We start from the raw sequence: 53,810 nt of genomic DNA on the forward strand, positions 1-53,810 counted from the left end.
GGCCTCTTCCAGCAGACCTGCCGCATGTGCGGTCCGCTGGTACAACACGTAGCGGCCGTCTCTGACCTTGGTGACGAGGCGTGCGCGGTGCAGGGCGCTGAGGTGGTAGGAGACGGTGCCCGGGGTGTATCCGGTCCGGGTGGCGAGTTCCGCGGTGGACCGGGCGGTTGCGAGGTCTGCCAGCAAGGCGGCTCGGGCGTTGCCGACCACTTGCGCGACTTTTCCGGACCTGTGATCCCGGCCGGCTCCGATCTGCTGGGCGGGGTAGTAGAGGACGAACTGCCCGGGGGTGTCGACCTGGATGATGACGTCGGGCCAGTTGAGCACGCTGGGGGCGAGGACCAGGTCCCGGCCGGTGACATCGATTTCGCCGTCCCACGGCTTGGCGAGGGTGACCGCGTTGCCTGCCCAGGCGATGTCGGGGTGGAGTGCTCCGAGCGCCCGGCCGACGCCTTGGGTGGCGATGGCGGTCGCGCGGTGTGCGATGTCCTGATCGATGATCGAGTGCAATTCGGGCCAGCCCTCGGCCAGGGCATCGCGCCAGAACCGGGCGAGACCGTTGGCGAGATGTCGCTGCATCCGTCCCGATTCCGCGATCCGGCGGGTGGCGGCCAGCAGCGGCCTGTTCCAGTGGGTCCGGGTGTGGGTGAAGACCTGGGTTTCGAGGTCTTCCTGCGCTGCGGCCTCGATCTGCGCGATCTGCTCGTCGAGCAGATCGCGGCGCTGTGTGTGCGCTGCTGGCTGAGGGGTGAGCAGGTCAGGTCTGTAGGTGTCGCCGTTCTGCGGCAACAGGTCTGCGAGCAGGGCGACGTCCGGATGAGCGAGTGACGCGCGGGCGAGTGGTCCGGGATCTCCGAACACTGGGTGCCGTCCCGACGCGGCGGTGAGTTTCAGCCATGCTATGGACTCCGACGCGGGCGAAGGGGCCAACCGTGTCCTGGACACTGTGTCGGCGTCTACACGCAGGGTGAGCACCGCCCCGACGCTAGCAGTTGTCGCGATGGATTTGAACTGGCTCGAATGCTTTCCAGCGTGAGGCCCACGCCTGCTTGGGTCGTGTTGTCGAACAACGGCAGCAACGTTCACTGCCCGATCTGGGGCGGTCGCCTCCGCACTTGCGCATCGGGCACTCAAGGAACCGGGGAGTGGTTGTCATGGTGAAGTTGAAGGACACAACGACGGTGAAGAGCCACACGAGGAAGGTCGGCATGGCCGTGACGGCAGCCGTGTCGGTTGCCGGAATGGTCTTCGCGGCGGCACCCGCTTCCGCCGCCGGTGCCGCCACCTTCTCGATCGAGTACGGGGCGAGCTACTACAAAGGCACGGCCAGCTGGTCCAACCGGTCGGTCAGCGTCGACGGATCGTTCAAGGCCAGCAACTGTCGACGGGTCTACGCGCGGGCGTTCGCCGGCAGCACCTCACTGGACTTCAAGAGCAGCAGCACCTGGTGCAACCGATCCGGTCCTGCGGACTTCGCCCTTGCCGCGAACGTCGTCGGTGGGTCCGACAACATCTGGCTCTACATGACCGACGAAAACCAGAACTACCTCAAGGGACAGACCTGCTACCGCGCCGGATACTGCGTCGACGGCCTGCGCTAAGCGGTTTGGGCGGTGATGGTCCGTCCGCTGAGGGTTCCGCTGAGGGGACCGAGTCGCCAGCGCCCGGTTCCGCTTCACCCGGTTTGATGCCGCACGCGACCGCGTGTCGGGCTCTGTAGTCCCCACCCTGGAGTTCGCATGAAGACTCATCTCGCCGCCGCCCTCGGTTCGGTCGTGCTGACCGTGGGTGCCTTGCTGGGCGCTCCCGCCGCCTCCGGCGCGCAGACCGCCCCCTACCCGAGCACCCCTATCGACATCAGGCTCGGCGCCAGCTCCATCCGCGGCACCCTGACGTGGTACGGGTCGCCGGTGGCCGCTGGAACATTCCGGTCCGTCGGCTGCAACAGGATGTGGACCAGCGCGTACGATGCCTCTGGCAACGAGCTCGCCTTCTCGAGTACCAACACTCAGTGCGACATGACGTCCTACTTCAATAGTGCGTTCCCCGGGGCGACGGAGTCCGTCGAGATCTGTCTTGTCGGTGCGAACCTGACACGCAAGTGTGAGTGGTACAACCGGCCATGACCCATCCGACCGGTCGGGCTGCGTAAGGCTGACGGCTGCCGGAGTGACGCCCCCAGAGTCCAGCCGGTTGGTGATCGGCGCGATGCGGCCCGCCCGTCATGATTCGGGTGGGCGGCAGCCCGCGCCTCTCCGTTGGGCCCGCGCGGACCGGCCCCTCGAAGCGCAGCAACGCTGTCCGGCGCTCCTCGGCTTCCAATCAAGTGGTCACCGATGCGACCCAGCCGCCAGCCGCCAGCCGCCAGCCGCCAGCCGCCTGCGGCCACGGCCGCAAGGCCCAGGTCGGCCCGACGTGGCCGCCGGACCCGAAGACCGCCGACACCGTCAGGTCTTGGTCGTTGGTCTGCCGGCTCCGTTAGCCGCCCCATCCCCGGTAGTCAGCGGCGAGCTCTTCCAGGAACGTGGTGAGATCGCTGCCCCAGATCCAGGCGACGACTCGGGTGTACCGGGCCGACCTCGGCCATTGTGCGGGGCGGGGCGCGGCACATCCGGCTGGCCTGGCTCTGCCCTTGGCCTGGGCATGGCCCTGGCCGTGGCCTTGCGCTGGAGTGCACTCCAGGTGCCAAGATCCCGATCACCGCCGATCGACGGCGGCTGCTCGTGGGCTTGAGGAGGGGGTATCCCGTGCGTCATCACGCCATGGGATTTCAACGGGTTTCTGCGCTGTGCCTGGGCACACTGCCGTTCGGCACGGTGGTCGACGAGGAGATGTCCTTCGCGCTGCTCGACCGGTTCGTCGAGAAGGGCGGCACGTTCATCGACACCGCGAACTGCTACTGCTTCTGGCGCGAGGGAAGCGACGGCGGCGACAGCGAGCGGCTGCTTGGCCGCTGGCTGGCCACTCGCGGGATCCGGGACGAAGTGACGGTGGCCACCAAGACCGGCGCACTGCCCGCCGGCGAGGGGACCTGGCCCGCCAACCGCGAAGGCCTGTCCGCGCAGGCCCTGCGGCACGCCGTCCACGGCAGCCTGCGGCGGCTCGGCACCGATCGGATCGATCTCCTGTACGGGCACATCGACGACCCGTCGACCCCCTTGGAGGAGACCGTCGGCGCGTACGCCGCGCTCGTCGCCGAAGGCCTGGTGGGCCAGGTCGGCATGAGCAACCAGAACGGGACACGGCTCTCCCGCGCCCGGGACCTGGCGAAGCGGCAGAACCTGCCCGCCTTCACCGCGCTCCAGCAGCGGCACACCTATCTGACACCGGCGCCCGACACGGACTTCGACTACCAAGTGGCCCTGGACGAACCGACGCTCGCGTATGCCGCCACGCAACCCGATCTCACCGTGCTCGCCTACAGCGCGCTGCTGAACGGCGCCTATGCGGGCAGCAAGCCCGTCCCGGCCGAGTACCGGCACGACGGCACCGAGCCTGCCCTGCGGGTCCTCGCAAAGATCGCGGCGGAGACAGGGGCCACGCCCGGCCAGGTCGTCTACGCCTGGATGCTGCAGAGTTCGCCCACCGTCATCCCGCTCGTCGGCGTCAGCCGCCTCGACCAGCTCGACGAGGCACTTGAGGCGCTCGACCTGGAACTGACCGAGGAGCAGCGCGCCCGCCTGGACGCCACACGAGCGGCCGCGCCGCCCCGCCCCGACTCCCTGCGACCCGACGAGACGTCGCGGATTTCGTAGAGAGTGCGCTCAGCACCTGGAAGAGGGTCCTAGAGAGGGTCCAGCTCGCCGAGTCCCATGACGCGCAGGGCGTGGTCGGCCATGCGGCGGTGGCCGACCGCGTTGGGATGGGCCGGATCGTCGAGCCAGGCGATCGGGTCGTCCGAGCCGTGGTGCTCCCGCCAGTACGCCTCGTGGTCGACGAGCAGTGCACCGGTGTCCGCGGCGATCTCCCGTACCGCCTGACAGTACGCGGGAAGCGCCGCGCGCCGGTCCGAGCCGGAGACGCTGACCAGTACCGGCGTGTGCAGGACGAGCTGGGACGCGGGGGGCGTCCGCTCGATGATGCTCCGCACCGCGTCATGGAATCGCGGCAGTCCGGCCTCGCCCTCCAGGCAGTCGTTGGTGCCGAACGAGACCGAAAGCACGTCGGGCTCGTGGCGGCCGACGAGCAGGTCGTACGCCGCGAGCAGGTCTGTGGCCGTCCACGCGGAGACGCCGGTGTTGATGACGACGTCCGTGAGGCGGTTCAGCTGCCACCGGACGCGCTCGTGGAGATGCTCCACCCAGCCGCGGGCGCCATGCGTGTGCAGCACACCCTGGGTGATGCTGTCTCCGGTCGCCACCCAGGTCATGGGTGAATCGGCCAGCCGGATCATGCGCTCTTCCTTCCGGGTCCGGTCTCCGCGCGTCCCTGATGAGCGCGGTGTCCCGGTGGTACGACAGGGTGCCTGCTCAAGATCGTTCGCACAATGTGCGCGCCGTGTCGCCACATCACGCCAACATGACATAACGCCTGACTGGAAAGTACGTGAACCAGCTGACTGGCCCATGCCCGACACCCAGGGCAGCTCACCGTGCGTGTGTTGGGGAACGCCTCAAGATCCTTCGGGTGAGAAGAGGAGGGGAACTGGTCGGGTGGGTGGATGTTTGTGAGCCCGATGAGGCTGGCCTCCCGATGTCGGACGGCCTCGGCGACCCGTTGGGCAGGCCGCACGATCTTCTCTTGGAGCAAAGGGATGGCGACTGCGCCCCGGCGTGAGCCCTGCAGATGTCCCGCCGTGCGCAGCCGGCGCCGCATCGGCCGCAGGCTGAGTTCTACTCCAAGATCCCCAACTCGGCGTCGGGCTTGCAGTGCGTGCAGGCCCGGATGCCGCGCGCCAACTGCCGCCGCGCCTCATCGCGCGTGATCGGACGCCGACGCTTCGCGGCGTAGCAGTCCCCGCGATGCACCTCGATCGGTGGCGCGCCCCGCTCGATCCTGAGCTCGACGAGCCAGTCGGGAACCGGCGGCCGCGCCAGTCCGCCGCGGGGCGGCTCAACTTGCAGCCGTTCCTCGTCCGCGATCCACCTGCGCGTGCGCGCGACGTCCCGTTCCTGCATACGTTCCACGAAGCGCAGCAGGTCGAGACGGGTAAGAGGAGCATGTGGTGGAACTTCGTGGGCCGCAGCCATGAGGAGATCGAGTAGGCGCGGGGTGACTGGATGTCGGGCTCCCGCTTCGGCGAGGTGAAGGGCTACGACGGTGCGCCGCTGCCCGCCCCGGAACTGCTGCCGGTGGCGCTGAAGCCGCGGGGGCGAGTGCGCTGAGCTGGGGTTATGTGTCTAGCGCTGATGGTCGCCGAGGTGTCGGGGGGGGCTCACGCGGTAGGAGCGTCGGAAGTACTCGGTCGAGCTGCGACGGGACAGTCGCAGTGGCGGGGGGAGCCTCAAGATGAATGCTGATTCGACCGGCACGGCCAGGCGGGCCAAAGTCGTATGGTGTGCGGAGTGTGAGTGCCCCCGTGGCACCCCATGGCCCATGTGACCGGCGACCTCACTCCGGAAGAGCCGCACCCAGCTCATTGACGGTCAAACCTGCGCACGGTTCGCGAGCCACGTGACCGCCGGTGTGCGCTCCCGCGACGGAGCGCCGGGTTAGCAAGGTGAAGCGCGTGCCCCGGCATCGGCGAAAGTCAGGGCAGGCGATCCGGCAGGATGGCCGCATGTCCCACACCCCGATACGCTCCGCACAGCCCTTCGACGAGAAGTGGATCGCTCAGGCCCTCAACGGTTTCATCGAAGGCTCCGGACACTGGGGGCCCGGCACGCTCGCCGTGTTCACCGAGGTCGGCGGCTACTTGACCGGGTGCAGTGAGGAGGTGCCCGCGCGGTACCGGGGCTGGAACTGGTACCGGTTCATCGGCCGGTGCGGCGCCGTGGCCCTGCGGGCGAGCTCTTTCCACGTGCAGGACCATCTGCGCGAGGTGCAGCTGGCGATGCTGGATGTCTGGGCGGAAACTCCCTTCGCCGACCCGGAGGTTCGCGCCCGGATGCGTACGGGCGTCCTCGAACTCGCCGACAACGACACGCATGCCGCTCGGACCCACGAGGGTGCGGTGGTCGCTCTGCACGGGCTCGGCGCCGACCGGGACGGGCAGCGCTTCGTCGAGTTGCGCACCGGCACCGCCCAGCCGCCGGCGCCAGGTCGCATCACGTCCACCGAGCCGGTGCCCGCGACCGGTTGGGACACACCTGACCGTCTGCGGCGCCTCGTGCACCTCGTACGACAGAAGGGCCCCGCGCCCTGGGACCGCGCGGCGGCCGCGATGCTCGCCGAGCGGACCGGTCTGAGCAGGGCCGGTGCCGCACTGCTGCTCGCCGGGATACCCGACGTGAAGTACGGGTACCGGGGCCTCGACGCCGAGGCGCGCAAAGTGATGGGACTCAAGCAGTCCGAAGCCGAGGCCGGTGAGCGGGAGTTGGCGTCCCTGCGGGTGGCCGAGCGCCTCGACCTGCTGGCCGACGTGCTGCCCGCGGACCCCGAGCAGCTGTGGCTGGAGGGCGGGCAGCTGGCGCTCGCCGAGCGGATCGCCGAGGCGTGGTGCAGGCAACAGGGCGTACGTCCCGTCGTGCCCGAGTCGACGCTCGCCGTCGCCGCCGAACACAGCGATGTACGGATGGCCCCGGCAGCCGTGTGCGCCGTCTTCGCCGATCCCGCGCGCGAGCCGCGGCTGACCCGCGACCCTGACACCCGGCTGCGGGTGAACAGCATCAGCGGCGGCGGCTGGGAGGGCGACGAGGGTTTCCGTTTCAGAGAGCTGCTCGCCGTGGTGTGCGACGCCGTCGACTGGGTGTACGCCGAGCTTCCCGAAGGGGATCCCGTACGCCGCGGTGTCCCCGAGACCGTACGGCTGCTGCGGGAACGCCTGGCCCACCCGGAGTTGCTGCTCTCCGCCCGTGGGCGCAGCCTGCGCGGCCGCACCGTGGCGAGCCTGCTGCCGGGCTTTCCCGGCGCCTTGCCCTACTTGGACGCCGCCGAGCCGCTTGCCCATCCCACGCTGGACGACGGCCTGGTCGTCGTGTCCGAGGCAGGGTTCGACCGGCGCGGTGAGCGCGAGGCGCCCAGCGTGTACTTCCGGCCCGGCCGCTACGGGGCCGACGAGCGCTCGCGGCGCCTGGAGGCCGTGGTCGGCGTGGAGGACTCTCATCTGGCCCTGGTCCGCCGACTGCGCGGTCCCGAGTTCGAGCGGATCGTGCAGCGCATAACCGAGGCGTCGCTCCCGCCGGGCGGCTACGAGACCGATCCACGGCTCTCCGCACCAGAGGTGGTCGAGGAGGCGGCCGCCACCACTGGTCTGGATAGGGACGCTGCTACTTTGTATCTGCAGCTGCTCGCCCTGCCCATGCCCACCGACCGCCGTATTCGCCGCTTCAACCGGTGGACTCCCGCGCACCACAAGGACGTTGCGGCCGCACTCGTCGAAGCCGGTCTGGCGGTCGTCGACCGCAGGGCCCGCGCCGGGCGGGGGGTGTTCCTGCCCGGCGACTGGGCCGGCGGGGACAAGTTCTACCCTCCGATGGAGACCTGGAAGGCCGGACTGCTCGGGGTCCGGGTCATCGGGAACAAGGTCCACTCCCGGCCCGTCGCCGGCCCCCTGCCCGAACTCTTCTCACGGGCCTGGCGGACGCGTCCCCACTGAGCGCGGTGGCACTTTCCGCAGATTGCGCCAGAACAGCGGAGGATGATCCTCATAGACCACGGACTACGGCGAGGTATTCGTTTCGGGTCCGTTCTACGCGGTGGAAGAGGTGATCGCGGGGGGTGACACAGTTGTAGAGGTTGCCTGGGGTGGGGCGGAGCCTCCAGGCAACCCACTTGCGGTCCTAGAAGAACCCAAGTTTCTTAGGGCTGTAGGAAGTGAGAATGTTCTTCGTCTGCTGATAGTGCTCCAGCATCATCTTATGCGTCTCGCGGCCAATGCCGGACTGCTTGTAGCCTCCAAATGCAGCATGGGCCGGATACGCGTGATAGCAGTTCGTCCAGACGCGGCCCGCCTGGATCGAACGGCCGGCCCGGTACGCCATGTTGAGGTCACGCGTCCACACTCCGGCCCCGAGGCCGTAAAGCGTGTCGTTGGCCGTCTTGATGGCGTCGTCGAAGTCGTTGAACGACGTGACCGAGACGACCGGGCCGAAGATCTCCTCCTGGAAGATCCGCATACGGTTGTCGCCCTCGAAGATCGTCGGCTGGACGTAGTACCCACCCGCCAACTCCCCCTCGTACTCGACCCGCCGACCGCCCGTCAGCACCTTGGCACCCTCCTGCTGACCGATGTCCAGATAGGAGAGGGTCTTCTCCAGCTGGTCGTTGGAGGCCTGCGCACCGATCATGGTGTCGGTGTCGAGCGGGTGCCCGGCCTTGATCTGCTCGGTGCGCGCCACGGCCGCTTCGAGGAACTCGCTGTAGTGCCCGCGCTGCACCAGGGCCCGCGACGGACAGGTGCACACCTCGCCCTGGTTGAGGGCAAACATGGTGAAGCCCTCCAGCGCCTTGTCCCGGAAGTCGTCGTCGGCGGCCCACACGTCGTCGAAGAAGATGTTCGGCGACTTGCCACCCAGCTCCAGCGTCACCGGTTTGATGTTCTCGGAGGCGTACTGCATGATCAACCGCCCCGTCGTCGTCTCCCCGGTGAAGGACACCTTGGCGACGCGCGGACTGGAGGCCAGCGGCTTGCCCGCCTCGGCCCCGAACCCGTTGACGATGTTGACGACCCCCGGCGGCAGCAGATCGGCGACCAGGCTCATCCAGTAGTGGATGGAGGCCGGAGTCTGTTCGGCCGGCTTGAGGACGACGGCGTTGCCCGCGGCCAGCGCCGGTGCCAGCTTCCACGTGGCCATGAGAATCGGGAAGTTCCACGGGATGATCTGCGCGACGACACCGAGTGGCTCATGGAAGTGGTACGCGACGGTGTCCTCGTCGATCTCGCTCAGCGACCCTTCTTGACCGCGGATGACACCCGCGAAGTACCGGAAATGGTCGATGGCGAGCGGAATGTCGGCGGCCAGCGTCTCGCGGACCGGCTTGCCGTTCTCCCAGCTCTCGGCGACCGCGAGCCGTTCGAGGTTGGCCTCCATCTTGTCGGCGATCTTCCGCAGGACGTCCGAACGCTCGGTGACCGACGTACGTCCCCACGCGGGCGCCGCGGCATGGGCCGCGTCAAGGGCCCGCTCGACGTCCTCCGCGGTACCCCGGGCGATCTCGGTGAAGGGCCGGCCATTGACCGGGCTCGGGTTCTCGAAGTACTGACCGCGGGCGGGCGCCACGTACTCGCCGCCGATGAAGTGGTCGTAACGCGACTGGTAGGAGACGATCGCGCCCTCGGTGCCGGGCGCTGTGTAACGGGTCATCTCGGCTGCCTCCCGATGAAGGCCGCCCGCCGTCGGGCAGCTCTCGCCCGGAGGCTAGGAGGCCGGACGTTGCATGCAGGTTGCGCTTGCGCCCCTTCCGCTCGACGCTTGCGCCGCGCCCTCGCTCCCTCCCGCAGTACGGATTGCCGCAGCCTGTACACGCCGCTCGCTCACCGCGCCTTGCCTGAAGCTGCCTGCCGCTTGCCCTATCCGGCCCACTGCCCTGTCTCCTGGCCCCGTGACATGCTTGCCGATGCTGCCGACCCTCCCTCCGTTGTACGTTGCCTACGTGCGCTCGCGGCCCGGCGGGGCCAGTTCGGCGTCGAGCTCCCTCAGACGGGTCAGCACCGGCGCTGTCGGGCGCAGCGCGGCCAGCGCCCGCCATACCAGTAGGTCGTCCTCACCCCACGGTGCGTGTGCCCAGTCCGCGAGCAGATCGGGGTCGTTGCGGGCGATGAGCGCCGATCGCAGCTGATTGGCAAGCCTGCGCCGGAGCCGGACCAGAGCAGGCGCCTGCGACTGCGGAAGCAGCGGTCCCGCGTACGCCGCGGCGGCCGCTGTCACCGCTCCCGCCCCCAGCCGACGCTCGACGGTGTCGACGTCGCACTCGACGGGTGCCGTCAGCCGGTACGGCCGCGAACGGAGCAACTCGGCACCGAGCACCCGCCGCAGCCGCGCCATCTCGGCCCGCAACGTCACCGGCGGCACCGACTCGTCCTCGTACAGCGCACACAGCAACTCGTCCCCGGTCAGCCCTTCAGGATGGCGAGCCATGAGCACGACGATCTCGCTGTGCCTACGGCTGAGCCGCACCTTGCGCCCACACATGATCAGCAGCACCTCGTCCCGGCCCAGGGCGGCCACCTCGACGGTGTCCCCGGAGCCCGCCGGTGGGGCCAGCAGCGCCAGTTGGGACTCCGCAGCCCGCGCGACCGCCTGCACGAACGCGAGACTGTGCGGGTGCGCGAGACCGTTACCACCGGTGATGTCGACCGCGCCGATGAGCCGCCCTGTCCGCGGATCGTGCACCGGAGCCGCCGCGCACGTCCACGGCTGCACACGCCGCATGAAGTGTTCGGTGGCGAAGACCTGCACCGGACGGTCCACGGCGACCGCCGTCCCCGGAGCGTTCGTCCCCATGGCGGACTCCGCCCACCGCGCCCCCGGGACGAAGTTCACGCGCCCAGCACGTTGCCGCGTCTGGGTGTGGCCCTCGACCCACAACAGCCTGCCCTGCGCGTCGCACACGGCGAGAAGGTGCTCCCCGTCGGCCGCGAAGGTCCCCATCAACTCCCGGAACAGCGGCATCACCCGTGCCAGCGGATGTTCAGCGCGATACGCGCCGAGGTCACCGTCGGCCAGCTCCACCGCCGCGCCGGTGCCTTCGGGACTCACCCGCGCCCTCGCCGACCTCCGCCATGAGTCCGCCACCACCGCACGCACCGGCTGGGAAACCGTCCCCACGTCCGCGAACCTCTCATGTGCCCGGCGTATCGTCCGCACCCGCTCGGCGGGATCGGCGCCCGGCTCCAGGGCCACCCATGGATCGGTCAACTCGGCCTCCTGGGACGTCCTGGGACAGCGATGCGGTGCCGCCATCGTCGCCCCACAGACGGAGACCGACAAGGACGCGCGGTACGGAGGGGGAGAGTTGGGGCAGAGAGATGCCGAGCCGCGGGCGGAAGCGGTACGACCCGGGGCGGGCGAGCCGGGTGGTCTCCGAGTATCGAAACGGTCAGGCGAAGTTGACGAGGCGTAGGTAGCGCGACCAGTCCCAGTACGGGCCGGGGTCCGTGTGGTTCGAGCCGGGAACCTCATGGTGGCCGATGATGTACTCACGGTCCTTGGGGATGCCGTACTTCGTGCAGACGGCGGCGGTCAGTGCGGCGGACTGCTCGTACATCGCGTTGGTGAAGTACTCGGGTTTGTCGACCCACCCTTCGTGCTCGATGCCGATGCTGCGTGTGTTGTAGCTCCAGTTCCCCGCGTGCCAGGCGACGTTGCGCTCGCGGACGCACTGGGCGATGTGTCCGTCCCTGGAGCGCACCACGTAGTGGGCCGATACCTGCTTCGCCGGGTTCTGGAAGATGGCGAGTGTGTCCGCATAGGTCTCCTGTGTGACGTGGATGACCACGTAGTCGACGGGGTAGGTGCTGGGGCGGTTGGCGGCGGTGTAGTTGGAGCTGCTGGCCGGCACCGACTCGGCCAGTGGGTAGTCGACCGCCCAGGACTGGGCGGTGGCACGGGCGGCGGGCAGGAGCGCCGCGGGGACGGCGGCGGCGACCGCGCCCTGCAGCAGTCGGCGCCTGCTGGGTGAGCGTCTTCCTCGATCCATGACTGGCCTGCCTCTCGGTGGGGGGGAACGGCTGGACTGGCGCTGTACTTGAGAGGTCCACTGCTTTGGTACAGGTTCACTGCACTAGTACAGGTTCAACTGCGCTGGTAATACCCGTTGAGAGCCATGCCCTCGCCCTGTCGCGCGTGCCTGTCGCCGAGGGTCGGCAGCGCACGGTCGATACTGACGCCCAGGGAACGGGTAGCCCCGGCTCACAGACTCGGCCGCGCACGATGCGGTCTCTGCCATCAGGGGAAGTGGCGCTTGGCGTGAATTACGTTACGGCGCCCGCTGGTTGGGACGGAAGGGCGTAGCTCGGATCTGTGTACAGCAGCGTGATTGTGGATATCTCGGCCACCCGTTGGGGGGTGTCACGTCAGCGGACGCCCACTGGGGCTTGCGTCTGAGCCCAAGCCCGACCTCACGCAGAGCCGGAGCTCACCGCAGAGCCTGCGCCCAAGCCCGCAGGGTCGTCCAGCACCGCCCGCGCCACCGAGTGCGCCGCGCCCAGCAGGGGCCCGTCCGAGCCGAGGTCGGAGACCGTCACTCCGCAGGCCCGGCCGGCCGTTCGCTCCGTCAGCTCCTGCTCGATAGCGGGCAGCAGCCACGGGGCAAGGCGTGACAGTGCGCCACCGAGCACCACGCTCCGCGGATCCAACAGATTGACGGCACCGGTGAGAGCGATGCCCAACGCGGTCCCGGCATCGCGCAGCGCCCGCTGCACCGTGACGTCACCTGCGGAGGCCCGCTCAGCGAGCCGTTCGCTCCGGCCTGAGCCGGGCTCCAGACCCGCCGCACGCAGCACTGCCTCCTCGCCCGCGTACTGCTCCAGGCAGCCACGGCCTCCGCAGGGACAGGACCGCCCATCGGGTTTTACGGGCATGTGGCCCAACTCGCCCGCGAAACCGTGCGCTCCGCGCAGCAGCTGCCCGTCAACGACGAGCGCGGCCCCGATGCCGATCTCCGCCGAGACATGGAGGAAGTCCTCGGAAGAATCCTCGCCGAGCCACAACTCCGCGAGCGCGCCGAAGTTGGCTTCGTTGTCCACGGTCAAGGGCAGGCCGGTGGGCAGAAGGCTGCCCAGGTCGATGTCGTGCCAGCCGATGTTGGGTGCGCGGACGGCCGTCTGCGTGTCGCGGGCGACCAGGCCGGGAACAGCCACGGCGAGGCCCGCGGGGGACAGGCCGGCCTGCCGTGCCTCGGTGCTCACCTGCTCCACCAGGATGGCGAGTTCCTCCAGGACCGGCACGGGCGAGCGCCCGCGGTTGCGGGCCGGCCGCTCGGCGCGTGCGCGGAGTTCGCCCCGCAGGTCGACGGCGCACGCGGCGAGATGGTCGACGCCCACCTCGGCGCCGATGCCGACGGGACCGCGCGCGCTGACCGCGAGGGCGGATCCGGGTCGCCCCACCCGCCCCGGGCGCTCCGGACCCAGCTCGTCAAGGAGCCCCGAGCGGATCAGTTCGTCCACCAGAGTGGAGACGGCGGCACGTGTGAGCCCGATACGGGAGGCCACGGCGGCCCGGGACAGCGGCCCGTGAGCGGCCACGGTGTGCATCACTCGGGAGAGGTTGCGGCGGCGCATTCCCTGTTGGGTGTCGGGCAGGCGCACGCCGGACGCGACCCTGCGCTCGTCGTGCAGCGGTGCGGTCATGCCTCGGTCAACCCTCACTCCCCACGGGGCGCTCTGTCCAGAAGCGGCGCCGCGTCGGAGAGTACCCCGGAGATCCGGGCCAGCGTTGCCGCATCCCGCTCGACGGGCCCGAGCACGGGGCCCCTGGCGGTGTCCCACCGTCGCGCGATCGCGCTGGGATCCTCTTCGGTCAGCAGGCCCGCCGCCTGCGCCGCCGCGCCCAGCGCGACCAATTCCTGAGCTTCGGGGACCTGGACGGGGCGTCCGGAGAGGCGACGTACGGTGTGCTGCCAGGCCTTCCCACGTGCTCCGCCTCCGATGAGCAACAGCGGGGACGACCGGTCGGCGTCCGAATCCAGTACCAGGTCGAGTGCACCGAGCAGTGAGTGCACGGCCCCCTCGTACGCGGCCCGCAACAACTGTCCGGGCGTCGTGTCGTGCCGCAGGCCGTGCAGTACCCCGGAGGAGTGAGGCCGGTTCGGGGTGCGCTCGCCGTCGAGGTAGGGCAGAAGCGTCACCGCACCACCGGGTTCGACGGCCTCGCGGTCCAAGTGGAGGAGTTCGCCGATCCGGTCCACGGCCAGTGTGCAGTTGAGGGTGCAGGCCAGCGGCAACCATGCGCCGCGCGCGTCGGCGAAGCCCGCGACCGTGCCGGTCGGGTCCGAGGGACGGTTCTCCGACACCGCGTACACGGTGCCCGAAGTACCGAGGCTGAGCACCGGTGTGCCGGGACGCAGCCCCAGTCCCAGAGCGGCGGCCGCGTTGTCACCGGTGCCCGGGGCTACCAGCGTGCCTCTGGAGAAGGGCAGATCGTCGCAGTCCCGGACCGTTCCGACGACTTCGCCCGGGCGTGCGACACGGGGGAGCAACGCCGGATCCAGGCCCACCATGCTGAGGATGTCCTCGTCGTACTGCTCCGTTCCCGACGCCCACCACCCCGTTCCGGAGACGTCGCCGCGGTCGGTCGTGCCGAGCCCGGTGAGGCGTTCCGTGAGGTAGTCGTGCGGCAGGCGCACGGCAGCCGTGGCTCGGGCCGCGGCGGGCTCGTGCTCGGCGAGCCAGGCCCACTTCGTCACGGTGAAGGAAGGTCCCGGCACACTGCCGACGCGATCCGCCCACTCCTTGGGGCCGCCGAGGCGTTTGACGAGACTCCGTGCCTGCGGGGCCGACCGTACATCGTTCCAGAGCAGGGCCGGCCGCACCGCGCTGCCGTCCTTGCCGAGTGCGACGAGCCCGTGCTGCTGGCCGCCGATCGAGACCGCCGAGGCCTCCCGAGCGGCCTGCCCGCACTGCCGGAGCGCCGCGCACAGTGCGTCCCACCACTCCTGAGGGTCGCTCTCGCGGTGTTCGCCCACGGTGACGCGGTGCGGGGCCTGCCCGCTCGCGACGACGCGGCCGGTGGCCGTATCGACGACCAGTGCCTTGGTGGACTGTGTGGAGCTGTCCACACCGACGACGAGCGGGCCCTGGACTGTGGGCGCTGATGACATGACGGTCTCCGTTCCTGCGGGTCTTCCCGGGTATGCCCCGAAGTTCCCTCCTCTTCCCAGTGGCGCCCTCGGATACTAATTTGTAAACGGCCATGACGAAATAGGCGAGGGAGCCGCACATGAACTACCAGCCCACTCCTGAGGACAAGTTCAGCTTCGGCCTGTGGACGGTCGGCTGGCAGGGCAGGGACCCGTTCGGAGACGCCACGAGGGCCGCGATCGAGCCGGCCGACTCGGTGCGGCGCCTCGCCGAACTCGGTGCCTACGGAGTGACGTTCCATGACGACGACCTCATCCCGTTCGGGTCGTCGGAGGCGGAACGCGAGGGCCACGTCAAGCGCTTCCGGCAGGCACTGGACGCAACAGGTCTCGTCGTGCCGATGGTCACGACGAACCTCTTCGCCCACCCCGTCTTCAAGGACGGCGCGTTCACCGCCAACGATCGCGACGTGCGCCGGTACGCCCTGCGCAAGACGATCCGCAACATTGACCTCGCGGTCGAACTAGGCGCGCGCACCTACGTCGCCTGGGGCGGCAGGGAGGGGGCGGAATCGGGTGCGGCGAAGGACGTGGGCAATGCGCTCGACCGCATGAAGGAGGCCTTCGACCTGCTCGGTGAGTATGTGACCACCCAGGGCTACGACCTGAGGTTCGCGATCGAGCCGAAGCCGAACGAGCCGCGAGGCGACATCCTGCTGCCCACCGTCGGCCACGCCCTCGCGTTCATCGAGCGCCTGGAGCGGCCCGACATGTTCGGTGTCAACCCCGAGGTGGGGCATGAACAGATGGCGGGCCTGAACTTCCCGCACGCCATCGCCCAGGCGCTGTGGGCGGACAAGCTCTTCCACATCGATCTCAACGGCCAGACCGGCATCAAGTACGACCAGGACCTGCGGTTCGGCGCCGGTGATCTGCGCAGCGCCTTCTGGCTGGTGGACGTTCTGGAGCGGGGCGGGTATGACGGGCCGCGGCACTTCGACTTCAAGCCGCCGCGTACGGAGGACTACGAAGGAGTGTGGGCGTCAGCCGAGGGGTGCATGCGCAACTACCTGATCCTTCGCGAACGTGCGGCCGCCTTCCGCGCCGACCCGGAGGTACAGGAGGCGTTGCGCGCGGCGCGCCTGCACGAGCTGGCCGTTGCCACCGCTGACGACGGGCTGTCCGGCCTGCTCGCCGACAGGAGCGCGTACGAGACATTCGATGCGGAATCGGCGGCAGCGCGCGGGATGGCCTTCGAGCGCCTCGACCAGTTGGCCATGGACCACCTCTTGGCGGCCCGGAGCTGAGCGCTCTCTTCACGTCCCCCTCCGTCGGTGTCGCACCCTGAGCGGTATTTCCGACGCGAGGCGTCGGCCTCGGCAGGCGATCAGGAACGATGACGGCGCCTCCTGCGAGGGGCAGGAGGCGCCGCCGCCAGCCACCGGTCGATCAGCACCCGAGAGCGCGGTGCCCGGGTCAACCCCCTTACCGATAGTTCGCGCGGACAGAGCTGACGTATCCGATGCTTCGGGTCGAGCCGGAGAAGGCTCCCGCGGCCAGACCTTCCTGAACCGACGTAGTCCACGCTCGCTCACGACATGGCCGCGCTCAATCGCTGGTCAGAGGGAGTGCGTGCGCCGGTGTTCCCGGCGCACGGACACCCCGCTCGTATGCGCCGGCGGGCTTCTTCGCACGTGTTTCGGCCACGTACCACCTGCCACACCGACGCATGAGGCTTCCAGACCGTTGAGCGCCCGCTGTCACTCGCTGCCGGTGGCCATGGCCAACGCGGTCGCCGGGTCGTGGGCCGCCGGCCCTGCCGGGGCCCAACGACCGCCGTCCTTGCGATAGGGCCACCAGCGGCCGTCGCGTCCATGGCGCAGTTGCGCGTCCGCACCGATGACGGTCCAGCGGTTGGCGGCCGCCTGCAGCCGGGGCCGTTCGTCGTCGTCCCAGGCACCCTCCAGAGCGGCACGCGCGCGTGCCAGCGTCTCCTCCTTCGGCGTCCACTCCTCTTCGAGTACGTGGAGCGCGGCGCGCCCGCCGTACCGCCAGGCCCGTACGGCGAGGGCCAGGCCGTGCGGACCGCGGCCGGAGGAGTCGGCGAGCCGCGCCTCGACCACGGCTCCGGGCGCACCGGCCGCCAGTCGCACGGCGTCCTCACCGCTCGTCAACTCGTCCTCGACAGGCTGCCTCTCATGCTCGGCGGCGAGCGCGTCCGCCAGCATCCGGTACGCCTCGACAGCCGTCTGTGCGGCCAGGAACTCCACCGCTGACACATCGAGACCCGGCGCAGGTTCCGCCTCGGTGTCCAGCGCGGGCGGCAGGCCCGGCTCTGCGGGCAGCGGAGGCAGCGCGGGCAGCGGCGGGAGGATGGCGCCGTCCGCGTAGGCCTCCGCGGCGTCCACGCCCTCTGAGGCGGTCTCCTGGCTGCCTTCCGAAGGCTGCTCCGCGTCGACCGTCGTGACGCTTCGCACCTGGAGCTCGTCGAGGAGTATCCGCTCTCCGCGGCCGCGCATCAGGAGCAGGACGAAGGGGTCCTCGTCGAGCAGACGCGCCACTTGGTAGCAGAGCGCCGCAGTGTGCCCGCAGTGGTCCCACGCGTCGCAGTCGCACTCCGGCTCCAGGTCCCCGATGGCGGGCAGGAGTTCGATCCCGGCGGCCGCGGAGTCCTCCACCAGATGCGGCGGCATCTCGCGGTCGAGGAGCGCCGCGATGTGCCCGGCCCGCTCGACCGCCATGGCCAGGAAGCGGTCCCACTCCTGCGAACTCAGCTCCTGCAGAAGGACATCGGAACGGTGCGGGGTGCCGTCGCGGTCCTTGACGACCGCCGTGATCCGGCCGGGCCGCACCGAGACCGCGCCCACGGCGCCCGCGCGCGCGAGCCTGCGGCCCGCCTTGAGCTGCTGCAGGTCGAGCGCCGTGTCCTCGAGAGCCTTGAGCCAGGCCTGCCCCCACCAGCTCTGCGCGAAGCCCTTGCCGTGCGCGGGCGGCAGCGCCGCGAACGTGCGTTCCTCGGCCTGCCTGCCCGCGCGCGGGCCGTCGTCCCCGGTACCGAACGACTCGTCATGGATGTCACTCATCGCGTTCCCCCTCGCAGCTCCACCAGATCCGACAGCTCGGCGTCGGTCAGCTCGGTCAGAGCGGACTCGCCGGAGCCGAGGACGGCGTCCGCCAGCTCCCGCTTGCGCAGCAGCATGTCGGCGATGCGGTCCTCGATCGTGCCTTCCGCGATCAGCCGGTGCACCTGCACCGGCTGCGTCTGCCCGATGCGGTACGCGCGGTCGGTGGCCTGCGCCTCGACGGCGGGGTTCCACCAGCGGTCGTAGTGCACCACGTGCTCGGCACGCGTCAGGTTCAGGCCCGTTCCAGCCGCCTTCAAAGACAGGAGGAAGACCGGGACCTCGCCGTCCTGGAAGCGCTGCACCATCGCCTCCCGTCCCGCGACGGACGTGCCGCCGTGCAGGAACTGCGAGGGGACACCGCGGGCCGAGAGATGCTGCTCGACGATCCGCGCCATCTGGACGTACTGAGTGAAGACGAGCACGCTCGCGCCTTCGGCAAGGATCGTGTCGAGCAACTCGTCCAGCAGTTCCAGCTTTCCGGAGCGACCCGGGATCCTGGGCGTGTCCTCCTTCAGGTACTGCGCGGGGTGGTTGCAGATCTGCTTGAGACCGGTGAAGAGCTTGATGATCAGGCCCCTGCGGGCGATGCCGTCGGCGCCGGAGATCTCCGCGAGCGTCTCGCGCACCACAGCTTCGTAGAGGCCCGCTTGTTCGGTGCTGAGCGAGACGGCGCGATCGGTCTCCGTCTTCGGTGGCAGCTCGGGTGCGATCCCCGGATCCGACTTGCGGCGGCGCAGGAGGAACGGACGTACGAGCTGCCCGAGCCGCTCGGCGGCGGTGGGATCCGCGCCGCCCTCCACGGCCTGGGCGTAGCGCGTACGGAAGGTGCTGAGCCTGCCCAGCAGGCCGGGCGTCGTCCAGTCGAGGATCGCCCACAGCTCGGAAAGGTTGTTCTCCACCGGAGTGCCGGTCAGCGCCACGCGCGCGCGTGCACCGATCGTGCGCAGTTGCTTGGCCGTGGCCGAATACGGATTCTTGACGTGCTGGGCTTCGTCGGCGACGACCATGCCCCAAGAGGTCTGACCGAGCTTCTCCGTGTCGAGCCGCATCGTGCCGTAAGTGGTCAGCACGAACTCGCCGTCCGCCAGGCCCTCCAGGTCGCGCCGGGCCCCGTGGAAGCGGCGGACCGGCGTGCCGGGTGCGAACTTCTCGATCTCGCGTTGCCAGTTGCCCATCAGCGACGTCGGGCAGACCACCAGCGTGGGCCCCGCTGACTCCTCCTGCGCCTGACGGTGCAGATGCAACGAGATCAGCGTGATCGTCTTACCGAGACCCATGTCGTCGGCGAGGCAGGCGCCGAGACCGAGCGAGGTCATCCGTGCCAGCCAGTTCAGGCCGCGCAGCTGGTAGTCGCGCAACTCGGCGGCAAGGGCCTCGGGTTGTCCGACGGGCTCCATGCCCTCCGGGTCGGCGAGTCGTTCACGCAGGGTGGCGAGCCACCCCGTCGGTTGCACGTCGATCTGCTGCCCGTCGACCTCGGCCGTGCCGGTCAGCGCGGCGCTGAGCGCGTCGATCGGGGCGACCTTGTGATCATGCCGGTCGCGGGCGCGGCGGGCCTCTTCAGGATCGATGAGTACCCACTGATCGCGCAGGCGCACCACCGGACGGTTGGACTCGGCGAGACGGTCCAGTTCGGCCCGGGTCAGCTGTTGGCCGCCCAGCGCGAAGCGCCAGTTGAAGGCCAGCAACGCGTCGGCGGACAGGAAGGACGGCGTGTCCGAGGAAAGCTTGTGCGGGCCCTTGCCCTGCTTGTCATCCTCCTCGTCCGGCGGGCCGATGACCGCCCGAGCGGTGAGATTTCGCGCCAACTCCTTGGGCCAGTGCACGTCGACACCCGCGACGGCCAGCATCCGGGCGCCTTCACCCAGGAGCGCGGTGACGTCCTCGTCGGCCAGCTCGATGGCGTCGGGCACGGTGGCGGAGAGCAGTGGGGCGAGCGGCGGCCACGCGCGCGTGGCGCGACGCAAGGCCAGCAGGGCGTCCATGCGCCAGCGCGGCCCGAAGGCCTGCTCCGGCGTCCCAGTTCCGGCCCACACGTCGGCGGCGTCCGCGACGAGGGACGGGTCACTGACGCTGTGCAGCTGCGGAACCGCGCGGAACGGCAGACGCGTGCCGTCCTCGGCGACCGCGGCGAGTCCGGGGACCTCCACGCGCAGCGAGACGCGGACACCGGCGTCGTGACCGGCCGCCACGTCCAGGGCCCAGGCGCGCTGTTCGGGAATTCGCTGGGGCTGCGGTGCGGTGAAGACGGAGCCCCCTGATGCCAAGGGTGCCGCGGGGGAGCGCGGCAGGGTGTCGGCCACGGAGTCGAGGAACTGGCGCAGCAGCCGCTCCGGCTGGGGCAGGCGCAGCGGCGTCCCGCCGTCCAACGGCAGCGCGTGGGCGGCCGGTGGCATCGCTGCGGCCAGCTCGCGCAGCCGCTGCAGGTCCTCGGCGCCCAACGGCCCCGCACGCCACGCGTCGTAGTCGCCGGCGGTCAGTCCTGGCAACAGCAGCCCGCGGGCGGCCAGTTGCAGCGCCAGTACTCCTGCCGTACCCCAGAAGGCACCCGTCGCGTGTACCCCTGCCGCGGCACGCGCGCGCGTGAGGACCGGCAGCGCGGCGCGGACAGGGAGAAGCACCGCGGGCACCGTGGCGAGCTCCACGCCGTCATCCCCGGGTACGACGAGCTCCAGCTCCTCGTAGGAACCGGCCGCGATGTCAGGAGGTCCGGTGCCGTCCGGGCGCCAGAAGGCGACGCGTCCGTCGCGTGGAGGATCGCCAGGCACGAAGAGCACGGAACAGCGGCAGAGTTCGGGGATCTCGGAGGGCGATACGACAGGGGGCCTGTGCACAGCGAGACGCATTCCTCAAATTTGACTACTGAGACTGGAACGGCCGAGGGTACCGGACGGGCGGCATTCCCCCGATGGTCGACGGCGGTGATTCAGGTCACTACGGCAGGGAGGGGTGTAGCCAGCCCCCCTCTGCCGAGCGGTGCTGCCCCCCGGTCGTACCCGGGTGGTGCCGCCATGGCGGCCATGGGCCGCTGATCCGTACGTTCTGTGAGGTCAGCCCGTCGTCACGAACACCGGAGACCCACCATGCCCCAGGCCGCGGCAGTCGCGGAACGCCCTCCAGTCAACGCTGGCAGGCAGACCGCCGGAAGTGATTTCGCTCCCCTCCTGCGCACGGTCAAGGAGCAGGGTCTCCTGAACCGCCGCATCGGCTGGTACATACGCACCATCGCGATCAACACCCTCGCGCTGGCGGCTGTGGGCATCGGAATGTTCCTTCTCGGAACCTCGTGGTGGGTACTGCTGCTCGCCCCCGTCCTGTCCGTCCTGTGCGCCCGGACGGCGTTCATCGGCCACGACGCGGGCCATTCGCAGATAACCGGAAACCGGTCCGCCGGCCGCGCCATCGGCCTCGTGCACGGCAACCTCTTGCTCGGGATGAGTTCGGCTTGGTGGAACGACAAGCACAACAGGCACCACGCGAACCCCAACCACATCGAGAAGGACCCTGATGTCGCCGCGGACGTCCTCGTGTGGACCAGCAAGCAGGCCAAGGTCAGGGTGGGTTTCCGGCGCTGGCTCACCCGCAATCAGGCCTGGCTCTTCTTCCCGCTGACGCTCCTTCAGGGCGTCGCCATGAAGATCTACGGCTTCAAGGACCTGCGTCGCCAGGATGCGCGCGAACGCGTGGTGGAGGGCCTCCTGCTCGTCGCTCACCTCGTCGGCTACGTGGCGCTGCTGCTCACCGCGATGCCCCTCGGCCACGCCGTCGCCTTCGCCGCGATCCACCAAGCGCTGTTCGGCCTGCACCTCGGGCTTGCCTTCGCGCCCAACCACAAGGGCATGGAGATGCCGGACCCGGACGGGGAACGGTGGGGACACCTGCGGCGCCAGGTGCTCACCTCACGCAACATCCGCGGCGGCCCCGTGGTCGACTGGTTCCTCGGCGGCCTCAACTACCAGATCGAACATCACCTGTTTCCCAGCATGCCCCGCCCGCACCTCCGGCTCGCCCAGCCGGTCGTGCGCGCACACTGCGCCCGCGTAGACATGTCCTACGCGGAGGCCGGATTCGTCGACTCCTACCGTCAGGTACTGCGCCACATGTACGAGGTCGGCGAGCCGCTCCGGATCGAGTAGCCGTAAGGGCGGTGAGTAGCCATTCCGCGAGCCAGGGTTCTGGGGACCGCGACCAGTAAGGGTCACGGTTCAGGGCTCTCTCAGGGGCGCGGTCAGGAACCACGAGAGGCCCGATCCCGTTTTCCAGGGCAGAGAGCGGCAGAAGCCGCGAAGGAGGCGACACACATGTCGAAGAACGCGAAGATCGCCGCAGGAGGTGTGGCGGCCGGACTCATTCTGCTGATCTGGCTGCCGTGGTGGGCCGCACTCCTGATCGTGCTCGGAGTTCCCACGGCTGCCTATCTGACCCTCGACTCCGGTCAGCGGCGAAGGCTGCGGCGCGTCACGCGCAAGGAGATAGGACGCTGAGAGCCGTGTGCGCGGTCCGATATCCGTGAGGCCCGGCCGCTCAGAGCTGCGTCCTTGGCAGTCCTGAAGCGGGCGGCTGGCCGATCCGCGAGGGAGTCTCCGGCCCGGCTCAGGAAGGGCGGACCGCCATCTTGTCGAGGGCTTCCAGCAGCGCGGGAAGTTCGGGCCCCCGGCCCACCGGAAGCACCTCTCCAGGTTCCTCGTCCAGCAGGACGAATGCGATGTCGTCCGTCCTGGCGACCATGGACCAGCCGGGTCCGTCGGCCCGAAGGGTGCGCGCGTCCCCCGAGGCGAAGGACGAACGCACCCGGCCCAGCGGCGGGGGAGTGTCCACGTACGCCCGGGCTTCCGCCAGGACCCGCCGGACGCCGGTCGGCGGAGCCGCTCCGGTGCTCTCCGGGGCATCCTCTTCGGCTCCGTCCCCGGCGAAGTCGACGTCGTTCACCTGAGCTCGCCAGGCCGCCCACTGCAGCGCTATCTCATCGGCGCCCAGCCGCCGCTGAGCGGGCCCCCAGGTGTCGGCAGTCGGTGGTGAGAGCGGTGGCCGCGCGGCGTCCTCGGGGTCCGGTTCCGGATCGTGCGGGGCCGGCACCCCGGGAGCTGCCACGGCGACCGCGAGAGGCCAGCCGGGCAGCGCGGTGACCACCGTACGTTCGTCAGGCGACAGGTCGTACTCCATGCCGCAGTCCCAGGAAGCGATCGCCACGGCCACGAGGGACACGTCATCGACGACGACCGTCCAGCGCGCGCCCTCGCCGTCCTGGCCGAGCACCAGTCCGTACCCGGCGGCGAGCGGCGCGAGACCGAGCGCCGCACATGCTTCGGGATAGTCGTCGCCCAGCACGCTGGGGAACTTCGCGGGCGTGAGGAGCACTGCTGTCAGCACGTACAGCGCGTCGTCCTCGGCGGCGACAGCGTCGTCCGTCCCGGCCATGCCAGCCTCCCCATCGCTTCATCCGTCGGCGCACCCTAACCACTCGCCCCAGAGATCGTCGAGGGGTGGATGACCAGGAAATTCACGAGCGGCCCACCGTCTCCGACAGCCCGGGAGGGGAACCGGCGCAAGACGGGAGAGTCACGCGGCGGGCAGACCCAGGAGTGACCGGGCCACGTCCCGCGGTGCTTCGTCGCGTTCGCGGGCGAGAGCGATGACCGCTCGGCACGCGAGCTCGCTCACGCCGAACGACAGTGCCTCCGGAGAGACCCAGCCGGTGGCTTCGTCCATCTCGTCCTCATCGTTCTCGGCGCATGCCGACACATAGACGGCGGCCGCTTCGAAGAGGTTGTGCGTGCGCCTGGGACCCTCATGTATCCGGGCGGGATCATCCACGTCTCGTACCGGCTTGTTGGCACGCCAGTATTTGCGGAATCCGTCAAACATGCGGTCCACCTTCCCCCGGCCCGGCCACCGCCGCTGAGCGTTCATCTTCCGTGCCCCAAAGTAGAGTTGGTGCTCCGGCGACAGAAGGGGGACCGCGCCATGAAGCGTTTCGAGCGGCTCGAGCAGATCAGGCGCCTGGATCCGGAGCGGGACTTCCTCGAGATCTACCGACTCACCACGGCGTTCGAATTTCCGTGGGACTATACGCGCGCTCTCGAACTCGCGCTCTACCGCACCTACGCAGTGCCCAGTATCGGTCGTCTGCTCGCACAGACAGCCGAGCTGACGAATCGTACGCAGAAGCGTTACGACGACACGGTGCTGCTCCTCGACGCCGTCGTGGAGCACGGTTTCACGAGCGAAAAGGGCCGCGCCGCCATCCGCCGCATCAACCAGATGCATCGCAGCTACGACATCAGCAACGACGACATGCGCTACGTACTGTGCACCTTCGTAGTGGTACCGAAGCGGTGGATCGATGCCTACGGCTGGCGCAGGCTGTCACGTCACGAGAGGGAGGCCACCGCCGCGTACTACCGCACCCTCGGGCAGCATCTGGGCATCAAGGAAATCCCGGCAAGCTACGACGAGTTCGAGGCGACCCTCGACGGCTACGAAAAGGCCTACTTCAACTGGGACCCAGAAGCGCGTGCGGTGTCCGACGCGACATTGGTCCTGATGGCCTCGTGGTATCCGCGCCCCATGGCTCCGCTGCTGCGCCGTGCGACCCTTGCGCTCCTCGACGAGCCGTTGCTGCGGGCTTTCCGCTATGAGCAGCCGGGTGCGGTCACCCGCTCCATCGTCAGGGGTGCGGTGCGACTGCGGGGGCGCACGGTGCGCCTCATGCCGCCGCGCGTTACGCCGCATCACGCGCGACAGAACCGCGAGATCAAGGGATACCCGGACGGGTACGAGATCGCCGAGCTCGGCTCGTTTCCCGTGCCCGGCGTTCGTGGATGCCCGGTTCCACGCGGCGGCGGTTCAGCGGCGACTTGGCCCGACCTGGTACAGCGGGGCACGACACCGCGATCATGACCGCCGTCGCCCGGGGCGCGCTCAGTCCCGGCGTACGGCCACTGCGAGAAAACGGGCATCCTCGTCGACGTAGGACGTCATGCGCCAGCCGGAACCGGTAAGGAGCGGGGTGAGGTTCGCCTCCGCCCGCAGATCGTCCGGAGTGAGCTGCCGCCCCTGCCGTGCCGCGAGCGCCGCCCTGCCGATGGGATGGAAGAGGGCGAGCAGCCCTCCAGGGCGCACCACCCGCCTCAACTCCTGCAGATTCTCGGCGGGATCGGGCAGATGGGCGATGAGGCCGGCGCCGAAGACCGCGTCGAGTGACTCCGCGCGCAGCGGCAGACGCGCCACGTCGGCACGCACGAGCTCTCCGTGGTGGTGCCTGCCCGCGCGTGTAGCGGCCTCCAGCATGGCCGGCGTCAGGTCAACCCCGAGGACCACGCCGGAGGACCCTACGGCGTCCCTGAGCGCCGGCAGCGCTCGCCCGGTCCCGCATCCGGCATCGAGTACGGACGAGCCCGGGCGGAGCGTCAGCTCGTTGACGGCGGCTCGATAGGCCGGTCCGTCGTCGGGAAAGCGGGCGTCCCAGCCGGCCGCGCGCGCTGTGAAGAACTCCTGGACCTTCGCATGGTCGTCGCTCATGCGACCCATGATCCCGCACGCGGTCGTACGCGGTCGCACGCGCGTTGGGTGCACTCGTTCGAGCGTGACGCGATCGTTCCAGGCCGCCTCTCTGTCATATTCCGGCAGCTTTCGAAATGCGCCCCCATCGTGCGCCCCAGGTCGGACTAGCGTCCCGGGGCCATGGGACACCTGGACCACGCCACCTTCGGCTGGCTGACCCCCGTACTGTCGTACGCGATGGCCTGTATCGGCGCCGCCCTCGGGCTGCGCTGCACCGTCCGCGCGCTGGGCGCCTCGGGCCGCTCACGCCGCAACTGGCTTGTCACCGCCGCCTCCGCCCTCGGTACCGGCATCTGGACGATGCACTTCATCGCCATGCTCGGCTTCGGCGTCACCGGCACAGAGATCCACTACAACGTGCCCCTCACCATCCTCAGCCTCCTGGTCGCGGTGGTGGTGGTAGGCACCGGAGTCTTCGCCGTGGGATACGGACGGGATCGCGCACGTGCCCTCGCACTCGGTGGGCTCACCACGGGGCTGGGCGTCGCGAGCATGCACTACCTGGGGATGGCGGCCCTGCGCCTGCACGGCGACGTGCGGTACGACCCGGTACTCGTCGGACTCTCCGTGGTCATCGCGGTCGTCGCCGCGACCGCGGCTCTGTGGGCAGGTCTCAACATCAAGTCGCCGCTCGCGGTCGTGGTGGCGTCACTGGTGATGGGCGGGGCGGTGAGCAGCATGCACTACACGGGAATGCTAGCGGTGAGCGTAAGGGTGACTCCCTCCGAAGCAGCACTGCCCGGCGCCACGACGATGCAGTTCATCTTCCCTCTCGCCGTAGGCCTCGGGTCCTACCTCTTCCTGACCTCGGCATTCGTCGCGCTGTCCCCGACCACGGGCGAACGCGAGGCCTCCGTTTCGGCCCAGCGACCCCTCGACGACGCAGCCCGCTTCTGACGTCGACGGGCCGGCCGGGCGACACACCGCACCCCACCCCAGCGAGGAGGCCATGGACATCCCCCGCAGCACTCCCGAGCCGTCCGAGACAGCACCTCTGCCTCCGGATTCCCCGACGCGTGGCCGCCGCGCCCACGCGGGCCCACCCGCCGATGAACACCACGACCGAGAGGAACGGTTCACCGATCCGTCGCCCACCAGAGCACCCACGCGCGCGGGTTGGTGGCGGGCACGGCCGCGCACTGTGCGCGCCAAGATCGTCTGTCTGCTGATGGTGCCCGTCGTCTCGCTCCTCGCCCTGTGGGGCTACGCGACGGTCAGCACGGCACAGGACGTGGCACGCCTGCGCCAGGTGCAGCGCGTCGACGCCGACGTGCGTACGCCGGTCGAGGCGACCGTCACGGCACTCCAAGCGGAACGTGTCGCCGCCGTACGGTACGCGGCAGAACCGGACGCCGACCGTGGCGGCGCACTGCGAAGGCAGGCGACGCGGACCGACCGCGCCGTGGCCCGGCTGACCTTGGGTGACCATCGAACCGTCGCGGACGGAGCGGGACTCCCCAAAGGCGTGACCGACCGGCTGTCAGCGTTCGTGTCCGGCGTCGGGAGCCTGCGCTCCTTACGGGCCGAAGTGCTGGACGGCCGAACGGGGTGGGACGTGGCGTACGGCCAGTACACGAAGACGATCACTCGCGCCTTCGCGGTGGGCGGCGCCCTCACCGGCATGCAGGACGCCGCACAGGGGTCCCACGCGCGCGTGCTGCTCGAATTCTCCAGAGCGGGGGAGATGCTGGCGAGAGAGGACGCCCTGCTCGCCGCCGCCCGGCTGGACGGGGCCCTGGAGGGTGAGCGGCTCCGGCTGTTCACCGGTGCGGTCGCCACCCGCAGGACGCTGACCGAAACGGCGGTCGCGGACCTGGGCGCACCGGAGCGGGCGGCCTGGCGTGAAGTTGATGCAGGCGGCGCCTACGGAGTGGTTCGGACCACCGAGGACAAGGTGACGCTGGCCGAGCCCGGCCGCAAGGCGCTCGCCGCTGCCCCAGGGGGCCCCTGGGACGAGGCCTACGCGGCTGTCAGCGGCGGGCTCCGCGCCATTGAGGAGAAGGCGGCACACAGCGCCGCGGACGGCGCCGACCCGCTCACTCACGGAGTGCTCACCGCGGCAGGTGCCGCCGTACTTCTCGGACTCGTTGCGGTCACCGCCTCACTCGTCATCTCCGTACGCATCGGCCGAGGCCTCGTCGTCGAACTCGTCAGCCTGCGCAACGGTGCCCTGGAGATCGCTCACCGCAAACTGCCGGAGGCCATGCGGAGGCTGCGCGCCGGAGAGGAGATCGACATCCGTGCCGAGGCGCCCCAGGGGCCGGCCGCGGAGGACGAGACGGGACAGGTCTCCGAAGCGCTCGATACCGTCCACCGGGCAGCGCTGCGTGCGGCGATCGAGCGTGCGGAGCTCGCCAGCGGCATCTCCGGAGTGTTCGTCAATCTGGCCCGCAGGACGCAGGTCCTCGTTCACCGGCAGCTCAGCCTTCTCGACAGCATGGAGCGCAGGGCGGATGATCCCGACGAACTCAGTGACCTCTTCCGGCTCGACCACCTGACGACCCGGATGAGGCGCCACGCGGAGAGCCTGATCATCCTGTCCGGCGCCGCCCCGGGCCGCGCCTGGCGGATGCCCGTCTCCCTGACGAACGTGGTGCGTGCGGCGGTGTCCGAAGTCGAGGACTACGCGCGCGTGGAGGTACGACAACTCCCCGCGGCCTCGGTCATCGGGACCGCCGTGGCCGACCTCACCCACCTCTTGGCCGAACTCGTCGAAAACGCCGCCCAGTTCTCACCGCCCCACACCAAGGTGCGGGTCAGTGGCGAACCGGTGGGGAACGGCTATGCCTTGGAGATCGAGGACCGAGGGCTCGGCATGGGCAAGGAGATGCTCACCGAAACCAATCGCCGCGTCGAGCAGTCCGAGGGGCTCGACCTGTTCGACAGCGATCAGCTCGGTCTCTTCGTGGTCAGCAGGCTCGCAGCTCACCACGGCATCAAGGTGCACCTGCGCACGTCCCCTTACGGCGGCACCACCGCGGTCGTGCTGCTGCCCACTGCGCTGCTGCACAGCCACACGGCGGAAGACACCGGGACCCACACCGCTGCGCCCCGCCCCCTGGCACGCAGGGACGACCCGGGCAAGGAGTACGCCCCCGTGCGGGGAGCAGCCCATCACCACATGAACGCCGACTCTGTTCCTGCCCCTGCCCCTGCACCGCATCCCGTGCTGGCCGCAGCGGCCGAGGAATCGTCCGTCGTAGGCGTCACGACGTTGCGTCTGCACCGGGGTGGAGACACGCGGGACACCCCGGAGACCACTTCCGCTGATCGTCACGGCAACGGCTCCCTCGACATAGCCAGGGCCGATGCCCACGATACGTCGGGCGAACTGCCGCGCCGAGTCCGTCAGGCGAGCCTCGCCCCTCAGCTGCGCGAACGCCATCCCGCGGACCAAGGCGACTCAGCAGGAACAAGGAGACAGGACGAGCGCAGCCCGGAGCAGGTGCGCGACCGCATGACCGCCTACCGCGACGGCTGGGCCCGCGGGGGCGGCCCGCTTCCCGGCACCGGCGGTTCGGCCCCGGCGAGTCCGGCGCATGAAGCGGGCACGGACAGCAGCGAAGGAGACACCACATGATCCAGGATCAGCGCACCCCGACAGAGCAGACCGGACAACTCGACTGGCTGCTGGACGACTTGGTACTGCGCGTGGGCGAGGTGCGGCACGCCGTGGTGCTGTCCAACGACGGACTGCCGGTCGGTGCGTCCACGGGTCTCACCCGCGAGGACGCGGAACACCTCGCCGCCGTGGCCTCGGGCTTCCACAGCCTGGCCAAGGGGACAGGCCGGCACTTCGGGGCAGGCGGAGTGCGCCAGACCATGGTTGAGATGGACGACGCCTTCCTGTTCGTCGCAGCCGCGGGCGACGGCTCCTGCCTTGCGGTTCTCTCCTCAGTGGCGGCCGACATCGGCCTTGTCGCGTACGAGATGGCGCGCATGGTGAAACGGGTCGGCGAACACCTCTACACTCCGGCGCGCTGCGTCGAGCGGCCGCCGGTCGCCGGATGACCGGGACGGTCGGGACCTCATGACCGAAGACGCAACGCCGTGACCGAGGGCGGTCGGAACGTATGACCGAGGACATGAGCAGCATGCCGGATCGGCCCGGCAGCCAGTGGTACGACAACGAAGCCGGGCCCCTCGTCCGGCCCTACGCGATGACGGGCGGGCGGACCAGTCCGGGGCCCCGCGGGGTCCGCTTCGACCTGATCGCCCTCGTGACGTTCGATTCCGACGCCCCTGGGCCGGGTGACGCCGTGCTCGGCCCTGAACACCGGGCTCTCATGGAACTGTGCCGCGCCGAGACACAGTCCGTCGCCGAGCTCGCCGCCGGCGCTGATCTGCCCGTGGGGGTGGTCAGGGTGCTTCTCGGCGATCTGCTGGAGATGGGTTGCGTCACAGTCACCCGACCGGTGCCGCCAGCGCGACTTCCCGACGAAAAGATCCTGCGAGAGGTGATCGATGGGCTCCGAGCGCTCTGACGCCGTGGCCGCCGAGACAGCTGCCATGGCGCTGAAGATTCTGGTCGCGGGCGGCTTTGGGGTGGGCAAGACCACCCTGGTCGGCGCGGTCAGCGAAATCCGCCCACTGCGCACCGAAGAAGTGCTGAGCGAGGTGGGCCATTCGGTGGACGACACCGAAGGCGTCGACCGGAAGACCACGACGACTGTGGCCATGGACTTCGGCCGCATCACCATCCGGTCCGGCCTGTCGCTGTACTTGTTCGGCACTCCGGGCCAGGACCGGTTCTGGTTCCTGTGGGACGAGCTGTCACAGGGCGCTCTCGGCGCAGTGGTGCTCGCGGACACCCGACGGCTCGAGGACTGCTTCCCCGCAGTGGACTACTTCGAGCATCGTCACATCCCGTTCGTCGTTGCGGTCAACTGCTTCGCCAACACGCGTGCCTACGGCGCGCAGGACGTGTCGCGTGCCCTGGACCTCGACCGAGGAACGCCGGTGGTGCTGTGCGACGCCCGGGACCGTGATTCGGGCAAGGAGGTGCTGATACGCCTGGTCGAACATGCGGGGCGGGTCCATACCGCACGGCTGCTCGACTCCGTGGGCTGAGGCCACCGAGCCATCCGATCGGCGTGCTGTGCGGGACGCCGCCCATCCCCGACGGTCGAGAGGCCGACGGCGCAGGTGCCGGGCCAGATGAGGGCCCGTCATTGGTCACTGGTCATTGGTGATCGGTCATCTTCTGTGCCATGTCCCCATCACGCTTGCCGGGGCGCCGGTCGTGGTGAAGGCTGGCAGGTCAGATCCTCCAGCCAGGGGGAAGGTACACGGGGAGACAGAACATGGGGCACAACACGGGGCTCGGCTGGCTACTGGACGACTTGACGCAGCGGATGGAGCACGTACGGCATGCGCTGGTGCTGTCCAACGACGGCCTGGTGACCAGCGCGAGCTCGGATCTCGAACGGGAGGACGCAGAGCATCTCGCCGCGGTCTCCTCCGGACTGCACAGCCTCGCCAAAGGGTCCGGGCGACACTTTCATGCCGGCGACGTGCGCCAGACGATGATCGAGTTCGACGACGCCGTCCTCTTCGTCACAGCGGCGGGCGAGGGCAGCTGTCTGTGTGTTCTGAGCTCGGCGGAGGCCGACATCGGCCAGGTGGTCTACGAGATGACGCTGCTCGTGAACCGTGTCGGAGAGCATCTGGGCGTGGACGCCCGACAACCCGAACGCACGCCAGTCGTGGACCTCTGACCTGCGCTGACGTCGCCACGTCAAGAGTTATCCACAGGCTCGGCGAGGATCGCGGTGATCGGGCTACGGTTTTTCCCGAGAGCAAGCACATCTCACGGGGGAGATCAACCATGACCGGTGGCACCATTACGCAACCCGCACGCGCGGCGACCCTGCCGTCGGCGGTCACGCCGAGCCGGGCAGCGAAGGAACTGGGGCTGAAGCGGGGCGAGTTCGACCTGGCAGTAATGCTGGGGCGCATCCGCACGGTAGGGGAGGCGACGGGCGGCCAGCGACGGGTCACCCGCGAAGAGATCGACCGACTGCGCGGCTGCGACGGTTTTCCCGAGATGCTGCGAGAGAGTGTCAGAGCCGTGGGCACCACGGAAGCCGCAGGGCTCATGGGCATCACCACGGCCCGGTTCACCCGCCTCGCACGTGCCGGCGTCCTGACGCCCGTGCGCTTCTACCTGAATCGCTACCGGGCGGTCGTGTGGCTCTACCTCGCAGAAGAACTACGGCATTTCGCCGAATCCAAGATCAACACCAAGCTGCTCACGGGACGTATGCCGGAGACGATGCGGAACCGCCTCGACGGGGGCCAGGACCTGCGAGCACGCAATTGGCGGGGGCGTTACGCAGGGTTCCTCCTGCGCCAGTCCGACGATCCGTGGGAGCGCGCCGCCGCCATGGCTTCCCTACTCGACCCGGTACAGACCGCGGAGTTCATCAGGGACCCCTACGAACGGGCCTACCTCAATCGGCTCAAGCCCGTGCCCCGCACCCATGGAGCACCGGACTCGCCCGGGGCACGGATCCTGGAGAAGATCACGACCGCGGACGACCCCGACGAGATCCGGTGGCTGCGCTCAAGCCTGTTGATCGGTCTCGTGCAGGCCCGAGCACAGCGTCCGGCACCACGGCCCGCTCAACACGCCAAGTCTGTGACGGCCACGCCCCAGCCCGCCTCCGAGCCGTTGAGCGAGGTCGCGGTCCAGGGGTCACGTCAGGAGTCGCGAGGCTTGATGAAGTGGTTGCGCCGCAGGAGGACATAGGATGCAGGCGTCGGGGCATCGGTGCAGGCGCCGTTACACCGTCGCGTCCAGGTTCTTGGCGTACTCCTCGATGGCGGGGAGGTAACCCGCCAGTTCCGGATCGCTGCTCGTGGCGGCGAGCAGGGTCAGAAGCATCTTCATCGCCTCATGGGTCCGGCCGGTGTTGTACAACGCCATGGCCAGGAAAGTCTTGAGTGCGCCGTCATCGGGGAACTCCGCCGCGGCATCGGCCAGTGTGGCGACGGCTTCTTCGTAACGCCCCAATATCCGATAGGTACTGCCCAGACCCAGCAGAGCTCCGCGGCGATCGACGTCCGACAGGCCCGGCACACTGACCGCTCGTTCGTAATGCGGCACCGCCTCCGCCTCGAGGCCGAGTGTGTCGTGGACCCAGGCAGTCTGATACGCCACCTCCACGTCATGGGGGAGATGTGCGCAGAGCGCTACGAGTCGCTCCCTGGCTTCCTCGCGTCGGCCGGTCTCGCGTAGCCGAACGGCTTCCGACAGCAACCGATCCCTGTCCACACCAATATCTCCGAGCAACTCCCCGTCCCCTTCGCCGCGTTGCGATTCATGCCGTCCGTCCCGGCCGCAACGAAAACCGCAACCCATTCCGAACGGAAGCGCAGATGTCTGTCAAGTCCTGCTGTCGCCCTGCCCTGATGCCGTCACCGGGCCAATTCTTCCTCAAGCCAGGTACGTCCCCGGGTGCGCGGGCTGAGCCGTACGCCGGCCAGACGCGAGGTGAGCCGCTCGGCCTCGGCTTGCACCGCTTCCCGCGCATTTGTGCCGACGTCCTCAAGGAAGCCGCACACGACATCACCGTTGCCGTCCTGGGCCCAACCGCCGATGATGCGGCCGTTCCACCACACGGAGGGGCCGATGTTGCCGCTTCTGTCGAAGAGACGCGGGCCGTGCTCCCCGAGGAACCATTGGCGGTGCTGCCAGCCCATAGGGGTGGAGTCCAGCGCAGGCAGCAGAGCGGCCCACGGCTCGGGGCGGGGAGTCTCCTCGACGTCGTCGGGAAGCAGCAGCCCGGGCGCCCCCTCCAAGTCGACCTCGACGGGACGCAGTTCGGTCAGCGCCCGCTTCGTCTGGGTCTTGGTCCACCCGGCCCACCAGCGCAGGTCGTCCGCAGTGGCCGGACCGAACGCGCGCAGCCACCGCCGGGCGAACTCTGTCTCGGCCTCCTGGGTGTCCCAGTCGGCGAGGCCACCGGGAAACCAGTCCGTCAGCGGCGCCCATCGATACTGATGGGAGGCCCACGTTCCGCGCGGCCTTCCGCGTACTACGTGACCCTCGGCGGAGAGCAGCAGAAGGAGCCGGCTGGCCAGCTTCTGCCGGCCCTCGTAGCTCTTGCCGCGCGCCATGACCAGCTCGGTGCTCAGAAGAGGGTCGTCGCCGGCGAGTTCACTCGCCGTCGCCTCCCCCCGTCCCTTGAGAGCACGCAGCGCCACGTCCTCGGCCTGCACCAGCCAGGCCTCCACACCCGTCGCGTCATCGGCGACGCCGGCTTCGGCAAGCATCCGCAGGACGAGACGGCGCTCCCTCGTGGCAACTGCTCGCGAGCAGGCGGCCTGCAACACCGGAGCCACGTCCAGGGACGTCACGAAGACCGTGCGCCGCATCCCCATCAGGCGGATCAGGGACCGATCCTCGTACAGGGCACGCTCCACGTCCGCCACACGACCGTCCCGCATCCGGGCCCAGGCGCCGATGTACACCGACGACGGGTCGGTGCCGTGCAGGGCCAGCAGCGACCGGGCCACCTCGACCGGATCGTCCGACCTGGTCCGGGCGGTCAGCCGGTGGCGGAGCGCCAGCCTCGCCCGCCGCTCCGCTGCCTCGATCCGTCGCAATGCGCCTCCCACCCGGGATTGCCGCTGATCATCTGTCTGGTGTCGGACTGTCCATGTGGCGCTCCCCATACGGACGGAACAGCCCCTCCTGCACCACTGACACCAGGAGCCTGCCCTCAGCGTCGTAGATGCGGCCACGGGCGAGGCCCCGGCCCCCCGTGACGATGGGTGACTCCTGGTCGTAGAGGAACCACTCGTCGGCGCGGAAGGGGCGATGGAACCACATGGCGTGGTCGAGCGAGGCCATGTCGAAGCCCCGCGGGCCCCAGAGCGGCTCCACCGGGATGCGGACGGCGTCGAGGAGCGTCATGTCGCTCGCGTACGTGAGTGCGCAGGTATGCACGAGGGGGTCGTCGCCCAGTGGGCCGACGGCGCGCATCCACACCGCGCTGCGTGGCTCGGCGTCCTTGATCTCCTCGGCGGTCCAGCGCAGCCGTTCGACGTAGCGGATGTCGAAGGGCTGGCGCCGAGCCATGCGTTCCAGCTGCTCCGGCAGCGCGCCGAGGTGCTCCCTGATCTCCTCGGCGACCGTCGGCAGCGACTCCGGATCCGGAGCCGCGAGGCGCGGCGGCAATTGGTGTTCGAAGGCGCCCTGCTCGGGCTGGTGGAAGGAGGCGGTGAGATTGAAGATGGTGCGACCCTGCTGGACGGCGGTGACGCGGCGCGTGGTGAAGGAGCGCCCGTCCCTGACCCGTTCGACCTGGTACACGATGGGAACGCCCGGGCGACCCGGGCGCAGGAAGTACGCGTGGAGCGAGTGCACCGGGCGGTCGCCCTCGGTGGTCCTGCCCGCCGCCACCAGGGCTTGTCCTGCGACCTGTCCACCGAACACCCGCTGCAGGGATTCGTTCGGGCTGCGGCCCCGGAAGATGTTGACCTCGATCTGCTCCAGGTTCAGCAGGTCGACCAGCCGGTCGGCGGGATTGTTCATGACAGTTCCTCGACTTCTGTCCGGGAGACGCGGATCCTCGGGGCGCTCAGAGCTGGCCGACGTCCGTGACACGGACGATGGCGCGGCCCTCCTCGTCGGAAGCCGCGAGATCGACCTCCGCGCTGATGCCCCAGTCATGGTCGCCGTTCGGGTCGGCGAACGTCTGCCGGACGCGCCACAGACCGTGCTCGGGATCCTCCTCGATGAGCAGCAGCTTGGGGCCACGGGCATCGGGGCCGGTGCCGAGATCTTCGTACTCGTCCCAGTACTTGTCCATGGCCTCACCCCACGCATCCGCGTCCCAGCCGGATTCGGCGTCCAGCTCGCCCAGCTCCTCCACATGGTCGAGCGCGGCCAGCTCGACCCTGCGGAACAGCGCGTTGCGGACCAGGACGCGGAAGGCGCGGGCATTGGCGGTGACCGGCTTGACCTGGTCGGCCTTCTCCTGGGCCTCTTCGGCCGTCATGACCTCAGGGTTCGCCAGCTGCTCCCACTCGTCGAGGAGGCTGGAGTCGACCTGACGCACCATCTCGCCGAGCCAGGCGATCAGATCCTCCAGGTCCTCGGACTTCAGGTCGTCCGGGATGGTGTGCTCCAGGGCCTTGTACGCGCCCGCGAGGTAGCGCAGCACGATGCCTTCGGTGCGGGCGAGCTCGTAGAAGGACGTGAATTCGGTGAAGGACAACGCCCGCTCGTACATGTCCCGGATGACGGACTTCGGGGACAAGGGGTGGTCGCCGACCCACGGGTGGCTGGTGCGGTACGTGTTGTAGGCGTGGAAGAGCAACTCCTCCAGGGGCTTCGGGTACGTGATGTCCTGGAGCCGTTCCATCCGCTCCTCGTACTCGACACCGTCCGCTTTCATCAGGGCCACCGCTTCGCCCCGCGCCTTGTTCTGCTGGGCCGCGAGGATCTGGCGCGGGTCGTCGAGAGTGGACTCGACGACGGACACCATGTCCAGGGCGTACGAAGGGGACTCGGGGTCGAGCACTTCGAAGGCGGCGAGGGCGAACGTCGAAAGGGGCTGGTTGAGGGCGAAGTCCTGCTGAAGGTCGACCGTCAGGCGCACGATGCGGCCCGTGGCGTCCGGCTCGTCGAGCTTCTCCACCACGCCGCCGGCGAGGAGGGAGCGGTAGATCGCGATGGCCCGGCGGATGTGCCGCAGCTGCTGTTTGCGCGGTTCGTGATTGTCCTCGAGGAGATGGCGCATCGCCTTGAAGGCGTTGCCGGGCCGGGCGATCACGGAGAGCAGCATGGTGTGCGTGACGCGGAAGCGGGAGGTCAGCGGCTCCGGCTCAGATGCGATGAGCTTCTCGAAGGTGCTCTCGGACCAGGCGATGAAGCCCTCCGGCGCCTTCTTGCGGACCACCTTGCGGCGCTTCTTCGCATCGTCGCCGGCCTTGGCGAGGGCCTTCTCGTTCTCGATGACGTGCTCGGGCGCCTGGGCGACCACGAGTCCCGCCGTGTCGAAGCCCGCACGCCCGGCGCGCCCGGCGATCTGATGGAACTCCCGCGCCCGCAGCGTGCGGACCCGGGTGCCGTCGTACTTGGTGAGCGCCGTGAACAGCACGGTGCGGATCGGCACGTTGACGCCGACACCCAGGGTGTCCGTGCCACAGATGACCTTGAGAAGGCCCGCCTGGGCGAGCTTCTCCACCAGTCGTCGGTACTTGGGCAGCATGCCGGCGTGGTGCACGCCGATCCCGTGGCGCACGTACCGGGAGAGGTTGCGGCCGAACTTGGTGGTGAAGCGGAAGCTGCCGATGAGGTCGGCGATCTTGTCCTTCTCCTCGCGCGTGCACATGTTGATGCTCATCAGCGACTGCGCGCGCTCGACCGCCTGGGCCTGAGTGAAGTGCACGATGTAGACCGGCGCCTGCTTGGTCTCCAGGAGCTCGGTGAGCGTCTCGGTGATCGGCGTCAGACGGTATTCGTACGACAGCGGGACCGGGCGCGTCGCGGAACGGACGACCGAGGTGGGCCGGCCGGTGCGTCGTGTCAGGTCCTTCTCGAACATGCTGACGTCGCCGAGGGTCGCCGACATGAGGATGAACTGCGCCTGCGGGAGTTCAAGGAGCGGGATCTGCCAGGCCCACCCGCGGTCCGGCTCGGCGTAGAAGTGGAATTCATCCATCACGACCTGGCCGATGTCGGCGTGCTTGCCGTCCCGCAGCGCGATCGAGGCGAGGACCTCGGCCGTGCAGCAGATGACGGGGGCGTCGGCGTTGACCGACGCGTCGCCCGTCAGCATGCCGACGTTCTCGGTGCCGAAGAGTTTGCACAGGTCGAAGAACTTCTCCGACACCAGAGCCTTGATGGGCGCCGTGTAGAAGGTGACCTTGTCCTGGGCGAGCGCCGTGAAGTGGGCGCCCGCCGCGACCAGGCTCTTGCCGGACCCGGTCGGCGTGGACAAGATCACGTTCGCCCCGGAGACCACCTCGATCAGCGCCTCCTCCTGGGCCGGGTAGAGCGTGATGCCCTGGTCCTCGGCCCATGTCGAAAAGGCTTCGTAGAGGGCATCGGGGTCGGCATCCGGCGGCAGCTGATCGATAAGGGTCACACCCCCATCTTGCCTTCCTTCCCACCTGATCAGGGAACCGGACGTTCCCACGAAGATCACGAACGCTACGCTGTGTCGCCAACGGGGCGTCAGAAGACTGGAAATGGGGCGGGCAACAGCAATGATGGGACCGGCACACTCGCTGTCGGGGGCGGCAGCCTGGCTGGGGGTCGGTGCCGCTTCGGCGGCCGCGGGACACACGATGCCCTGGCCGGTCCTCCTCGTAGGAGCGCTGATCTGCGCCGGGGCGGCGCTCGCGCCCGATCTCGACCACAAGTCGGCGACCATCTCGCGGGCCTTCGGGCCACTCTCGCGGGGCCTGTGCGAAATTGTCGACAAACTCTCGTACGCCGTGTACAGGGCGACCCGCAAACAGGGGGACCCGCGTCGCTCCGGCGGTCACCGCACGCTCACGCACACCTGGCTGTGGGCGGTGCTGATAGGGGCGGGCGCATCGGCTCTGGCGATCTTCGGCGGACGCTGGGCGGTCCTCGCGATCCTCTTCGTCCACATGGTGCTCGCCATCGAAGGCCTGCTGTGGCGGGCGGCCCGCGGGTCGAGCAGCGATGTGCTGGTGTGGTTGCTCGCGGCGACGAGTGCCTGGATCCTCGCCGGAATCCTGGACGAGCCCGGCAACGGCTCGGACTGGATGTTCACCGCGCCTGGCCAGGAGTATCTGTGGCTGGGCCTGCCGATCGTGCTAGGTGCGCTGGTGCACGACATCGGGGATGCGCTGACCGTCTCCGGGTGCCCGATCCTGTGGCCCATCCCCATCGGCCGCAAGCGCTGGTACCCGATCGGACCGCCGAAGATGATGCGGTTCCGGGCCGGAAGCTGGATCGAGCTCAAGGTGCTCATGCCGGTGTTCATGCTGCTCGGGGGAGTGGGCGGCGCGGCCGCGCTCAACTTCATCTGAAGGCTGTTCTTCGAACGCAGGACGAAGACTTTGGCCGGGCGGGTCGTCGTCCTCGCAGGGATGGCCGCCCGCCCGGGGACGGCTGTTGCCCGGACGCAGACCAAGGCAAAGCCCGCCATCACTCAGGGTGCGGGCGGGTGCTCCCCATGCCAGGAGTGCCACAGCGCGGCGTAGCTGCCATCGGCTGCCACGAGCTCGTCGTGGGTGCCGAGCTCGGTCAGCCGGCCATCCTCGATGACCGCCTCGCGGTCCGCGTCGTGGGCCGTCTGCAGGCGGTGGGCGATGGCGATGACGGTGCGTCCGCGGAGGACGGCGGCCAGGGCCCGTTCCGTATGACGTGCCGTCGCCGGATCCAGGAGCGCGGTAGCCTCGTCGAGGATCAGCGTGTGCGGATCGGCGAGCACCACGCGAGCCAGTGCCAATTGCTGGGCCTGGGCGCTGTGCAACCGATGGCCCCCGGGGCCCAGCTCCGTGTCCAGCCCGTCCGGCAGGCCGCCGGACCAGTCGGCGCCGACCGCGGTCAGGGCGGCGCTCAGTTCGGTGTCCGTGGCGGACTCCGCCGCGATGAGCAGGTTGTCACGCACGGTGCCCAGGAAGACATGGTGTTCCTGCGTGACGAGGACGACCTGACGCCGCAGCCGCTCGGGCGGCAGCTCGACGATCGGCGTGCCGCCGACGGTCACCGCCCCTGCCGTAGGGGCGTCGATGCCTGCCAGGAGACGGCTGAGGGTACTTTTGCCCGCTCCCGAGGGGCCGACGATCGCCAGGCGTTCACCGGGGCGCACGGTGAGATCGACGCCGCGCAGGACCTCGCCACCGGCGCCGTACGCGAAGCGCACCCCGCGGATCTCGATGCGCTGGTGCTCGATCGTGCCCCCAGGTCCGGGGATCCGAGGGACGACGGGCGGGGTGGAGGGATCGGCCGGCTCGGCAGGGGCGGCGGCAAGGCCCTCGACCCGGGCGAAGGAGGCACCACTGCTCTGCAGCTGTTCGACCTGTTGAAGGATCGTGTCCAGCGGCTGGGAGAGCTGGCGCAGGTACAAAGCCGACGCGACCACCATGCCCAGGGATACGGAACCCTGCTCGTGCAGGGCGCCGCCGACGAGCAGCACGACGACGACCGGCACGGCGTACGAGATGTCGATGGAAGGGAAGAGAACGCTGCGCAGGAACAACGTCCGGTCGTGGGCAGTGAGGCACCGCTCGATCTCCGCCTCGATCTCCGCCTCGCTCTCCGTGACACGACGGCCCTGCAGACCGAAGGCCTCGACGGTGCGGGCTCCGGTCGCGGTGGCGGCGAGCACCTCCGCCAGCGAGGAGTGGGCCGCTCCCTGCTGGGGGTAGGCGGAGCGGGCCCGGCGCAGGTATCAGCGAGTAGCGAACCAGATGCCGGTGAGACCGAGCACGCCGCAGACACCGAGCAGCGGGTCGAGCAGGAAGACGGCGCAGAGAATGAACAGCGCCTGTACGGCCGCGACGAACACATCGGGGCCCGTATCCCGCAGCGCCTGCCCCGCGGTCGCCACGTCAGTGCTGCCGCGGGCCGTCAGGTCTCCCGCACCGGCCCGTTCCACGACCGAGGCGGGCAGGGCGAGCGCCCGGTCGACGAACTGTTCCCGGATACGGGCGAGGGTCCGCTCACCGAAACGGTGGGCGAGGTAGCGGGCGTGGCGCGCCAGGAGAAGCTGGGCGAGGGCTCCGGCGAGGATGCCGAGCGCCAGGCGGTCGACGGCGGAGACACCTCCGCCGTCCTTGACCGTGTTGATGATGCGCCCGAGCAGCCACGGTCCGACAAGGCCCGCGGCCGCGGCGAGCGCATTGAAGACGATCATCGTGATGAAGGCACCGGTGTCCTGGCGGATGAGGCGGACAGCGGCCTGGCGGACCTGGCGGCGGCTGGCTACAGGCAGGTGCCCGGCTCCGGGATCGGCCCCGTCGCCACGGCCGGCCGGCGTTGCGGGCGTCATCGGAGTGCCTCATGATCCGGCTCGGCGGAAGGGTGGGAAGGCGTGCGGTCTCGTGGCGCGTGCGGCTCATGCGCCACATCGCCCTCGCCCTCGTCGGCGTCGGCGTCGGCGTCGGGCAGCATCAAGCGCCGGTAGTCCGGGCGCCCGGCCAGCAGCTCGGTGTGCCGGCCGATGGCGGCGACACGGCCGTCGACCACGTAGTACACGACGTCGGCCTGGTCGAGTACGAGAGAGGAGGTGCTGGTGACGAGTGTGGTGCGGCCCTTGCGGGCGGCGCGCAGACGGGCCGCCATGGTTGCCGCGGTGTGGGCGTCGACTGCCGACGTGGGGTCGACGGCAAGGAGGACTTCCGGGTCGGCGACGAGGGCGCGGGCCAGCCGGACGCGCTGGCGTTGCCCGCCGGAGAGGTTGTGGCCGTGCGCATCGAGGATGGCGTCGAAGCCGTCCGGCAGTCCGAGGACGATGTCACGGGCCACGGCCGCGTCCACCGCGTGGGCGAGGGCGACCTCATCCGGGGACCGGCGCCCGGAGAGCGCCGCGCGCAGCGTACCGGCGAAGAGGTCGGCTTCGTTGTCCGCCACCAGGATCCGTGCGCGCACCTCGTCGAGTGCGACGGTGTCGAGGCGGACCGAACCCCAGGTGGCGGGGGAGGGCGCGAACCGGCCGAGGCGATCGACGATGTCTGTGCCATCCGAGGCACGAGCGCTGACGAGCGCGGTGAAGGTCCCGGGTGCCACCTCGACCCCGGACTGCGGGTCGCGCAGCACGGACGGTGCTCTGGGGGCAGGGAGCGGACGGGCGGACCCTCCGGGGAGTCTCGCACCGGCCGTGTCGCCACCACGCTCCAGGTTCAAGAAGTCCACGACGCGCCGCGCGGCGACCAGGCCTCGGCCGATGTCGTAGCCGCCCTCGATGAAGAATGTCACGGGCACCACGAGCACGGCGACATAGGCGTAGACAGCCACCAACTCGCCCACCGTGATGGTGCCCTGTGCGGCCATGCGCGCGGCGAGCCATGTCACGGCGGCCAGGAACAGGGTGGGCAGGCCGAGGCCGAAGGCCTGGATCCAGCTCATGCTCGACCCGACCCGGTAGCCCTCGTCCTGCAGCCTGCGCGAGGCCTCGCGGTAGCGGGTGGCGAATGCCCCCTTGCCGCCGAGTCCGTTGAGGACGCGGAGACCGCCCGCGAGGTCCCCGAGTATCGCGGCGAGTGTGCCCTGGCGCTCCCGGTAGTCCGTCTCCGCCCCCTGCAGCCGGCCGAGGAAAGGACCGATCAGTACAGCGAGCAGCGGCACGCCGACCAGCACCACCACGGCGAGCAGCGCGGAGACGGAGAGCGGCAGCGCGGCGCCGAGCCGGGTCGCGTGGCCGACGACGACACGCACCGTCCGGAAGTAGGCGTCGAGCCGGATCCTGGTCATCGTTCGGTGCCGCATGATCGCCAGCCAGGCGTTCAGGATTCCGATGCCGAGCAAGGCGGCGGACCAGCCGAGGAGGGCGGGCCGGTCGCCGGGCAGCAGGCCGTCGTCGATGGCGTGGGACAGGACGTACGGGGGAAGCGTCAGGCAGATCATCCAGGCGCTGCCCAGCAGCGCGCCCAGAGCGACGCGTTGGCGCTGGCTGACAATCGTCCACCAGAGGTAGCGGGCAGGCCCGCGACGGTCAGGGGTGCCGGGATCCGTGGGCGATGCAGCCATCCACGCACCCTGGCCATCCCTGTGTGGATGGTGGCAGGGCACCCCGGGCGCGAGTGCCCTCGCTCGCCCGTCGAACCACTGCGGCAGGATGCCGGGTGCTATCCGCCATCGGTTCAACTTCCGCCCGACGCTGACCGCACGGACGCCGACCGCATCCACACCGGCCGCATGCACGCCGACCGCACGCACATCGGTTCCATAAACGCGTGCCCCACGCCCACTAGCCTCACGTCCACAACTCCTACGCCCACACGTCCCACGTCCGAGCGCCCCGTGCCGCACGCGTGCCCCACCTTCGTGCCTCTCGCACGCCTCCTACCCGTGCCAGGACCGCCACAGTGCCGCGTACGCACCGTCAGCCGCCACCAGTTGGTCGTGGCTGCCCAGTTCGGTGATCCGGCCGTTTTCGACCACCGCGATCACGTCCGCGTCGTGTGCGGTGTGCAGTCGGTGGGCGATCGCCACGACGGTGCGGCCGTCCAGAACGCGGGCGAGGGAGCGTTCCAAGTGCCGTGCCGCGCGCGGGTCGAGGAGCGAGGTCGCCTCGTCCAGGACGAGGGTGTGCGGATCGGCGAGGACCAGTCGCGCCAGAGCGATCTGCTGCGCCTGTGCAGGCGTCAGCGCGAAGCCGCCGGAGCCGACCTCGGTGTCCAGACCGTCGTCGAGGGCCTGTGCCCAGTCGGCGGAGTCGACCGCGCCGAGCGCTGCCCAGAGTTCGGCGTCGCGTGCCCCGACCCTGGCGAGCAGGAGGTTGTCGCGCAGAGAGCCCACAAAGACGTGGTGCTCCTGGTTGACCAGGGCCACATGTGCGCGTACCTCCTCCGCGGGCATGGCGGACAAGGCGGCGCCGCCCAGGGTGACGCGGCCGGTCCGCGGTCCGTAGATCCCGGCGAGCAGCCTGCCGAGAGTGGACTTGCCCGCTCCGGACGGGCCGACCAGGGCCACGCGCGAGCCGGGTTCGACGGCGAGGGACACCTCGCGAAGGACGTCCACGCCCGCGCGGTAGCCGAAGTGCACGTCGTCGGCGAGCACGTGGCGCCCGTTCGGCACCACGGAGGCGTCGCCGCTGTCCGGCTCGATGTCGCGCACACCGACGAGCCGGCCGAGCGAGACCTGGGCGACCTGCAGCTCGTCGTACCAGCGCAGGATGATCCCGAGCGGGTCGACGAGCATCTGCGCGATCAGCACACCGGTGGTCAGCTGCCCCACGCCGATCCAGCCCTGGAGGACGAAGACACCGCCGATCATCAGAGTCGAGCAGAGCACGGTCGTGTGGGTGAAGTTGATGACCGGGAACAGGACCGAGCGCAGATAGAGGGTGTACCGCTCCCAGGCGGTCCACTCCTTGATGCGGCGCTCCGAGAGTTCGATGCGACGGGGACCGAGGCGGTGGGCCTCGACCGTGCGTCCGGCGTCGACGGTCTCGGTGAGGGCGGCGGCCACGGCGGCGTACCCGGCGGCCTCCGAACGGTAGGCGGACGGCGCGCGCTTGAAGTACCAGCGGCAGCCCACGACGAGCAGGGGTACGGCGACGAGTACGGCGGGCGCCAGCGGGGGCGCGGTCACCGTGAGACCGGCGAGCAGCAGCACGACCCACACCACACCGATGGCGAGTTGCGGCACGGCTTCGCGCATGGCGTTGGCGAGACGGTCGATGTCCGTGGTGATCCGGGAGAGGAGGTCGCCGGTACCGGCCCGTTCCAGGACGCCGGGCGGCAGCCCGACGGAGCGTACGAGGAAGTCCTCCCGCAGGTCCGCCAGCATCCGCTCGCCGAGCACCGCCCCGCGCAGCCGCACCTCGCGCACGAAGTAGGCCTGCACCACGAGCGCGAAAGCGAACAGCCCGATGGTGAGCCCCAGATGGAGGTCACGGGTGTCGTCCGAGACCTCCTCGACCAGGCCACCGAGCAGGTAGGGGCCTGCCATCGAGGCGACGACGGCGAGCGTGTTCACGAGGATGAGGAGCAGGAAGGACCGGCGGTGGCGCTGGAAGAGTTCGCCCACGTAGGCGCGCACGGTCGCGGTCGAGCCTATGGGCAGCGTCTCCGCCGTCGTGGGGAGGGCCGGATCGTAGGCCGGGGGAGCCAGGCCGGTCATGCCGTCTCCTCGATGTCGAAGTCTGTCAGGGCGGCTTGTGCGGTGACGCGTTCGGCGTCGGTCTCGCGAGTCACGACGACGCGGTACCGCGGTTCGTCGTGCATCAGTTCGCGGTGTTCGCCCACTGCCACGACCTTGCCGTCGGCCAGGAAGACGACACGTTCGGCGCGGTCCAGGAGCAGCGGCGACGAGGTGAGCACCACGGTGGTGCGTCCACGGCGCAGCTGCCGGATGCCGTCGGCGACCCGGGCCTCGGTGTGCGAGTCGACGGCGGACGTCGGCTCGTCGAGCACCAGTGCTTCCGGGTCGGTGACCAGCGAGCGGGCCAGGGCGAGGCGTTGGCGCTGGCCTCCGGAGAGGGAGCGGCCGCGCTCCGTGAGATGGGCGGCCATCGGGTCGTCGTCCACCGATGCCTGCGCCAGCGCGTCGAGCACGTCGCCGCACTGCGCCGCGGTCAGCGCCTCCGTAGGGCTGACCGCCCCTGAGCCCGGTACGTCGAGAAGTGCGCGGAGGGTCCCGGAGAGCAGGACGGGGTCCTTGTCCTGGACGAGGACGGCGGTGCGGGCGGTGTCCAGGGGCAGGTCGTCGAGCGGCACGCCGCCCAGGTGTACGGACGGCAGAGCGGCTGCCTCCTCGAACGCGGGGTGTCCGCCGAGCCGTTCGGCGAGTCGACCCGCCTCGTCGGGGTCGCCGCAGACCACGGCGGTGAGCCGTCCGGCCGGGGCGAGCAGGCCGGTCGCCGGGTCGTACAGGTCACCGGACGGCTCCAGCGGGCCTCCCGCGGGAAGCACCGGGTCGGCGCCCCGCCCTACGGAGTGCTCGCAGTCACCCCCGGCATCCCCAGCAACCCCAGCATCCCCGGCGCGGGCCTCACCTGTAGCACCCCCGGAAACCGCCTCCGTCGTCCGTCGCAGAGCCAGAACCCTCGCCGCCCGTGTCGCGGAGGGGCGCGAGAAGGAGTACGCCATGGCGATCTCCTCGAAGTGCCGCAGCGGGTAGTTGAGCATCATGATGGCGCTGTAGACGGTGACGAGCTCGCCCACCGTGATGCGGCCATCGCGGGCGAGATGGACGCCCTGCCAGACGACCGCGATGAGCAGCAGGCCCGGCATCAGAACCTGGATCGCCGAGATGGCGGCCCACATCCGGGCACTGCGCACCGCGGCGGTGCGGACCTCCTGGGACGCGCTGCGGTAGCGGTCGAGGAAGAGTTCCTCGCCGCCGATGCCGCGCAGTACCCGCAGGCCCGCGACGGTGTCGGAGGCCAGCTCGGTGGCCCGGCCCGCCTTCTCGCGCTGGAGGTCCGCCCGGCGTGTGGCGCGGGGCAGCAGCGGGAGCACGGCGAGCGCGAGCACCGGGATGCCCACCGCCACGACGACGCCGAGGGCGGGCTGGTAGAGGACGAGCCCGACGCAGACCAGGACGACCGTGAACGCGGCAGCCGCGAATCGCGACAGCGCCTCCACGAACCATCCGATCTTCTCGACGTCGCCGGTGGAGACCGCCACGACCTCACCGGCGGCGACGCGCCGGGTGAGCGCGGAGCCGAGCGCGGCCGTCTTGCGGGCGAGCAGCTGCTGCACCCGGGCGGCGGCCGTGATCCAGTTGGTGATGGCGGTGCGGTGCAGCATCGTGTCACCGACGGCGATGGCTATGCCGAGGAGGCCGATCAGTGCGCCCGAGAGGGCGAGCCGTGCACCGGAGCGGTCGAGTACGGCTTCGACGGCGACCCCGACCAGGTACGGCAGGCCGGCGATCGAGCTGAAGTGCAGCAGGCCCCAGGCGAGGGACTTGAGCTGTCCGCCCAACTGGTTGCGGCCGAGCCACAGCAAGAAGCGCGGTCCCGACCGGGCATCGGGGACGCCGGGGTCGGGATACGGAAGGTCGCGAATCTGCATGATGTCCCAGGACTCGGTGCGGCGGCCGTCGCTCCGGGCGATGACCGAGGAAGCGGACGGCGGTTACAAACCGTGAAAGGTTCACCTCGCGCGGTGGTCCGAAGCAAACGATTTTCCGTTCCGGGGTAAAGAATCGGCCCGGTCCCGGCCTCGGCCGCGGGGCTTGGCGGGGGTGCCGTGGCTCGGGTGCGACCATGGGCGGATGCGTATAGCCGGTGTGGTGCGAACGGTGGTCGTGGTAGCGGCCTGCGGTGTCCTCCTGACGTCCTGCGGGGACGGGGACGACAACGCTGCGGGGAAGGGTGAGGCCGGGCACGGCGGGAGCGCGGGGCAAGGCAGCGGCGCAGGAGCCGCCGATCTCCGGCGCATCCCAGACGTGGGCGACGGCCTGCAGTCCAGGATTCCGAAGAACTCCCGTCAGGTGGTAGCGGTCTACGGCGACGGCGTGGACTCGGCGAAGTCGACCGTCGTCCTCTACACGAAGTCGGGCGACAAGGACACGACCTGGCAGAAGTCCCGCAGCTGGCCCGCGCACAACGGCAAGAAGGGCTGGACCACCGACCACCACGAGAACGACAAGCGCAGCCCGGTCGGCGTGTTCACGCTCACCGACGCGGGAGGGGTGCTCGCGGACCCCGGCGCCAAGTTGCCCTACACGAAGTCGGCGTCCATCCAGGCCCCGCACTACTGGCCCAAGACGCACTGGCACGACTTCGACTACGTCATCGCCATCGACTACAACCGCGCCAAGGGGACTCCGCCGAACGACCCGACGCGCCCGCAGGGCCAGGCCAAGGGCGGCAGCATCTGGCTCCACATGGACCACGGCAGCGGCACTTCCGGTTGCGTGAGCCTGTCCAAGTCGGGGATGGAGTCCCTGCTGCGCACGCTCGACCCGAAGCAGCATCCGGTAGTGGTGATGGGGGACAGGGCCAACCTGCGGGCATGAGCCGGTGGTCAGCACCGTTGCGGTGATGGGCGATGGCCCATAGAAATCACCCATGAGAAGACGCGTCATGTCCATGCTCGTCGGGGCAGCCCTCGCCGCGAGCACCCTCCTCGGCGCGGGCCCAGCCGCGGCCGCCGCACCGCCGCCGGAGTTCGGCAGCGACTGGCACGACCCGGTCACCGCCGCACCACCAGTGCCGAAGCCGCACACCCGATCCTGCGAAGTCGCGGTCGCCGAAGCGCAGCTCAAGGACTTCACGCCGTACGTGGGAACGTACGACCCGCCGAAGCGGTGCGGTGAGGGACGCCCGGGGAAGTGGGGCAAGGTGGTGCTGCGCCTCGACGGAAAGGTCAAGGGACGGCAGTACGACCGTCTCGGCTACCTCCGCATCGGCGGTGTCGAAATCCTTCGCACGTCGACTCCGGAGCCGTCGGCGGACGGCATCACCTGGTCCGTGGAGAAGGACGTCACCCGATACAGCGAGACGCTGAGCCGCCACCAGCAGGTGGAGATGCTCATCGGGAACGTCGTCAACGACACGTACACAGGGATCATCGACGTCAAGGCAACGCTGACCTTCTACGAGCGGGAGAGCCGGGGCCACCGGCACACGCAGGCGCCGGCCCCCGACCGGGTCATCCCGCTGGGGGACAGCACCACCCTCACCACCCCGCGCAACAGCGAACGCATCGTCGCCGAGGTGTACGCCACCGGATCCGGCGGTGGGTGCGAGGAGTACTGGTATCTGACGGTGTCCGCTACCGCGCCCTACTCCTGCAAGGCCGACAACGGCCCCTACCGCGAGGTGCAGGTCAAGGTCGACGGGCAACTGGCGGGTGTCGCCGCGCCGTTCCCGACCGTGTGGACCGGCGGCTGGTCCAACCCCTTCCTCTGGTACGTGATCCCGGGGCCCCGTGCCTTCGACATCAAACCCGTCGAATACGACCTGACCCCGTTCGCCGGCATCCTCAACGACGGCCGTCCGCACCAGGTCGAGGTCTCCGTGGTCGGCGTCCCCGAGGCACAGACCGGCTGGAGCACCCCGGTCAACGTCCTGGTCTGGCAGGACGAGAAGAGCGACCACGTCACGGGCCGGCTGACCCGCCACCAAGAGGGCGCAGTCGCGAACGAGTCGACATACAGGCCGGGGTCCGGCGGGGAGGCGCACCGGCTGGACACGGAGGGTGGCCACCGGCTCAGCCTCTCGGGGTACGTGAAGACCTCCCACGGACGCGTGACGACGACCGTGACCCGCGCCCTCGCGAACACCTCCGTCCACCGCTGGACCGACGGTGAGGCGATGGACGCGCTCAAGGCCACCTGGACCGACCGGGAGACGGTCACGACGGACCACCGCGCCGTGCGCACCGACCGGACGTACACCATGGACGGCACGACGATCCTCGGCGCCGGTGACCGGCTGCGGACCACGATCTCCCTCGGTGACCGCGCCGAGAGCGTCACGACCGGTGATGGGCGGCGGAGCGACCGGGTGGTGCTCGACGACCGTTACGAAGGCGACGCGACGTACACCGCCAACGTGCCGCGCGATCAGCGGCATGCCGTGGGCACATCGCGCGAGCGCTACCGGCTCATCGGCGACGCGGGCTGTTACGACCGCACCCTCTCCACCGTTCAGGGGACCCTGACGGAGGACCGCCGACGCTGCTGAGAGCAGCGGGCGGGACGGGACCCGGGAGGGCTCGGCGGTCCGCGTACCGACGCCGAGCCCACCCGGGCCCGCATCAAGACCCGTGCCTCTTAGATCTTGCCCCTCGGTCGGCAGGGAGTCCCGGCTGCCTGCGTCACTCCTCCTTCGGCTTCTCCGAGTCCAGGCCCGGCCGGGCCTTCTTCCACAGGCCGCGCGTGAAGTCGGGGATCGCCTGCGGCGCGCCCTTCGCCTTGATCGACAGATGGCTGAGCGGCACGGGGGACGTCCAGGTCGCGGCGTCGTACACGTCGAAGTCCGGCACCAGACCGAGCCGCATGGTCTGCATCAGGCGGAAGATCATGATGTAGTCCATGCCGCCGTGCCCGCCGGGCGGGTTGGCATGCTCCTTCCACAACCAGTGGTCGAAGTCGGCGTACGCGGCGAAGTCGCCCCATTCGTCGTCCGTGTGGTCGGGCTCGATGTAGATGCGCTCCGGGTAGTCCTCGAAGACGCCCCGTGTGCCGCCGAGGCTGTTGATGCGGCTGTAGGGATGGGGCGTGGAGACGTCATGCTCCAGACGGATGACCCGCCCCTTCGCCGTCTGGACGAGGCTGATCGTGCGGTCGCTCTCGATGTACGTCTCCTTCCAGCTCGGGTCACCCGCGGGCATGTGTTCCTTGCGGTACTGGGCGAGGCCGAGGGAGGGCGTTCCGAAGCTGGAGATGTGCGTGACGCGGTCACCGCGGTTGACGTCCATGTAGTTGGCGACCGGACCGAAGCCGTGGTTCGGGTAGAGGTCGCCGCGCAGTCGGGTGTGCCACAGGCGCCGCCAGGGACCCTCGTAGTAGTCGGGGTCGAACATGAGGCCGCGCAGGTCGTGGTTGTAAGCGCCCGCGCCGTGCAGCAGATCGCCGAACTTGCCCGCGTGCGCCATCCGCAGGACACGCATCTCGTTCTTCCCGTAACAGCAGTTCTCGAGCTGCATGCAGTGTCTGCGGGTGCGCTCGGAGAGGTCCACGAGCTCCCACAGCTCGTCCAGCCGCAGGGCGATGGGGCACTCCACGCCAACGTGCTTGCCGTTCAGCATCGCCGACTTGGCCATCTCGAAGTGGAAGTCCCAGGGCGACGCCACGTACACGAAGTCGATGTCCCCGCGCTTGCACAGGTTCTCGTAGTCGTGTTCGCCCTTGGTGTACGTCGCCGGTGCGGGCTGGCCCGCGGCCGTGACCTTCTTCGCGGCCGCCGCGGTCTTCTCCTTGACCGGGTCGCAGAGCGCGACGACGCGAACGCCCGGTATCGCGAGGAACAGGTCGATCATGCTGCCGCCGCGGTTGCCGAGCCCGATGATCCCGACCCGGACCGTGGAGCGCCGCTGGAACGGCACGCCGATCATGGTCTTGCCCCGACGGGTAGGGCTCTGAGCCGTGTCCGACACGGCGTTGGCCGCGGCGGCGGGGGTGCCGGCGGCCGGGGTTTCGGCGTGCGCCGTGCCGCCCGCGAAGGCGCCGACCCCCAGGCCGGCGCCGGCGAGGCCCGCGGTCCGGAGCACCGCGCGGCGCGAGCGGCCGCTTCCCCTCGCGCCCTCGGCGGAGTCGTCGGGGTGGGCGCCGTCAGGCGTCGGTGTCGCGTTCTCGTCGTGCATCGGACCTCCGTAGCTGAAAGGCGGCTGGTCTCTGCCACTGGGGCGGAAGCCACCCTTACGGGGGTGCGAGCGGGGCGCAAGGGACCGAAGTGGTCGGGCAGTTGGACTTATCGGACCGGTACCGGTACCGGTACCGGTACCGGGAGCAGTGCCAGGGCCAGTGCCTCCGTCAGTACCTGGGCTCTTCGGGCGCCGTAGGACGGGTCGCGCGCTCCAGCTCCAGGAGCACGGAGTAGTAGCCGCGGCCCGTCGCGTGGTCCATGCCGACCTCACACATGCGGTTGGCCGAGAGATGGGCGTCGAAGGAGCGGGACAGGACCTCCGCGGCCTCCTTGCGCGTGGCCGACTCCGTGAGCTCCTTGTGCAGCATGCCGCGGTCGCCCGCGAAGGCACAGCAGCCGGCGTCGTCCGGGACCACCACCTCGTCCGCGCATGCCTCGGCCACGGTACGGAGCCGCGCCTCGTCGCCGAGGTGCTGCATGGAGCAGGTGGGATGCAACACGGCGGAACCGACCGTGCGGCGCACCGTCAGACGCGGAAGGAGTTCGTCGGCGGCCCAGACGATCGAGTCGACGACGGTCAGCTCGCGGTGCAGCTCGCGGTTGTGCGGTGTCAGATAGGGCACGACCTCGTGCGCGATGCCGAGCGTGCAGGACGAGGCGTCGACGACCAGGGGCAGGCGGCCGCCCGCGGTCCAGCCCCAGACCGCGTCGACGATGCGGTTGGCCATGATCCTGTTGCCCGCCTCGTACCCCTTGGAGTGCCAGATCGTCGCGCAGCACGTGCCCGCGACGTCGTCCGGGATCCAGACCGGCCGCCCCGCGCGCGCGGAGACGGCGACCACGGCCTGCGCCAGGGAGAGGTCGCCGGGGCCGCCGAAGATGCGGTTGACGCACGCCGGGTAGTAGACGGCCGCGGCGTCCACGCGCGTGGTACGCGGCAGCCTGCGCGCGGCTGCTCCGGGGATCCGCGGCAGCCACTCGGGGACGAGGTCGGGGCGCACGGCCTTGCGGGCGGCGCGGGTCACCGCGGTGAGCAGGCGGTCACCGATCCTGTCGGCGGCCGCCACCGCGAGCCGGGCGGACGCCTCGACGGCCTTGAAGTTCTTCGCGGCGAACGCGGCCGTCCTCTCCTCGCGCGGCGAGTGCCGCGCATGCCGGAAGTCCTTCATCAGGGCACCCGTGTCGATGCCGACGGGACAGGCGATCCCGCAGGTCGAGTCGCCCGCGCAGGTGTCCACGGCGTCGTAGCCGTACGCCTCGACGAGGCCGTCCTCGACCGGGGAGCCCGCGGGCTGGCGCACCATTTCGCGGCGCAGCACGATGCGTTGGCGCGGCGTCGTGGTCAAGTCACCGCTGGGGCAGGTCGGTTCGCAGAAGCCGCACTCGATGCAGGGGTCGGCGATCGGCTCCACCTTGGGGATGGTCTTGAGGCCGCGCAGATGGGCCTTCGGGCCACGGTCGAGGACGATGCGCGGAGCGAGGATCCCGTCCGGATCGATGACCTGTTTCGTGCGCCACATCAACTCCGTTGCCCGCGGCCCCCATTCGAGTTCCAGAAACGGTGCGATGTTGCGGCCCGTGGCGTGCTCGGCCTTGAGCGAACCGTCGAATCGCTCGACGGTCAGGCGGCAGAACGCGTCCATGAAGGCGGCGTAGCGCTCCACGTCGGAGGGGACCGCAGCGTCGAAGGCGAGCAGGAAGTGGAGGTTGCCGTGCGCCGCGTGGCCCGCGACGGCGGCGTCGAAGCCGTGCCGGGTCTGGAGATCGAGGAGCGCCTCGCAGGCCTCGGCGAGCCGGCCCGGCGGAACCGCGAAGTCCTCCGTGATCAGTGTCGTCCCCGAGGGGCGCGAGCCGCCGACGGCGGTGACGAACGCCTTGCGCGCCTTCCAGTAACCACCGATCGTCTTCGCGTCGCGCGTGAACGTGTTGGTCACCGAGGCGACGGGTGCGACGAGTTCGAGTCCTTCGAGGGCCCGCGCGGCGGCCGACTCGTACGCGGTCTGGGCGGCCTCGTCCGGAGCGCGGAACTCCACGAGGAGGGCCGCCGTCGACTTCGGAAGACCGGCCCAGTCGGCGGGCACCCCCTGAACGCTCACCGAAGCGCGCAGGGTGTTGCCGTCCATCAGCTCGACGGCGAGTGCGCCCGCCGCGTTGAACAGCGGAACCGCGGCGGCGGCAGCGGGCAGCGAGGGGAAAAAGAGGAGGGCGGTGCTCGTGTGCCGGTCCAGCGGCAACGTGTCGAAGACGATCTCGGAGATGAAACCGAAGGTGCCTTCGGAACCGACCATCAGGCCGCGCAGGATCTCCACGGGGGTCGAGCCGTCGAGGAAGGCGTCCAGGCGGTAGCCGTTGGTGTTCTTGATCTCGTACTTGGCGCGGATGCGGGCCACCAGCCCGGCGTCGGCCTCGATCTCACGCTTGATCGCCAGCAGGCCCTCGCACAGGGCCGGTTCCGCGCGGGCCAGCTGTGCGTCGGCGTCCTCTTCGGCCGTGTCCACGACCGTTCCGGAGGGGAGGACGAAGGTCAGCGAGGCCACCGTGCGGTAGGAGTTGCGGGTGGTGCCCGCGGTCATGCCCGAGGCGTTGTTCGCGACGACGCCACCGACGGTGCAGGCGATGGCGCTCGCAGGGTCGGGGCCGAGCACCCGGCCGAACCGGGCGAGAGCGGCGTTGGCGCGCACGACCGTCGTGCCGGGTCCGATGCGGGCCCGCTCGCCGGCACCGAGCACCTCGACGCCCGACCAGTGCTTGCGCACGTCGACCAGGATGTCCTCGCCCTGGGCCTGGCCGTTCAGTGACGTGCCCGCCGCCCGGAAGACCACGTCGCGGCCTCTGCCGTGCGCGTACGAGAGGACGGCGGACACGTCGTCGATGTCCTCGGGGACGACCACGACCTGCGGCACGAAGCGGTAGGGGCTGGCGTCCGAGGCGTACCGCACCAGGTCGGAGACGTGCGTCAGGACCTTCTCCGCGCCGAGCAGCGCGGTCAGTTCGGAGCGCAGCGGCTCCGGTGTGCCCGGGGCCAGCCGGTCCGGCACCCGGTCGTGGGACGGGCCCCGCGTGCGCGAGGCGGGACCGGGGCGCAGGGCGTCCGGCTCGGGCTCCAGCAGTGGCATGAGCACTCCTCGGCGGTTGCGGCGGCCTGCCCATCGCCCTCGGCACGGGTACCGGCGGCGATGTCCGGTGGACCGATGGTGTCAGAGCCTGTGTCATATCCCCGGCCGGGTGGTCGCCGCCTGGCACGCACGCTCGCCGCGTTGCCGAAAAGCCCTAGGGGGCGTCTTCAAAGATCGTCTTGTGTGATGGATCATGTTTGCCGTGGTGCGCCGTCATGAACTCTCCGATGATGAATGGGCCGTGCTGT

Annotated in this window: 40 protein-coding genes and 3 pseudogenes (1 of these 43 only partly in view); 19 read left to right on the forward strand and 24 right to left on the reverse strand. The window is 69.8% G+C overall.

What is annotated here, in order from left to right:
• Positions 1 to 975, reverse strand: the 5' portion of a protein-coding gene (locus AC07DI_RS32440) for a helix-turn-helix domain-containing protein (protein WP_478908051.1). 9 nt of this gene lie to the left of the window's left edge; only the first 975 of its 984 coding nucleotides appear in the window; it begins with the start codon at positions 973 to 975; its stop codon lies off the left edge, out of view.
• A gap of 179 nt (positions 976 to 1,154) precedes the next feature.
• On the opposite strand from AC07DI_RS32440, the gene AC07DI_RS32445 reads away from it, so the two are divergent.
• Together AC07DI_RS32445 and AC07DI_RS32450 are read left to right on the forward strand one after the other, a co-directional pair.
• On the forward strand, positions 1,155 to 1,601 hold the full coding sequence (locus AC07DI_RS32445; RefSeq protein ID WP_478908053.1) for a hypothetical protein: 447 nt from the start codon (positions 1,155 to 1,157) through the stop codon (positions 1,599 to 1,601).
• 138 nt (positions 1,602 to 1,739) lie between these two features.
• Positions 1,740 to 2,126 carry a hypothetical protein gene (locus AC07DI_RS32450; protein ID WP_478908054.1) on the forward strand — a complete coding sequence of 129 codons (387 nt, stop codon included), beginning with the start codon at positions 1,740 to 1,742 and terminating at the stop codon, positions 2,124 to 2,126.
• 196 nt (positions 2,127 to 2,322) lie between these two features.
• On the opposite strand, the pseudogene AC07DI_RS32455 reads toward AC07DI_RS32450, so the two are convergent.
• A pseudogene (locus tag AC07DI_RS32455) lies at positions 2,323 to 2,457 on the reverse strand (DUF6228 family protein); the annotation flags it as partial.
• A gap of 305 nt (positions 2,458 to 2,762) precedes the next feature.
• Between AC07DI_RS32455 and AC07DI_RS32460 the strand changes: the two are divergent.
• Positions 2,763 to 3,755, forward strand: coding sequence for an aldo/keto reductase (locus tag AC07DI_RS32460; protein WP_478908056.1), 993 nt, complete (start codon positions 2,763 to 2,765; stop codon positions 3,753 to 3,755).
• A gap of 29 nt (positions 3,756 to 3,784) precedes the next feature.
• Here the strand turns inward: AC07DI_RS32460 and AC07DI_RS32465 are convergent, their stop codons facing one another.
• Together AC07DI_RS32465 and AC07DI_RS32470 are read right to left on the reverse strand one after the other, a co-directional pair.
• Entirely contained in the window at positions 3,785 to 4,393 is a 609-nt protein-coding gene (locus tag AC07DI_RS32465) for an SGNH/GDSL hydrolase family protein (RefSeq protein WP_384253286.1), read from the reverse strand.
• A 439-nt stretch (positions 4,394 to 4,832) separates the two neighbouring features.
• Entirely contained in the window at positions 4,833 to 5,117 is a 285-nt protein-coding gene (locus tag AC07DI_RS32470) for a DUF6233 domain-containing protein (RefSeq protein ID WP_478908111.1), read from the reverse strand.
• A 42-nt stretch (positions 5,118 to 5,159) separates the two neighbouring features.
• On the opposite strand from AC07DI_RS32470, the pseudogene AC07DI_RS32475 reads away from it, so the two are divergent.
• Positions 5,160 to 5,324, forward strand: a pseudogene (locus AC07DI_RS32475) (pirin family protein); the annotation flags it as partial.
• 395 nt (positions 5,325 to 5,719) lie between these two features.
• Positions 5,720 to 7,696, forward strand: a complete 1,977-nt coding sequence (locus AC07DI_RS32480) for a hypothetical protein (RefSeq protein WP_478908059.1) — start codon at positions 5,720 to 5,722, stop codon at positions 7,694 to 7,696.
• A gap of 184 nt (positions 7,697 to 7,880) precedes the next feature.
• Here the strand turns inward: AC07DI_RS32480 and exaC are convergent, their stop codons facing one another.
• The 5 genes from exaC to xylB all read right to left on the reverse strand — a co-directional run bounded on the left by exaC (position 7,881) and on the right by xylB (position 14,859).
• Positions 7,881 to 9,404, reverse strand: a complete 1,524-nt coding sequence (gene exaC, locus AC07DI_RS32485) for an acetaldehyde dehydrogenase ExaC (RefSeq protein WP_478908061.1) — start codon at positions 9,402 to 9,404, stop codon at positions 7,881 to 7,883.
• 285 nt (positions 9,405 to 9,689) lie between these two features.
• A complete protein-coding gene (locus AC07DI_RS32490) occupies positions 9,690 to 10,958 on the reverse strand; it encodes a GAF domain-containing protein (protein ID WP_478908063.1) in 1,269 nt (422 codons plus the stop codon).
• A gap of 181 nt (positions 10,959 to 11,139) precedes the next feature.
• On the reverse strand, positions 11,140 to 11,739 hold the full coding sequence (locus AC07DI_RS32495; protein WP_478908065.1) for an N-acetylmuramoyl-L-alanine amidase: 600 nt from the start codon (positions 11,737 to 11,739) through the stop codon (positions 11,140 to 11,142).
• A 421-nt stretch (positions 11,740 to 12,160) separates the two neighbouring features.
• Entirely contained in the window at positions 12,161 to 13,390 is a 1,230-nt protein-coding gene (locus tag AC07DI_RS32500) for an ROK family protein (RefSeq protein ID WP_478908067.1), read from the reverse strand.
• A 14-nt stretch (positions 13,391 to 13,404) separates the two neighbouring features.
• On the reverse strand, positions 13,405 to 14,859 hold the full coding sequence (xylB, locus tag AC07DI_RS32505) for a xylulokinase (protein WP_478908069.1): 1,455 nt from the start codon (positions 14,857 to 14,859) through the stop codon (positions 13,405 to 13,407).
• Between the two features lie 119 nt (positions 14,860 to 14,978).
• On the opposite strand from xylB, the gene xylA reads away from it, so the two are divergent.
• A complete protein-coding gene (gene xylA, locus AC07DI_RS32510; RefSeq protein ID WP_478908071.1) occupies positions 14,979 to 16,145 on the forward strand; it encodes a xylose isomerase in 1,167 nt (388 codons plus the stop codon).
• A gap of 453 nt (positions 16,146 to 16,598) precedes the next feature.
• Here the strand turns inward: xylA and AC07DI_RS32515 are convergent, their stop codons facing one another.
• Together AC07DI_RS32515 and AC07DI_RS32520 are read right to left on the reverse strand one after the other, a co-directional pair.
• Positions 16,599 to 17,921, reverse strand: a complete 1,323-nt coding sequence (locus AC07DI_RS32515) for an SWIM zinc finger family protein (RefSeq protein ID WP_478908073.1) — start codon at positions 17,919 to 17,921, stop codon at positions 16,599 to 16,601.
• Positions 17,918 to 20,809, reverse strand: a complete 2,892-nt coding sequence (locus AC07DI_RS32520) for a DEAD/DEAH box helicase (protein WP_478908074.1) — start codon at positions 20,807 to 20,809, stop codon at positions 17,918 to 17,920. The genes AC07DI_RS32515 and AC07DI_RS32520 overlap by 4 nt, the downstream gene beginning before the upstream one ends.
• A 237-nt stretch (positions 20,810 to 21,046) precedes the next feature.
• On the opposite strand from AC07DI_RS32520, the gene AC07DI_RS32525 reads away from it, so the two are divergent.
• Together AC07DI_RS32525 and AC07DI_RS32530 are read left to right on the forward strand one after the other, a co-directional pair.
• On the forward strand, positions 21,047 to 22,099 hold the full coding sequence (locus AC07DI_RS32525) for a fatty acid desaturase family protein (protein ID WP_478908075.1): 1,053 nt from the start codon (positions 21,047 to 21,049) through the stop codon (positions 22,097 to 22,099).
• A gap of 165 nt (positions 22,100 to 22,264) precedes the next feature.
• Complete coding sequence (locus tag AC07DI_RS32530; RefSeq protein ID WP_384253258.1) at positions 22,265 to 22,447, forward strand: hypothetical protein; 183 nt, start codon at positions 22,265 to 22,267, stop codon at positions 22,445 to 22,447.
• A gap of 109 nt (positions 22,448 to 22,556) precedes the next feature.
• On the opposite strand, the gene AC07DI_RS32535 is transcribed toward AC07DI_RS32530, so the two are convergent.
• Positions 22,557 to 23,381 carry a hypothetical protein gene (locus tag AC07DI_RS32535; RefSeq protein ID WP_478908076.1) on the reverse strand — a complete coding sequence of 275 codons (825 nt, stop codon included), beginning with the start codon at positions 23,379 to 23,381 and terminating at the stop codon, positions 22,557 to 22,559.
• A gap of 141 nt (positions 23,382 to 23,522) precedes the next feature.
• Positions 23,523 to 23,828 (reverse strand): hypothetical protein, encoded by a 306-nt coding sequence (locus AC07DI_RS32540; RefSeq protein WP_478908077.1) that lies wholly within the window; start codon positions 23,826 to 23,828, stop codon positions 23,523 to 23,525.
• A 99-nt stretch (positions 23,829 to 23,927) separates the two neighbouring features.
• Between AC07DI_RS32540 and AC07DI_RS32545 the strand changes: the two genes are divergently transcribed.
• Positions 23,928 to 24,863: an oxygenase MpaB family protein gene (locus AC07DI_RS32545; RefSeq protein WP_478908078.1), complete on the forward strand. Its 936-nt coding sequence runs from the start codon at positions 23,928 to 23,930 to the stop codon at positions 24,861 to 24,863.
• A gap of 21 nt (positions 24,864 to 24,884) precedes the next feature.
• On the opposite strand, the gene AC07DI_RS32550 is transcribed toward AC07DI_RS32545, so the two are convergent.
• Complete coding sequence (locus AC07DI_RS32550) at positions 24,885 to 25,484, reverse strand: class I SAM-dependent methyltransferase (protein WP_478908079.1); 600 nt, start codon at positions 25,482 to 25,484, stop codon at positions 24,885 to 24,887.
• Positions 25,485 to 25,646: 162 nt separating this feature from the next.
• Between AC07DI_RS32550 and AC07DI_RS32555 the strand changes: the two genes are divergently transcribed.
• The 7 genes from AC07DI_RS32555 to AC07DI_RS32585 all read left to right on the forward strand — a co-directional run bounded on the left by AC07DI_RS32555 (position 25,647) and on the right by AC07DI_RS32585 (position 32,277).
• The gene (locus AC07DI_RS32555) at positions 25,647 to 26,423 is read left to right on the forward strand and encodes an MHYT domain-containing protein (protein WP_478908080.1); all 777 of its coding nucleotides are present in this window, start codon (positions 25,647 to 25,649) and stop codon (positions 26,421 to 26,423) included.
• A gap of 52 nt (positions 26,424 to 26,475) precedes the next feature.
• Positions 26,476 to 29,106 carry a sensor histidine kinase gene (locus AC07DI_RS32560; protein WP_478908081.1) on the forward strand — a complete coding sequence of 877 codons (2,631 nt, stop codon included), beginning with the start codon at positions 26,476 to 26,478 and terminating at the stop codon, positions 29,104 to 29,106.
• Positions 29,103 to 29,537, forward strand: coding sequence for a roadblock/LC7 domain-containing protein (locus AC07DI_RS32565; RefSeq protein ID WP_384253238.1), 435 nt, complete (start codon positions 29,103 to 29,105; stop codon positions 29,535 to 29,537). The genes AC07DI_RS32560 and AC07DI_RS32565 overlap by 4 nt, the downstream gene beginning before the upstream one ends.
• 62 nt (positions 29,538 to 29,599) lie before the next feature.
• Positions 29,600 to 30,010, forward strand: coding sequence for a DUF742 domain-containing protein (locus tag AC07DI_RS32570; protein WP_384253235.1), 411 nt, complete (start codon positions 29,600 to 29,602; stop codon positions 30,008 to 30,010).
• Positions 29,991 to 30,596 carry a GTP-binding protein gene (locus AC07DI_RS32575; protein WP_478908082.1) on the forward strand — a complete coding sequence of 202 codons (606 nt, stop codon included), beginning with the start codon at positions 29,991 to 29,993 and terminating at the stop codon, positions 30,594 to 30,596. Before AC07DI_RS32570 ends, AC07DI_RS32575 begins: the two co-directional genes overlap by 20 nt.
• A gap of 233 nt (positions 30,597 to 30,829) precedes the next feature.
• Positions 30,830 to 31,243 carry a roadblock/LC7 domain-containing protein gene (locus AC07DI_RS32580; RefSeq protein WP_478908083.1) on the forward strand — a complete coding sequence of 138 codons (414 nt, stop codon included), beginning with the start codon at positions 30,830 to 30,832 and terminating at the stop codon, positions 31,241 to 31,243.
• A 110-nt stretch (positions 31,244 to 31,353) separates the two neighbouring features.
• Positions 31,354 to 32,277, forward strand: a complete 924-nt coding sequence (locus tag AC07DI_RS32585) for a DUF6397 family protein (protein ID WP_478908085.1) — start codon at positions 31,354 to 31,356, stop codon at positions 32,275 to 32,277.
• A 33-nt stretch (positions 32,278 to 32,310) separates the two neighbouring features.
• On the opposite strand, the gene AC07DI_RS32590 is transcribed toward AC07DI_RS32585, so the two are convergent.
• The 4 genes from AC07DI_RS32590 to AC07DI_RS32605 are packed head-to-tail and all read right to left on the reverse strand — an operon-like array spanning position 32,311 to position 37,687.
• On the reverse strand, positions 32,311 to 32,889 hold the full coding sequence (locus tag AC07DI_RS32590; RefSeq protein WP_478908087.1) for a tetratricopeptide repeat protein: 579 nt from the start codon (positions 32,887 to 32,889) through the stop codon (positions 32,311 to 32,313).
• A 56-nt stretch (positions 32,890 to 32,945) separates the two neighbouring features.
• Positions 32,946 to 34,127: a winged helix DNA-binding domain-containing protein gene (locus tag AC07DI_RS32595; protein WP_478908112.1), complete on the reverse strand. Its 1,182-nt coding sequence runs from the start codon at positions 34,125 to 34,127 to the stop codon at positions 32,946 to 32,948.
• 37 nt (positions 34,128 to 34,164) lie between these two features.
• Positions 34,165 to 35,067 (reverse strand): acyl-CoA thioesterase, encoded by a 903-nt coding sequence (locus AC07DI_RS32600; RefSeq protein WP_384253219.1) that lies wholly within the window; start codon positions 35,065 to 35,067, stop codon positions 34,165 to 34,167.
• A 46-nt stretch (positions 35,068 to 35,113) separates the two neighbouring features.
• Entirely contained in the window at positions 35,114 to 37,687 is a 2,574-nt protein-coding gene (locus AC07DI_RS32605; RefSeq protein ID WP_384253216.1) for a DEAD/DEAH box helicase, read from the reverse strand.
• Between the two features lie 61 nt (positions 37,688 to 37,748).
• Between AC07DI_RS32605 and AC07DI_RS32610 the strand changes: the two genes are divergently transcribed.
• On the forward strand, positions 37,749 to 38,543 hold the full coding sequence (locus AC07DI_RS32610) for a metal-dependent hydrolase (protein ID WP_478908090.1): 795 nt from the start codon (positions 37,749 to 37,751) through the stop codon (positions 38,541 to 38,543).
• Between the two features lie 122 nt (positions 38,544 to 38,665).
• On the opposite strand, the pseudogene AC07DI_RS32615 reads toward AC07DI_RS32610, so the two are convergent.
• The 4 genes and pseudogenes from AC07DI_RS32615 to AC07DI_RS32630 form a co-directional block, all read right to left on the reverse strand.
• Positions 38,666 to 40,510 (reverse strand): annotated as a pseudogene (locus AC07DI_RS32615) (ABC transporter ATP-binding protein).
• Positions 40,507 to 42,207, reverse strand: a complete 1,701-nt coding sequence (locus AC07DI_RS32620) for an ABC transporter transmembrane domain-containing protein (protein WP_478908091.1) — start codon at positions 42,205 to 42,207, stop codon at positions 40,507 to 40,509. Before AC07DI_RS32620 ends, AC07DI_RS32615 begins: the two are co-directional and overlap by 4 nt.
• Before the next feature lie 315 nt (positions 42,208 to 42,522).
• Positions 42,523 to 44,304, reverse strand: a complete 1,782-nt coding sequence (locus AC07DI_RS32625; RefSeq protein ID WP_478908093.1) for an ABC transporter ATP-binding protein — start codon at positions 44,302 to 44,304, stop codon at positions 42,523 to 42,525.
• Positions 44,301 to 46,202 (reverse strand): ABC transporter transmembrane domain-containing protein, encoded by a 1,902-nt coding sequence (locus AC07DI_RS32630; protein WP_478908095.1) that lies wholly within the window; start codon positions 46,200 to 46,202, stop codon positions 44,301 to 44,303. The genes AC07DI_RS32625 and AC07DI_RS32630 overlap by 4 nt, the downstream gene beginning before the upstream one ends.
• A gap of 202 nt (positions 46,203 to 46,404) precedes the next feature.
• Between AC07DI_RS32630 and AC07DI_RS32635 the strand changes: the two genes are divergently transcribed.
• Positions 46,405 to 47,151, forward strand: a complete 747-nt coding sequence (locus AC07DI_RS32635) for a L,D-transpeptidase family protein (protein ID WP_478908097.1) — start codon at positions 46,405 to 46,407, stop codon at positions 47,149 to 47,151.
• Between the two features lie 52 nt (positions 47,152 to 47,203).
• Positions 47,204 to 48,823, forward strand: a complete 1,620-nt coding sequence (locus tag AC07DI_RS32640; protein WP_478908099.1) for a peptide-N4-asparagine amidase — start codon at positions 47,204 to 47,206, stop codon at positions 48,821 to 48,823.
• Between the two features lie 133 nt (positions 48,824 to 48,956).
• Here the strand turns inward: AC07DI_RS32640 and AC07DI_RS32645 are convergent, their stop codons facing one another.
• Together AC07DI_RS32645 and AC07DI_RS32650 are read right to left on the reverse strand one after the other, a co-directional pair.
• Complete coding sequence (locus tag AC07DI_RS32645; RefSeq protein ID WP_478908101.1) at positions 48,957 to 50,444, reverse strand: Gfo/Idh/MocA family protein; 1,488 nt, start codon at positions 50,442 to 50,444, stop codon at positions 48,957 to 48,959.
• A 169-nt stretch (positions 50,445 to 50,613) separates the two neighbouring features.
• Positions 50,614 to 53,562, reverse strand: coding sequence for an FAD-binding and (Fe-S)-binding domain-containing protein (locus AC07DI_RS32650; RefSeq protein ID WP_478908103.1), 2,949 nt, complete (start codon positions 53,560 to 53,562; stop codon positions 50,614 to 50,616).
• Between the last annotated feature and the right edge of the window lie 248 nt (positions 53,563 to 53,810).

The organism is Streptomyces sp. NPDC044106, from assembly GCF_056433985.1.

Bases quoted from the DNA above. Each gene is read 5' to 3' on its own strand.
- AC07DI_RS32460 (WP_478908056.1), top strand. From the start codon at position 2,763: ATGGGATTTCAACGGGTTTCTGCGCTGTGCCTGGGCACACTGCCGTTC.
- AC07DI_RS32645 (WP_478908101.1), bottom strand. From the start codon at position 50,444: ATGCACGACGAGAACGCGACACCGACGCCTGACGGCGCCCACCCCGAC.
- AC07DI_RS32640 (WP_478908099.1), top strand. From the start codon at position 47,204: ATGAGAAGACGCGTCATGTCCATGCTCGTCGGGGCAGCCCTCGCCGCG.
- xylA (WP_478908071.1), top strand. From the start codon at position 14,979: ATGAACTACCAGCCCACTCCTGAGGACAAGTTCAGCTTCGGCCTGTGG.
- AC07DI_RS32500 (WP_478908067.1), bottom strand. From the start codon at position 13,390: ATGACCGCACCGCTGCACGACGAGCGCAGGGTCGCGTCCGGCGTGCGC.
- AC07DI_RS32590 (WP_478908087.1), bottom strand. From the start codon at position 32,889: ATGGGTTGCGGTTTTCGTTGCGGCCGGGACGGACGGCATGAATCGCAA.
- AC07DI_RS32495 (WP_478908065.1), bottom strand. From the start codon at position 11,739: ATGGATCGAGGAAGACGCTCACCCAGCAGGCGCCGACTGCTGCAGGGC.
- AC07DI_RS32550 (WP_478908079.1), bottom strand. From the start codon at position 25,484: ATGAGCGACGACCATGCGAAGGTCCAGGAGTTCTTCACAGCGCGCGCG.
- AC07DI_RS32520 (WP_478908074.1), bottom strand. From the start codon at position 20,809: ATGCGTCTCGCTGTGCACAGGCCCCCTGTCGTATCGCCCTCCGAGATC.
- AC07DI_RS32610 (WP_478908090.1), top strand. From the start codon at position 37,749: ATGATGGGACCGGCACACTCGCTGTCGGGGGCGGCAGCCTGGCTGGGG.
- AC07DI_RS32525 (WP_478908075.1), top strand. From the start codon at position 21,047: ATGCCCCAGGCCGCGGCAGTCGCGGAACGCCCTCCAGTCAACGCTGGC.
- AC07DI_RS32650 (WP_478908103.1), bottom strand. From the start codon at position 53,562: ATGCCACTGCTGGAGCCCGAGCCGGACGCCCTGCGCCCCGGTCCCGCC.
- AC07DI_RS32480 (WP_478908059.1), top strand. From the start codon at position 5,720: ATGTCCCACACCCCGATACGCTCCGCACAGCCCTTCGACGAGAAGTGG.
- AC07DI_RS32465 (WP_384253286.1), bottom strand. From the start codon at position 4,393: ATGATCCGGCTGGCCGATTCACCCATGACCTGGGTGGCGACCGGAGAC.
- AC07DI_RS32535 (WP_478908076.1), bottom strand. From the start codon at position 23,381: ATGGCCGGGACGGACGACGCTGTCGCCGCCGAGGACGACGCGCTGTAC.
- xylB (WP_478908069.1), bottom strand. From the start codon at position 14,859: ATGTCATCAGCGCCCACAGTCCAGGGCCCGCTCGTCGTCGGTGTGGAC.
- AC07DI_RS32575 (WP_478908082.1), top strand. From the start codon at position 29,991: ATGGGCTCCGAGCGCTCTGACGCCGTGGCCGCCGAGACAGCTGCCATG.
- AC07DI_RS32530 (WP_384253258.1), top strand. From the start codon at position 22,265: ATGTCGAAGAACGCGAAGATCGCCGCAGGAGGTGTGGCGGCCGGACTC.
- AC07DI_RS32620 (WP_478908091.1), bottom strand. From the start codon at position 42,207: ATGGCTGCATCGCCCACGGATCCCGGCACCCCTGACCGTCGCGGGCCT.
- AC07DI_RS32585 (WP_478908085.1), top strand. From the start codon at position 31,354: ATGACCGGTGGCACCATTACGCAACCCGCACGCGCGGCGACCCTGCCG.
- AC07DI_RS32635 (WP_478908097.1), top strand. From the start codon at position 46,405: ATGCGTATAGCCGGTGTGGTGCGAACGGTGGTCGTGGTAGCGGCCTGC.
- AC07DI_RS32565 (WP_384253238.1), top strand. From the start codon at position 29,103: ATGATCCAGGATCAGCGCACCCCGACAGAGCAGACCGGACAACTCGAC.
- AC07DI_RS32545 (WP_478908078.1), top strand. From the start codon at position 23,928: ATGAAGCGTTTCGAGCGGCTCGAGCAGATCAGGCGCCTGGATCCGGAG.
- AC07DI_RS32630 (WP_478908095.1), bottom strand. From the start codon at position 46,202: ATGCAGATTCGCGACCTTCCGTATCCCGACCCCGGCGTCCCCGATGCC.
- AC07DI_RS32560 (WP_478908081.1), top strand. From the start codon at position 26,476: ATGGACATCCCCCGCAGCACTCCCGAGCCGTCCGAGACAGCACCTCTG.
- AC07DI_RS32515 (WP_478908073.1), bottom strand. From the start codon at position 17,921: ATGAGTGACATCCATGACGAGTCGTTCGGTACCGGGGACGACGGCCCG.
- AC07DI_RS32625 (WP_478908093.1), bottom strand. From the start codon at position 44,304: ATGACCGGCCTGGCTCCCCCGGCCTACGATCCGGCCCTCCCCACGACG.
- AC07DI_RS32450 (WP_478908054.1), top strand. From the start codon at position 1,740: ATGAAGACTCATCTCGCCGCCGCCCTCGGTTCGGTCGTGCTGACCGTG.
- AC07DI_RS32570 (WP_384253235.1), top strand. From the start codon at position 29,600: ATGACCGAGGACATGAGCAGCATGCCGGATCGGCCCGGCAGCCAGTGG.
- AC07DI_RS32540 (WP_478908077.1), bottom strand. From the start codon at position 23,828: ATGTTTGACGGATTCCGCAAATACTGGCGTGCCAACAAGCCGGTACGA.
- AC07DI_RS32580 (WP_478908083.1), top strand. From the start codon at position 30,830: ATGGGGCACAACACGGGGCTCGGCTGGCTACTGGACGACTTGACGCAG.
- AC07DI_RS32600 (WP_384253219.1), bottom strand. From the start codon at position 35,067: ATGAACAATCCCGCCGACCGGCTGGTCGACCTGCTGAACCTGGAGCAG.
- exaC (WP_478908061.1), bottom strand. From the start codon at position 9,404: ATGACCCGTTACACAGCGCCCGGCACCGAGGGCGCGATCGTCTCCTAC.
- AC07DI_RS32555 (WP_478908080.1), top strand. From the start codon at position 25,647: ATGGGACACCTGGACCACGCCACCTTCGGCTGGCTGACCCCCGTACTG.
- AC07DI_RS32445 (WP_478908053.1), top strand. From the start codon at position 1,155: ATGGTGAAGTTGAAGGACACAACGACGGTGAAGAGCCACACGAGGAAG.
- AC07DI_RS32470 (WP_478908111.1), bottom strand. From the start codon at position 5,117: ATGCAGGAACGGGACGTCGCGCGCACGCGCAGGTGGATCGCGGACGAG.